This window comes from Kitasatospora sp. NPDC058046, assembly GCF_042885595.1.
Classification (GTDB): Bacteria; Actinomycetota; Actinomycetes; order Streptomycetales; family Streptomycetaceae; genus Kitasatospora.
The window spans coordinates 141,330-193,767 of record NZ_JBHVRS010000022.1 but is presented as its reverse complement, the minus strand read 5'-3'; the positions used below and the strand labels follow the sequence as shown (position 1 = coordinate 193,767).

Genomic DNA, 52,438 nt, shown 5'->3' with positions numbered 1-52,438 from the left:
TCCAACTCGCCGGTGTCTTCCGGGGTTTGACGCCCTGTCCGACGTTTCAAACTCTAGCCGATCCCCGCTCCGAAAAGCGAATCCGACCGCAACCCAATAAACATGCACACCGAATGCGCACCAGGCCGCGACGCGAAAACGACGAAGCGACCCGGCCCGAACCGGGAAGTGGTGTTTCAGAGGATTGGCCACCCCGGGACCGTCCGCGCGGCTGCGTGTCCGGTGCTCCCTGTCAGGCGACTAGGAGACACTACTCCCACTCCGGGCCCAAGCCAAATGCCCCTGGTCCCGCCGTGGGCCCCGGCCCGCCGGCCCGGCCCCCGGACCCCGTTAAACGGCGGCGTTCATCGTTTGTCTACCGCCTTCCACCAAGCTCGTGCCACACCGCGCCCCGAGGACCTGGCGGGCGCGAACGCACGAGAGAACCACGAGGCACGGGTACATGAAGACGACGAAGACCCTCCGGCAGATCGCCCTGGCCACCGCCACCACCGCGCTCGCCCTGGCCGGGACCGTGGCGTCGACCGGTACCGCGGAGGCCGCGATCGAGCGGGCCGTCGACCACGTCTCCATCTGGGACGACGAGCCGCTCTACCAGGGCTGGTACATCGAGTCCGGCTCCACCCGGATGATCATGCAGCCCGACGGCAACTTCGTCGTCTACCAGTACGGGACCCAGGTCAAGATGGCCAGCGGCACCGTCGGCTGCGGCTACAAGGCCGTCATGCAGGTCGACGGCAACTTCGTCGTCTACTCCGCCAACGGCGACGCCTGCTGGTCCTCCGGCACCTACGGCCACCCGCACGCCAAGCTGACCGTCACCGCCGGCGGCACCTCCGGCGTCTACTGGAACGGCGGCGGCATCCCGCGTCTCCCCCACTCCTCCAACCCCGGCCCCATCCCCGGCTCCGGCTCGGTCTTCTTCTCCTCCGACCTCTACTGAACCGGCCCCGGTTACCGAGCAGGCCAGGGTTGCCGGGAGAGTCAGGGTCGCCGGGAGGGTCAGGGTCGCCGGGAGAGCCGGCGTTACTGGGCCCGCCCCGGCCCGTCGGCCCGCAGGGCGAGCCACCGCACCAGGTCGGCCACCGACCACTGCGGCCGGGAGGCGAGCCGCTCCGCCGCCGTGCGCAGCAGGACCGGCAGGTGGCCGCAGAGCGCGGCCACCTCGGCCACCGCCTCCGGCTCCCGCCGGACCCGGTCCGCGCCGGCGATCCGGGCCAGCAGTTCGTAGGCGTCGTGCGGCTCCAGCGGTCCCACCGCGAGCCGTACGGCGCCGTCGGGCAGGGTGCCCGGTTCGGCGCCCGCCACCACCGCCGCGCAGCCGGGCACCGACGGCAGCAGCACGCCCGGCTCGGCCACCCCGTCCAGCAGGACCAGCACCCGGCGCCCGGCGAGCAGCCCGCGGTAGCGCGCGCCGAGCTCCTCGACGTCCGCGCCCGCCGCCGGCCGGTCCCCCAGCGCCCGCAGGAAGCCGGCGAGCACCACACCGGCCCCGCCGCCGCCCGCGTACAGCCGACCGTCCGGGAAGGCGTCCTGGACGGTGTGCGCCACGTGCACCGCCAGCGCCGACGCGCCGCAGCCCGCCGGACCGGACAGCCCCAGGACCGGCGCCCCGGCCGCCCGCAGCACCCGCTCCGCCTCCCGCACCTGTGCCGCCCGCCCGACCAGGTCCGGGATGTCCGGCGGCAGCTGGCTCGGCCTCGGCAGCCGCCGCAGCAGCACCGGGGCCTCGCCGCGCCGGATCTGCCCGGCCAGTTCGACCAGCGCCGGGGCGGGTTCGAGACCGAGCTCCCCGTCCAGCCGCTCACGCAGCGCCTCGTACCCCGCCAGCGCCTCCGCCGTCCGGCCGCAGCGGTGCAGCGCCAGCAGGTGCAGCCGGTGCACCTCCTCGTCCTGCGGGTGCGAGGACGCCAGCCCGGCCAGCGGCTCCAGCGCCTCGGCGTGCCGGCCGAGCGACAGGTCCAGGTCGAGCAGGGTCTTCACCGCCGCGAACCGCCCGGCCGCCAGCCGTTCCCGGACCCGCTCGGCGAACGCCCCGGGCACCCCGTCCAGCGCCCGGTGCCCCTCCCAGGCGCCCAGCGCCCGCGCCAGCGACTCGCGCGCCCGCAGCGGATCCTGGTGACGCAGCGCGACGGCCTCCGCCACCTCGGCCTCGTAACGGAAGAGGTCCACCGCCGTGCGCGGCGCCTCCAGCCGGTAGCCGCCCGCCGCCCCGACCAGCAGCCCGGGCTCGCCCAGGGCCCGCCGCAGACGGTGGACGTGGGTGCCGATCTGCCCGACCGGATCCTTCGGCCAGCGGGTTTCGTCCGCCCCCCACAGGTCCTCGACCAGCCGATCCGTGGACACCAGCTGCCCCGGCGGGACCAGCAGGGCCGCGAGCACGGCCCGCTGCTGCGGTCGGCCGAGGTCGAGCTCACGACCGTCGTGCCGGGCCCGCAGCGGCCCCAGCAGGCTGAAAACGAGCCCCACGGCCCACCCCTCGAAGCCCTCGATCCCGGTGCACAACCTGTGCACGATCCGGTGCACAATCTGTGACAGAGCATAGGCCGCCGGGGTATGGGGGCCCACCGTCCGGACGGAACTGGCGGGATCCCGGCGCAGGACGACTTTCGGGGACGGGTAGATGGGTGACATGGGGGGTTCCGGGCTGCGGTTCGGACTGCTGGGACCGCTGCGGGCCTGGTACGGGGAGCTGGAACTGGAGTTGGGCCGGCCGCAGCAGCGGGCCGTGCTCGCCGTGCTGCTGGCCGCCGCCGGGCGCACGGTGTCGGTCCCGGTGCTGGTCGAGGGGGTGTGGGGCGGGGCCGCGCCGGCCGACCCGCGCAAGGCCGTCCAGCTCGCCGTCTCCCGGCTGCGCACCGCGTTCCGGCCGTACGCCGGGGACGACCCGGACCGGATGCCGCTGGTGCGCGTCGGCGACGGCTACGCGTTCAGGGCGCCCGGCAGCGAGGTGGACGCCGCCGCCTGGGAGGCGCTGGTGGCCGAGGCCGAGCGGCTGCGCGAGGCGGGCGCCCCGCCGCGGGAGGTGCGGGAGGTGCTGCGCCGCGCCCACCGGCTCTGGGTCGGCGAGGCGCTGGCCGGACTGCCCGGGCCGCACGCCGAGGCCGTCCGCACCCGCCTCACCGAACAGCGGGTCTCGGCCAAGGAGACGGAACTGGAGCTGGACGCCGACCTCGGCGACCGCACCGACCTCACCGCGGCGATCGCCGCCCTCGCCCTGGAGCACCCCGGCCGCCCCCGGCTCACCACCGTCCTGATGCGCGCCCTCTACCAGGCCGGGCGCAAGGCCGAGGCGCTCGCCGTGTACGAGGACGCCCGCGCCTCGCTCCCGCCCGGCGAGGACGCCCCCGCCGAGCTCCAGCTGCGGATCCTGCGCGAGGACGCCGCCCTGCTGCCCGCCGGCGCCGCCCAGGCCGGGCCCGCCGCCGACGCCCCCGGCGCCGCCGACACCTGGCGGGCGCCCGACCAGCTGCCGTCCGGCCTGCCCGACTTCACCGGCCGCACCGAGGAGGTCGAGGCCCTCACCGACCGCCTCGCCGGCGCCGGCGGACGGGCCGTCGTGGTCTCCGCCCTGGACGGCATGGGCGGCGTCGGCAAGACCACCCTCGCCGTGCACGTGGCCCGCCGGACCCGCGACCGCTTCCCCGACGGGCAGCTCTTCGCCGACCTGCGCGGCGCCGACCGCACCCCGCCCGACCCCGGCACGGTGCTCGCCGGCTTCCTGCGGGACCTCGGCGTCGCCCCCGGCGAGATCCCCCCGGACACCGGGGAGCGCAGCGCGCTCTACCGCTCGGCCCTGGCCGGGCGGCGCGTCCTGGTCGTCCTCGACAACGCGGCCACCCCCGGCCACGTCGAACCCCTGCTGCCCGGCTCGCCCGGCTGCGCCGTCCTCGTCACCAGCCGCCACCGGCTGGCCGGCCTCGCCGGAGCCCACCAGCTGCGCCTGGACACCCTGCCGCCAGGGCAGGCGCTGGAACTGCTCACCCGGATCGTCGGCGCCGAACGCGTCGCCGCCGAGCCCGGGGCCGCCGAGGAGGTCGTCCGGGCCTGCGGGCTGCTGCCGCTCGCCGTCCGCATCGTCGCCTCCCGGCTCGCCGCCGACCCCGCGCTCACCCTGGCCACCCTCGCCGAGGGCCTGCGCCGGGAGCACCGGCTGGCCGAACTCAGCGACGGCGAACGGACGGTGGAGGCCAGCTTCGCGCTCTCCTACCACCGCCTCGACGTCGAACTGGCCCGTGCCTTCCGGCTGCTCGCCCTGCCCGACGCCCCCGACATCCCGCTGCCCTGCGCCGCCGTCCTGCTCGACCGCACCGAGGCCGAGACCGACGAACTCCTCGAAACCCTCGTCGACCTCAACCTCCTGCAGTCCCCCCGCTTCGGCCGGTACGGCTACCACGACCTGGTCCGCGCCTACGCCCGCGGCCGGCTCGCCGCCGAGGACGGCCCCGCCGAACGCACCGCGGCCACCGGACGGCTGCTCGACTTCTGCCTCGCCACCGCCCGCAACGCCGACGTCGCCGCCCGCAAGCCCGACCCGGTCGAACTCAGCCTGCTCGACGTGCCGGTGCCGCACCCCGGCCGGCCCGTCGCCGACGGCACGGAGGCCGTGCGCTGGATGCGCGAGCAGGCCGAGGTGCACGCCGCCGTCATCGCCCTGAGCTGCGCCGACCCGGCCCTGCCGCTCGACCGCGCCGTCGAACTCGCCGACCGGATGGGCGCGGTGCTCGCCGAACGCACCCAGACCACCGTCATCGCCGACCTCGCCGAACGCCTGGCCGGCGAGGCCGAGGCACGCGGCGACCACGGCCCGCTCGCCCTCGCCCGGTACGTGCGCGGCAGCATGCTCTGGCACGTCAACCGCTACGCCGAGTCCGTGGAGGAGATCCGCCGGGCCGTCGAGGTCTGCACCACCACCGGCACCGACCGGGTGCTCGCCAAGGCCCTGCTCACCCTCGGCGGCAACGCCCGCGTGCACGGCCGCTACGCCGAGGCCGCCGAACACGCCGGCCGGGCCGCCGGGCTGTTCCACCGCCTGGGGGCCGGACGCTCCGAGGGCAGCGCGCTCGGCGAGTTCGCCTTCAGCTGCGCCCAGACCGGCCGGCTCGACGAGGCCCGGGAGGCCGCCGAGCGCAGCGCCCGCCTGATGCGCGACTCGGGGCCGGTCTCCGCCGCGATCGGCCGCTACTACCTCGCCCGGGTGCTGCGGCTGTGCGGCGACCCGGAGGCGGCGCTCGACCACGCCGTCGGCGCCCGCGACGAGTTCACCGCCCTCCAGGTCACCGTCTTCGCCGCCGCGTCCGGCGACCTCGCCGCCCGCATCCACGCCGAGGCCGGCCGCTGGCTGCTCGCCGTCGACGCGGCCGAGGCGGTCCTCCCGCTCGCCCGGCGCACCAGCCCCGCCCTGGAGGGCGCCCTGCTGCGCACCCTCGGCACCGCGCTCACCGGCCTCGGCCGCCCGAGCCAGGCCCGGGCCTGTATGACGGACTCCCTGGAGGTGTACGAGCGACTGGGGCTCACCGAGGAATCGGCGCAGGTCAGGGCCCTTCTGGCGCGGTAGACACGGCATCAACGGCGGCACCGGCCACGCGTGTTGACCGGCCGTCTACCGCCGTGCAGGAACGTCTCTCTCGTCAGGCCCCGGGCCGCAGCGGTTGCGGCCCGGGGCGACACCACAGACGAGAGGCGCCACCATGCCCACGCTCCCGCAGCACGGCCAGACCTGGACGATCAAGTCCGCCAACGGAACCGTCGCCGACGTCCGTTCCAGCCAGACCGCCGCCGGCACCGCCGTCCAGTCCTGGGGCTCCAACGGCACCACCGCCCAGGGCTGGACCTTCTGGGCCAAGGAGAACGGCAGCTTCCTCCTGGAGACCCAGCTCACCACCGGCAAGCACGTCGGCGGCCAGGCCATGGTCATGGACTTCAACTACTCCACCGGCCAGGCCTGGCTGTACAACGAGCACAACCAGCCCAACCAGCACTGGTGCTTCGAGCCCCTCGACAACGACTGGGTCCGCATCCGCACCACCCGCACCAACGAGGGCATGCTCTACCTCACCGCGGCCGCCCCCGGCTCGCCGCTCACCCTCTCCAGGCAGGACGACGGCAACCCGGCGCAGCGCTGGCAGCTCGTCCCGGCCGGGGGCATCAGCAGCGGCGGCGGCCAGCAGCAGCCCCAGCCCCAGCCGCAGCCCCAGCCCGGCGGTGGCGGCGGCGGTGACTTCCGCTCCGAGATGCTGAACGCCGTCAACGCCGAGCGCGGCCGGGTCGGCGCCCCGCCGGTGCGCCTGGACGACCGCCTCAGCGCGGCCGCCCAGCGCCACGCCAACGACATGGCCTCGCACGACCTCACCCAGCACAACGGCACCGACGGCAGCTCCCCCTGGGACCGCATCGCGGCCGCCGGCTTCGTCTCCCGCTCCTCCGCCGAGAACGTCACCCCGAGCAACAGCGTGCCGGAGGCGATGCAGATGTGGATGAACAGCCCGGGCCACCGGGTGAACATCCTCAACCCCGACTACAACTACATCGGCATCGGCTACGCGCCCCGCCAGCGCGGCAACTGGGGCCGCTACGTGCAGACCTTCGGCAAGGCCTGAGACCCCGACCGGCACCCTTCCACGAACAAGGAGTCCACACCCATGTCCTCGAACGCGGCGGACCTGATCCGCATCGCCCGAGACGAGGTCGGCTACCACGAGGGTCGCAGCGGCGGGCACTGGAACAACATCCAGAAGTTCTCCCCCGCCGTCGCCGGCCTGGAGTGGTCCCAGGGCGAGGCCTGGTGCGCCACCTTCGTCTCCTGGTGCGCCGAGCAGTCCGGCAACGCCGGGCGCTTCCCGGTGACCGCCTCCTGCGCGGAGGGCGTCGCCTGGTTCAAGGAGCGCGACCGCTTCACCGAGTACCCGGTGATCGGCGGCCAGGTCTTCTTCGGGCCCGGCGGCGGCAGCCACACCGGCATCTGCATCGCCTACACCAGTTCCACCATCACCACCGTCGAGGGCAACACCAACGACGGCGGCAGCGCCGAGGGCGACGGCGTCTACCTCAAGACCCGTGAGCGCCGCTCGGACTGGGTCTACGGCTACGGCATCCCGGACTTCGCCGAGGGCGCGGTCCTCGCCGACCCGGAGTGGAAGGACCGGCCCGGGGCGCTCTACTTCGGGCAGGAGGCCTCCGCGGAGGACAGCCCCGACGGCGGGGCCCCGTCCGGCGGAGCCGCTCCGGCGGGCGGCGGCGGTGACGGCGGCGACGGCTACGAGCCCTTCCCCGGCGCCGACTTCTTCCACGACGGCCAGAACAGCGACGTCATCACCCGGATGGGCGAGCGCCTCGTCGCCGAGGGCTGCTCCGCCTACGCCGAGGGCCCCGGCCCCGAGTGGTCCGACGCGGACCGCGAGTCCTTCCGCAACTGGCAGCACAAGCTCGGCGACTCGGGCGCGGACGCCGACGGCGTCCCCGGCCCCAAGCAGTGGGCCGCGCTCGCGGTCCCGCGCGGCTGAGCCGGCCCGCCCACCACACCAGAAGGAGAGACCCGATGAGAACCACCACCCGTACCCGCAGGCTCCTCGCCTCGCTCGGGGCCGTCACTGCCGTCGCGGGGGCGGTCGTGGCCGGCGCGCCGGCGGCACAGGCGGCACAGGCCGGCGCCTGCGACCTGTCGCCGTCCGTGGGAGCCTTCGCGGCCGTGAACAACGGCTCCGGCGCCGGAGCGCTCGACCTCTTCCACAACGTCGAGGCCAACGGTCAGCCGATCATCGTCTGGCCGGCCAACCAGTCGCCCGCGCAGACCTGGTCGTTCTGGAAGTACTGCGACGGCACCACGGCGATCGCGCACGGGCAGGGCAAGGTGATCGACCTCGACACCGGTTCGGGCGCCGTCCACCTCTGGGACACCCCCGGCGGACTGGACGGCCTCAACCGGCCGGCCGGCGACTGGATGCCCGCCAACCAGAAGTGGCGGCTGACCGACGAGGACCACGGCTGGTACCTGGTCCGCAACGCGGCCACCGGGCAGTGCCTCACCTCCATCGGCGGCGGCCAGGCCACCGGGGTGGCCTCCTGCGACCCCGCCGCCCCGGCCCAGCGCTGGCTGCTCGGCTGACGAACCACCGGGCCCGGTCCGCTCTCCAGGCCGAGCGGACCGGGCCCGGTCTCCTCCGGGTGCCCCACGGCCCCCCGCGCCGACGCCGGTCGGCCCCTCGCCGGCCCCCGTCCGGGCGGCTGATCACGACTCGGCATCCCTTGTCACGGTGGCGCGAGGGACTCGTCACGACCGTGTCAAGGACGCGTCGAAGCCATGGCCCCGCTCGTTCGCGCTGCGCTATGAACGTCCCTCAGGAGGACCACCGGCACCGGGGGTCCGCTACCACGGGGGACATCACGTGAAGCCCATCCGCAGCAGTCGTCGCGCCCTGGCCCTGGCCTCACTGGCCGCGGTCGGCGCGCTCACCCTGACCGCCTGCAACGACGACGCCTCGTCGTCCGACACCGCCAAGACCCCGCCGGCGACCGGTGCGCCCGCCACCCAGGCCGCCTCGCCGAGCACCGCGGCCACCACCCCGGCCGCCTCCGGTGCGGCCTCCGTCCCGGCGGGCGGCGCCGGGTCCGGTTCGGCCACCGCGCCCGCGCCGGCCGGCAGCGCCCCGGCGGCCGGGACCACGCTGAAGCTCGGCGACGCCGCCACCGTCCCGTTCAGCTCGGGCAGCACCAAGGGCACCATCGCGCTCGCGGTCACCTCGATCGAGAAGGGCGACCCGGCCGACCTCGCCCCGCTCAACCTGGGCGACAAGGCCAAGGGCCTGGTGCCGTACTACATCCACTACAAGGTCACCAACGCCGGCGGCACCGACCTCTCCTACACCAGCGTCAGCCACATGAAGGGCCTGCTGGCGGACGGCACCGAGGCGCAGGAGCTGATGGTCATCGGCTCCTTCGCCAAGTGCAAGAGCGAGTCGCTGCCCAAGGGCTTCACCAACGGCCAGTCCGCCACCTCCTGCGCGGTGGCGATGTCCCCGGAGGCCTCCAAGGTCGCGGGCGCCGAGTACTGGGGCGAGCCGTACACCCTCGGCAAGGGCCTCAACTGGAAGTGATCCACGGGTGGTCCGGGCGGGGGCGGCGGCCGGCCGCTCCCGCCCGGGCGGGCTCAGCCCCGTGCCGCCGAGGACGCCTCCGCCGCCTCCGGCGCGCCGTGGATCCGCAGGAAGGCGTCCACACCGGCCGTCGCGATCCGCTCGACCTCCTCGTCCGCCACCGGGAGCGCGCCCCAGAAGGAGCGCTCGGCGACGCCGTGGAAGGTCAGCAGGGTGAACTGCTCGGCGGCCAGGGCGGCGTCCTCGGCCGCGAGCAGCCCGCGCCCGGCGAGCGCCTCGACGTGCTGCGCGAGCGCGCGCTGGGAGGCGACCGGGCCGGCCTCCAGCCAGGCCTCCAGGACGTCCGCCGGGATGTTGGCCACCTCGGCCCGGATCGCCCGGCCGAGCGCCCCGTGCTCCCCGGCCGACAGCACGGCGCGGGCCCGCTCGACGGCGAAGTCGATCAGGTCCCGGCGCAGGTCCACCACCCGGCCGAGGTACGTCGCCATCAGCCCGTCGATGCGTTCGGTCAGTTCCGCCGAGGTCCGCAGGGCCACCGACAGGAAGAGGGTCTCCTTGTCGCCGAAGTGGTTGTAGACCGTCCGCTTGGACACCCCGGCCTCGGCCGCGATCGCGTCCATGCTGGCCCGGACGTACCCCTCGCGGCCGAACACCACCGTCGCGGCCCGGGTGATCGCCTCGCGCTTCTCCGGCCGTCCCGCTCCGCCCGTCGTCGCCACGGCCCTCTCCTCTTCCGTCGGCGCACCGGCCGACCCTCTCAGAAACTGCCCGGTGTAGTTTATCCAGGCCACGGAAGACCCGGACGTCCCGCCGAACGGACGTGCTCTATGCTGCGTACGACTTCTACACCCGTGTAGAAGACATTGGGAAGCGCCTCCCCCGATCACGGGTGGCCGGACCCCCGCACGGGAACCGGCCGACCGGCAACCGGCGTCCGGAACTGGCAGCGCCACGAACAGAGTTCCGGACCGACGAAACCGACGGACGGCACGCGGCGCAGGCGCCACCATGGCGCGCGGAACACGGGAACACCGGGGTGAGGGCGTGGCGGGGCAGCGAGGACGGTCGGCCGACCAGCGGACGCGCCGACGGGCGGCGGACAAACCGGCCGGGCACATACGCCCGCTGCCCGGCGGCCCCGCGCTGCCGGCGGCCCTCGCCCTCGGACTACCGCTGGCCGGCGCCGCGGTCGACGAGCTCTCCGGCCCCGGCATGGGCCTGGTCTTCGCCGTGGCCGCGGTGCTCGGCACCGGCCTGGCGGCGGCACTGAGCAGCCGCAACGGCTGGTGGTGGGTGCTCGCCACCTCGCCGCTGGTGGTCCTGGGCGTGACGGCCGTCGTCGAGTTCACCGCCCACCGCGACCGGTACCAGGGCAAGGGCCTGGCCACCGGCGCCGCGAAGTGGGTGGTGCACGGCTTTCCCGTGATGGCCGAGGCCGCGGCCGCGGCCGTCATCGTGATCGCGGTCCGGCTGGTCCGGGCGAGGAGGAGGCAGCATGGCTGACAACCCCGGGACCGACGGCGGCGCCGAGGCCCGCCGCCCCCGCCGCCCCTCACCCGCCCTGGTCGCGGGCCGGGTGGTGGCCTGCACCGTCGGCCTGGCGGTGTTCGCCGCCAGCGGGGTGGTCTGGTACGAGTACAAGCAGCTCACCGACGGGATGACCACCTCCGGCGTCATCGCCGAGACCAAGAAGGACGCCCCCAAGCACCTCGACAACTCGGTCAACCTGCTGCTGATCGGCCTGGACAGCCGCAAGAACATGGACGGCACGGACCTCCCGCCCGAGTTCGTCCAGGACGAGCTGCACGCAGGCCACAGCTCCGACATCGGCGGCTACAACACCAACTCGCTGATCCTGCTGCACATCCCGGCGAACGGCGGCAAGGTGCAGGCCGTCTCGATACCCCGCGACGACTACGTGATGACCTACGACGCCAACGGCTCCCAGATGGGCATGGCCAAGATCAAGGAGGCCTACGGCGCGGCCAAGGACAAGGCCGACGCCGGTCTGCGCGCCAAGGGCCTCAAGGGCGCCGACCTGGAGAAGGCCGGCCGGGACATCGGCCGCGCGGCCACCATCCGCACCGTGCAGAAGTTCCTCGACCAGCCCATCGACCACATCGCCGAGGTCAACCTGATGGGCTTCTACGACATCGCCAAGGCCCTCCAGCCGATCGAGGTCTGCCTCACCCACGACACCAAGGACCCGGCCATCGAGGGCCAGGGCTCCGGGGCCGACTTCCACAAGGGCGTCAACAAGCTCAACGCCTCCCAGGCGCTCTCCTTCGTCCGCCAGCGCCACAACCTCGACGGCCCGGACGGCAACACCGGCGACTTCGCCCGCACCCACCGCCAGCAGGCCTTCATCTCCTCCGTGGTGCACAACCTCAAGCAGAAGGGCGTCATCGGCGACCTCGGCAAGATGCAGGAGCTGATGGGGGTGATGCAGAAGGACCTGGTGATCGACAACGAGTGGAACGTGCTCGACTTCGCCCAGCAGGCCCCCAACCTCACCGGCGGCAACGTCGAGTTCAACACCCTGACCTTCGACGGGTTCGGCACCAAGAACGGCCAGGACGTCAACCTGGTGACCCCGGCGAAGGTCCAGAAGGTGGTCAAGCAGCTCTTCGGCTACGCCGACGCCGCCCCCGCGCCGGCCGACCCGGCCGCCGCCTCCGGCGCGCCCGCCACCCAGGCCCCCGCCGCGCCGCCGGCCGCCACCACGCCCCCGGCCGCCGCCGGGCCGGTCACCGTGGACGTCTTCAACGCCTCCTCCGCGGCCGGGGTCACCTCCGCCGACGAGGCCAAGGCCCTGGCCGGCCTGGGCTTCAAGGAGGGCCGCACCGGCTCGGCCGCCACCCGGCCGAAGACCACCACCGTCACCTACGGCAAGGGCGCCAAGGAGGCCGCCGAGCAGGTCGCGGCCCGCTACGGCGTGACCGCCACCGCGTCCGCCGCCACCGCCGCCGACCACGTCGTCGTCACCCTCGGCACCGGCTTCACCGGCGTCGCCGCCGACAAGCCCGCCGCCCCCGCCGGCGGCGCCCCGACCGACCCGGCCGCCAACCTGCCGATGCAGGGCCCGGCCGTCGACGCCCAGTCCGACGGCGGCATCCCCTGCGTCTACTGACGCGCGCCGCACCGGCCTCGCCGACCTCCTGAGGGAGGCTCCCCCACCCGGGGAGCCTCCCTCCGTCGTTTCCGGCCCCGTCCCGGATTCCGCGGAGACCCCTGGCGCAATTCTCCGTACTATGTATAGTGTACTGCGTACGGGATAACCGTGCGATGCCGACGAGAGGGTTCTCCGCCTTGCAGATCACCACGACCGCCGTCTCCCTGACCGTCGAGGACGTCACCACCTCCGCCGCCTTCCTCCGGCGGCACTTCGGCTACACCGAGCAGATGTCGGCCGACGGCTTCGTCTCGCTCGCGCACCCGGGCGGCGGGGTCAATGTCGTCTACCTGCGGCGCGGCCTCGAAGTCCTCCCCGAGGACCAGCGCCACCGGATCGCGGACGGCGTGATCCTGGCGTTCGTCGTCGAGGACATCGCCGCCGAGGAGCGGCGGCTGCGCGAGGAGGGGGTCGTGATCACCCTGCCGCTGCGCGAGGAGCCGTGGGGCGAGAAGCTCTTCCAGGTCGTCGACCCGAACGGGGTGGTCGTCGAACTGGTCGAGTGGGCCGAGCGGCAGGAGCGGTAGGAGCGGGCGACGACGACGCCCCCTGTCCCGACCGGGACAGGGGGCGTCGCTCGCTCCGACGGGACGGTCGGACGGTCAGTCCACCGTCCAGGTGTCGTTGCCGGCGAGCAGCGTGGCCAGGTCGCCCGGGCCGCGCCCGTCGGTGGCGGTGGCCAGCTGGCTCGCCATCAGCTCGTCGTAGACCGGCCGTTCGACGCTGCGCAGCACGCCGATCGGCGTGTGGTGCAGGGTGTCCGCGTCGGCGATCCGGGAGAGCGCGAAGGCGGTGGCGGGGCCGGCCGCGTGCGCGTCGTGGACCAGGACGTCCGCCTCGTTGTCCGCCGTGACCGGGGCGGTGAACAGCTCGCCGTCCGGGCCCCGGAAGACGCCGTTCGCCAGGTCCGCGCCGAAGCGGGCGGCCTTCCCGTGCTCCAGCCGGATCAGCGCCTCGTCCCGGCTGCCCGGGTCCTTCAGCACCTCGAAGGCGCCGTCGTTGAAGATGTTGCAGTTCTGGTAGATCTCCACCAGCGCCGTGCCCTGGTGCTCGGCGGCCGCCCGCAGCACCGACTGGAGGTGCTGGCGGTCCGAGTCGATGGTGCGCGCGACGAAGGTGGCCTCGGCGCCGATCGCCAGCGACAGCGGGTTGAACGGCGCGTCCAGCGAGCCCATCGGGGTGGACTTGGTGATCTTGCCGAGCTCACTGGTGGGCGAGTACTGGCCCTTGGTGAGGCCGTAGATACGGTTGTTGAACAACAGGATCTTCAAATTGACGTTCCGCCGCAGGGCGTGGATCAGGTGGTTGCCGCCGATCGACAGCGCGTCGCCGTCACCCGTCACCACCCAGACGCTCAGGTCCTGGCGCGAGGTGGCCAGCCCGGTCGCGATCGCCGGCGCCCGGCCGTGGATCGAGTGCACCCCGTAGGTGTTCATGTAGTACGGGAAGCGCGAGGAACAGCCGATGCCGGAGACGAACACCGTGTTCTCCCGCCTGATGCCCAGCTCCGGCATGAAGGACTGCACCGCCGCCAGGATCGCGTAGTCCCCGCAGCCCGGGCACCAGCGCACCTCCTGGTCGGTCTTGAAGTCCCGGGCGCTCTGCGGACCTTCGGCCTTGGGCACCAGTCGCAGGGACGGGAAGCCGCTCTCGCTCATCGGTTGTCCTCCTCGTCCAGGGTGCCGATCGCGGCCCACAGCACGTCCGCCAACTGGGCCGCCTTGAAGGGCAGTCCGCGCACCTGGTTGTAGGACTCGGCGTCCACCAGGTACTTCGCCCGCAGCAGCAGGGCCAGCTGCCCCAGGTTCATCTCGGGAACGATGATCTTCTCGTAACTCCGCAGCACCGAGCCCAGGTTGGCCGGGAACGGGTTGAGGTTGCGCAGGTGCGCCTGGGCGACCTCGCCGCCGTCCGCGCGCACCCGGCGCACCGCGGCGGTGATCGGCCCGTACGTCGAGCCCCAGCCGAGCACCAGCACCCGGGCGTCACCGCTCGGGTCGTCCACCTCGACCGGCTTCACCGTGATGCCGTCGACCTTGGCCTGCCGGGTACGGACCATGAAGTCGTGGTTGGCCGGGTCGTAGGAGATGTTGCCGGTGCCGTCCTGCTTCTCGATGCCGCCGATCCGGTGCTCCAGGCCGGGCGTGCCGGGCAGCGCCCAGGGCCTGGCCAGGGTCCGCGGATCGCGCAGGTACGGCCAGAAGGCGCCGTCCTCGCGGTTCGGGCCGGTGGCGAACTCCGGGTCGATCTCCGGCAGTTCGTCGACCTCGGGGATCCGCCAGGGCTCCGAGCCGTTGGCCAGGTAGCCGTCCGAGAGCAGGAACACCGGGGTGCGGTAGGTGACCGCGATCCGGGCCGCCTCCAGCGCCGCGTCGAAGCACTCCGCGGGCGTGGCCGGGGCGACGATCGGCACCGGCGCCTCGCCGTTGCGCCCGAACATCGCCTGCAGCAGGTCCGCCTGCTCGGTCTTGGTCGGCAGGCCGGTGGACGGGCCGCCGCGCTGGATGTCCACGACCAGCAGCGGCAGTTCGAGCGAGACGGCCAGGCCGATCGTCTCGGACTTCAGCGCGACACCAGGCCCGGAGGTGGTGGTCACCCCGAGCGCCCCGCCGAAGGCGGCGCCGAGCGCCGCGCCGACACCGGCGATCTCGTCCTCCGCCTGGAAGGTGCGCACCCCGAAGTCCTTGTGCCGGCTCAGCTCGTGCAGGATGTCCGAGGCCGGGGTGATCGGGTACGAGCCCAGGTACAGCGGGAGGCCGGAGCGCCGCGAGGCGGCGATCAGCCCGTAGGACAGCGCCAGGTTGCCGGAGATGTTGCGGTAGCGCCCGGCCGGGAGCCTGGCCGGCGGCACCTCGTAGGAGACGGCGAAGGACTCGGTGGTCTCGCCGAAGTTCCAGCCCGCCCGGAAGGCGGTGATGTTCGCCTCGGCGATCTGCGGCTTCTTGGCGAACTTGGTGCGCAGGAACGACTCCGTCCCGTGCGTGGGCCGGTGGTACATCCAGGACAGCAGGCCCAGGGCGAACATGTTCTTCGCCCGCTCGGCGTCCTTGCGGGCCAGGCCGCTGTCCTTGAGCGCCTCCAGGGTCAGCGTGGTCAGCGGCACCTTGTGCAGGTGGAAGCCGTCCAGCGAGCCGTCGCCCAGCGGGTCCGCCGGGTAACCGACCTTGGCCAGCGCCCGCTTGGTGAACTCGTCGGTGTTGACGATGATCTCGGCACCGCGCGGCAGGTCCGGCACGTTCGCCTTCAGCGCGGCCGGGTTCATCGCGACCAGCACGTTCGGGGCGTCGCCCGGGGTCAGGATGTCGTGGTCCGCGAAGTGCAGTTGGAAGGACGAGACGCCCGGCAGGGTGCCGGCGGGCGCCCGGATCTCGGCCGGGAAGTTCGGCAGCGTGGACAGGTCGTTGCCGAAGGACGCCGTCTCCGAGGTGAAACGGTCACCGGTCAGCTGCATGCCGTCACCGGAGTCGCCGGCGAAGCGAATGATCACCCGATCGAGTCTGCGGATGGGCTTGCCCGGCTTCACCGGAGGGCCGCCCGGGCCGGGCGGTCCGGCGGACGCGTCCGCACCCGCGTGCGCGTCTCCGCTCCCGGCGCGGGCCTCGTCGCCGTCCGGGCCGTCCACTGCCTCTGACTGATCGACCTGACTGGTCACTGCCGCGGACCTCCTCGTGGGCGCACCACCGCGGGCGCGGCCCCGTGCCCCGTCCGCCTGGTGCACCTCTCGCATCCTATGCGGGCCGACCCGACGGCGACCGGAAGCACGGCAGTTATTTCACCGGCCCGCGGCTGCACCGCACATGAACGTCAACGCCCGCCCGCCGGAGATCATTCCGGCTCGGACGGGCGGGCGCGAGCACCTCACGGGCGCATGGCCGAGATGCGCTCCCGGGGGCGCGCCCCGGGCGCCGGGGCGACGGAACCGGAGGGCGTCAGGAGTTGAGGTAGGTGAGCACGGCCAGCACCCGGCGGTGGTCCTCGGCGCTCTGAGCCAGTCCCAGCTTGAGGAAGATGTTGCTGACGTGCTTCTCCACCGCGCCGTCGGAGACCACCAGCTGCTTGGCCACCGCGGCGTTGGTGCGGCCCTCCGCCATCAGCCCGAGCACCTCGCGCTCGCGCGGCGTGAGATTGGCCAGAACGTCGCCCTTGCGGCTGCGGCTGAGGAGCTGCTGCACCACCTCCGGGTCCAGCGCGGTGCCGCCCTCGGCGACCCGGACCACCGCGTCGGCGAACTCGCGCACCTCGGCGACCCGGTCCTTCAGCAGGTACCCCACGCCCCGGGTCGAGCCGGCCAGCAGCTCCGAGGCGTAGCGCTCCTCCACGAACTGCGACAGCACCAGCACGCCCAGCTGCGGGTACCGGGCGCGCAGTTCCACGCAGGCGCGCAGGCCCTCGTCGGTGTGGTTCGGGGGCATCCGCACGTCGGAGACCACGACGTCCGGCAGGGCGTCGGCGGCCGCCAGGTCGTGGATGGTCTTCACCAGGGCGTCTCCGTCACCGACCCCGGCGACGACCTCCAGGCCGCGATCGGTGAGCAGCCGGGTCAGTCCCTCCCTGAGCAGTACGGAGTCCTCGGCGATGACGACGCGACGCATAACGACCTTCCGGGCAGGCGTGTGCTGACGGAAGTCAGTCTCCCCCATCCCGGGGCGGGCGGAGGGTCCGGGACGGGCCACCTCTCGGCCCGGCCCGGACGGCTCCCGGCGGTCCCGCCCGGAGCGGGGTCCCGCATCGTGCGGGGCCTCACCCGGAGCGGGGTCCTCCCCGGAGCGGGGCCTCACATCGTGCGGATCGCCACCGCGTCGCAGAGGCCCTCCAGGGCGGCCTTCGCGGCGCAGTCCGGCAGCGGCGCGAGCAGCGCCCGGGCCTCCTCGGCCCGGCGCAGGGTCTCGGCGCGGGCGCGCTCCAGCGCGGGGTGGGCCCGCAGCAGGCGCAGCGCCTCGGCGTGCAGGTCGTCGTCGGAGAGGTCCTGGTCGAGCAGTTCGCGCAGCCGGGCGTCGTCCGGGTCGGCCGGGTCGGCGGGCATCTGCTGCAGCAGCAGGGTCGGCAGGGTCGGCACGCCCTCGCGCAGGTCGGTGCCGGGGGTCTTGCCGGACTCGTGGCCGTCGCTGGCGATGTCGAGCACGTCGTCGGCCAGCTGGAAGGCGATGCCGATCCGCTCGCCGAACTCGCCGAGGGTGTCCACCAGCTCGCGCTCGGCACCGGCCATCAGCGCTCCTATCCGGCAGGAGACGGCGATCAGCGAGCCGGTCTTGCCCTCCAGGACGTCCAGGTAGTGCAGCAGCGGGTCCATGTCCTGGCCCGGGCCGCGGGTCTCCAGGATCTGGCCGGTGACCAGCCGCTCGAAGGCCTCGGCCTGCATCCGCACGGCCTCCGGGCCGAGGTCGGAGAGCACCTGGGAGGCGCGGGAGAACAGGAAGTCGCCGGTGAGGATGGCGACCGAGTTGTCCCAGCGGGAGTTGGCGCTCGGGGCGCCCCGGCGCACCGGCGCCTCGTCCATGACGTCGTCGTGGTAGAGCGTGGCCAGGTGGGTCAGTTCGACCACCACGGCGGCGGGCACCACGCCGGGCGCCCCCGGGTCGCCGAACTGGGCGGCCAGCAGCAGGAGCAGCGGGCGGAAGCGCTTGCCGCCGGCCTCGAGGAGGTGACTGGCGGTGACGGTGATGAAGGGGACGTCGCTCTTGACGGCCTCACCGAGCGCCGCCTCCACAGCGTCCAGTCCGGCCTGGACGTCCCGGGTCAGGTCGCGGTCCTGCACGCTGAGCCCGAAGGGTTCCACGACGGTCACGAAGACCACTCCTCTGTCCCTGGTCGATCTAGCGGCCTGGTCCCTGAGTGCCGCCGCTGGCCATACAGGCAGGGTATCCGGTCGCGAGTGGATCACTGCACGGGCGTGCGGATCCTGTCATGATCGGGCTTGATGCCCTGGTCAGGGCGGCTGCGCGGGCCGGACGGCGGTGGGGGGCGAATTCGGCTGGTAATAAAGGTGGGAGAGCCCCCGGAACTCCCCCGGCCCCGGCACCCGACACAGACCCGTCCGGGCCGCGCGGGCTGAGCGCGGCCCGGACGGGGCCCTGGTCGGAGGCGGTGGGCGTAAAGGTCAGCGCACGAACAGCGAGGCCTTGGAGGCGAGGTCGAGGAAGTACTGCGGCAGCAGTCCGAGACCCAGCGTGACCAGCACCCCCACCCCGATCGCGGTCGCCGTGAAGGCGCTCGGCACCGCCACCGTGGGGCCCCCCGGCTGGGGGTCCGAGAAGAACATCAGCACGATGACCCGGATGTAGAAGAACGCGGCCACCGCCGAGCTCAGCACACCGACCACCACCAGCGGGGTCGCCCCGCCGCTGGCCGCGGCCTGGAACACCGCGAACTTCCCGGTGAACCCGGAGGTCAGCGGAATCCCGGCGAAGGCCAGCAGGAACAGCGCGAACACCGCCGCCACCAGCGGCGAGCGCCGCCCGAGCCCGGCCCAGCTGGACAGGTGGGTCGCCTCGCCCTTGGAGTCGCGCACCAGCGTCACCACCGCGAACGCGCCGAGCGTCACGAAGGAGTACGCCAGCAGGTAGAACAGCACCGAGGAGATGCCCTGCTTGTTGACGGCGATCACGCCGGTCAGGATGAACCCCGCGTGCGCGATCGAGGAGTACGCCAGCAGGCGCTTGACGTCCTGCTGGGTCACCGCGAGCACCGCGCCCACCACCATGGTGAGGATCGCGACGCCCCACATCACCGGCCGCCAGTCCAGCCGCAGGCCCGGGAAGGCCACGTAGAACAGCCGCAGGAAGGCCCCGAAGGCCGCGACCTTGGTGGCCGCCGCCATGAAGCCGGTCACCGGGGTCGGCGCGCCCTGGTAGACGTCCGGGGTCCAGGAGTGGAAGGGCACCGCGGCGACCTTGAACAGCAGGCCGACCGCCAGCATCGCCAGGCCGGTCAGCACCAGCGCGTCGCTCTGGGTGGTGCTCAGCTGCGCGGGGGTGGTCATCGCCTTGCCGGAGATGACGTCCCCGATGTCGCCGAGCTTCACGCTGCCCGCGTAGCCGTACAGCAGCGCGGTGCCGAACAGGAAGAACGCCGAGGCGAAGGCGCCGAGCAGGAAGTACTTGACCGCCGCCTCCTGGGAGAGCAGCCGGCGGCGCCGGGCCAGCGCGCACAGCAGGTACAGCGGCAGCGAGAAGACCTCCAGCGCCACGAACATGGTCAGCAGGTCGTTGGCGGCGGGGAACAGCAGCATGCCGCCGACCGCGAACATGGTGAGCGGGAAGACCTCGCTGGTGGCGAAGCCGGCCCGGACCGCGGCCCGCTCCTGCTCGCCGCCGGGGGTCGCGGCGGCCTGGGCGGCGAAGGCGTCGGCAGGCAGACCGCCGGCCTTGGGCTCCAGCCTCCGCTCGGCGTAGGTGAGCACCGCGACCACGGAGGCCAGCAGGATCACGCCCTGGAGGAACAGCGCCGGGCCGTCCATCGCGACGGACTCCATGGCCAGCAGGTCGATCCGGGTGAAGCCGTGGCTCTGCACGGCCAGCACCACCACGGCGACGAAGGCGCCGACCAGCCCGGCCAGGGCGAGCGTCACCTGGGTCCAGTGCCGGTACCGGCGGGGCACGAAGGCCTCCACCAGGACGCCGGCCACGGCGGCCGCGAACACCACGAGCATCGGGGAGAGCTGGCCGTACTCGATGTGCGGCGCCGGGATGCTGGGGGTGTTGCCGCCGGCGGCGGCGAGCACTGCGGTGGCACTCACTTCTGCTCACCTCCTGAGGTGGCGGCGACCGGGTGGGCCGGCGCCGGGTCGGTCTGGTGGACCTGCGAGAGCGTCGCGTTCACCGAGGGGTTGACCAGGTCGGTGAGCGGCTTCGGGTAGACGCCGAGCAGGATGGTCAGCGCCACCAACGGGCCTACCACGGCGAGTTCGCGGGCCTTGAGGTCGGGCATCGTGCGCACCCCGTCCTTCACCGGGCCGGTCATGGTGCGCTGGTACAGCAGCAGGGCGTACAGCGCGGCCAGCACGATGCCGAAGGTGGCCACGATCCCGATCGCCGGGTAGCGGGTGAAGGTGCCCACCAGGACCAGGAACTCGCTGACGAACGGGGCCAGCCCGGGCAGCGACAGGGTGGCCAGGCTGCCGATCAGGAACGTCCCGGCCAGCACCGGGGCGACCTTCTGCACGCCGCCGTAGTCGGCGATCAGCCGCGAGCCGCGACGGGAGATCAGGAAGCCGGCCACCAGCATCCACGCCGCCGTGGACAGGCCGTGGTTCACCATGTAGAGGGTCGCGCCGCTCTGGCCCTGGCTGGTCAGGGCGAAGACGCCCATGATGATGAAGCCGAAGTGCGAGATCGAGGCGTACGCCACCAGCCGCTTGATGTCCTTCTGGCCGATCGCCAGCAGCGCGCCGTAGACGATCCCGATCAGCGCCAGGACCAGGATCGCCGGGGCGAAGGTCTTCGAGGCGTTCGGGAACAGCCCGAGGCAGAAGCGCAGCATCGCGAAGGTGCCGACCTTGTCCACCACCGCGGTGATCAGCACCGCGGTGCCGGCGGTGGACTCGCCCATCGCGTTCGGCAGCCAGGTGTGCAGCGGCCAGAGCGGGGCCTTCACCGCGAAGGCGAAGAAGAAGCCCAGGAACAGCGCCTTCTCGGCGGTGCCGGTCAGCTGGAGCCGGCCGTCGGCGATCGCCGAGGTCAGCGTCGGCAGGTCGAAGGTGCCGAAGCCCTGGTCCTGCGCCGTCACGTACAGGCCGATCACGGCGGCCAGCATCACCAGGCCGCCGAGCAGGTTGTAGAGCAGGAACTTCACGGCCGCGTAGGAGCGCTGACGCGCCGACTCGGGGCCGCCCGCCCGGTCGCCGAAGCCGCCGATCAGGAAGTACATCGGGATCAGCATGGCTTCGAAGAACACGTAGAACACGAAGACGTCGGTGGCGTAGAAGGAGACGACCACCATCGCCTCCACCGCCAGGATCAGGGCGAAGAAGGCCTGGGTGCGGCGCTTGTTCTCGAAGGTGCCGTCCGGCCCGGCCAGCGCCGGGTCGGCGTCGTGCCAGGAGGCGAGGATCACCAGCGGCACGAGCACGGCGGTGAGCAGGGCGAGCACCGCGCCGATGCCGTCCACGCCGAGCGAGAAGGTGATGCCGAAGGAGCGGATCCAGCTGTACGACTCGTTCAGCTGGAAGCGGGCGCCGTGCGGGTCGAACCGGGCCGCCACCACGGCGGCCAGCACCAGGGTGACGGCCGAGGCGCCCAGCGCGACGGCCTTGGTGGTCCTGCGCCGGCTCTCGGAGGACCCGGCGGGCAGCGCGGCCGTCAGCACCGCGCCGACCGCCGGGACGGCGCAGGTGGCGGTCAACAAAACACTCATGGCCTGGCCCCCCAACGGATATCAGGACGAGTCATCACGTGGACCTCATCAGGAGAGTCATGGCGACCAGCACCAGCGTGCCGCCGAACATGGAGAGCGCGTACGAGCGGACGTAGCCGTTCTGGACCCGCCGCAGCCGGCCGGAGAGCCCGCCGATCCCGGCGGCCAGGCCGTTGACCACGCCGTCCAGGCCGCGGCTGTCGAAGAAGACCAGCGCCGCGGCGAGCGCCGAGCCCGGCCGCACCAGCACCGCGTGGTTGAAGTCGTCCTGCAGCAGGTCGCGGCGGGCGGCCCGGGTGAGCGGGGAGCCGACCGGCGGCACCACCGGGACCGGCGAGCGCCCGTACACCAGGTACGCCAGGCCGACGCCGGCCAGCATGCAGGCCGTGGTCAGCAGGGTGACGGTCAGCGGGGCGAGCGGGGAGTTGCCCTCCTCGTGCCCGGTGACCGGCTCCAGCCACTTCAGGAAGGAGTCGTTGAAGGCGAACAGTCCGCCCGCGAAGACCGAGCCGAAGGCCAGCAGGACCATCGGGACGGTCATCGTCCGCGGCGACTCGTGCGGGTGCGGGGCGTTGCCCTCCGCGTCCGGCTGCCAGCGCTTCTCGCCGAAGAAGGTCAGCACCATGACCCTGGTCATGTAGAACGCGGTGACCGCCGCGCCGACCAGCGCGCACCCCCCGAGGATCCAGCCCTCGGTGCCGCCCTTGGCGAAGGCCGCCTCGATGATCTTGTCCTTGGAGAAGAAGCCGGACAGGCCCGGGAAGCCGATGATCGCCAGGTAGCCGAGGCCGAAGGTGACGAAGGTGACCGGCATGTACTTCCGCAGGCCGCCGTAGTGACGCATGTTCACCTCGTCGTTCATGCCGTGCATGACCGACCCGGCGCCGAGGAACAGCCCGGCCTTGAAGAAGCCGTGGGTCACCAGGTGCATGATCGCGAAGGCGTAGCCGATCGGGCCGAGCCCGGCCGCCAGCACCATGTAGCCGATCTGCGACATCGTCGAGCCGGCCAGCGCCTTCTTGATGTCGTCCTTGGCGCAACCGACGATCGCACCGAACAGCAGCGTGACCGCGCCGACCACCACCACGGCGGTCTGCGCGTCCGGCGCCAGGTCGAAGACCGCCGAGGAGCGGGTGATCAGGTAGACGCCCGCGGTCACCATGGTGGCCGCGTGGATCAGCGCCGACACCGGGGTCGGGCCCTCCATCGCGTCCCCGAGCCAGGACTGCAGCGGCACCTGCGCCGACTTGCCGCAGGCCGCCAGCAGCAGCATCAGGCCGATCGCCGTCAGCTTGCCCTCGCTCGCCTGGTGGGCACCGCCGAAGACCGGGTCGAAGGCGAAGGAGCCGAACTCGGCGAACATCAGCATGATCGCGATGGACAGGCCCATGTCGCCGACCCGGTTGACGATGAAGGCCTTCTTCGCCGCCGTCGCCGCACTCGGCTTGTGCTGCCAGAAGCCGATCAGGAGGTACGAGGCCAGGCCCACGCCCTCCCAGCCGAAGTACAGCAGCAGGTAGTTGTCCGCGACCACCAGCAGCAGCATGGCGGCCAGGAACAGGTTCAGGTACGCGAAGAAGCGGCGGCGGCGCTCGTCGTGCGCCATGTAGCCGACCGAGTAGAGGTGGATCAGCGTGCCGACACCGGTGATCAGCAGGACGAAGGTCATCGACAGCTGGTCGAGCCGGAAGGAGATATCGGCCTGGAAGCCGTTCACCGGGATCCAGCTGAACAGGTGCCGGGTGATCGCCCGGTGCTCGGCGTCACGGCCGAGCATGTCCGAGAACAGGGCCAGGCCGAAGCCGAACGAGAGCGCCGCGAGCGCGGTGGCCAGCCAGTGGCCGAAGCGGTCCAGCGCCCGGCCGCCGAGCAGCAGCAGGGCGGCGCCCGCCAGTGGAGCCGCCACCAGCAGCGGAATGAGAGATTTCACCGAGGGCCCTCCGCCTACAGCTTCATCAGGTTGCTGTCGTCGACCGAAGCGGAGTGCCTGGTCCGGAAGATGGAGACGATGATGGCGAGGCCGACCACGACCTCGGCCGCCGCGACCACCATCGTGAAGAACGCGATGATCTGGCCGTCCAAGGTCCCGTGCAGCCGGGAGAAGGTCACCAGGGCGAGGTTCGAGGCGTTCAGCATCAGCTCCACGCACATGAACAGCACGATCGCGTTGCGTCGGACCAGCACCCCGGCCGCTCCGATGGTGAACAACAGGGCCGACAGGTAGAGGTAGTTGACCGGGTTCACTCCGCGCCCTCCTCGTCGGCCGGGTGCTTCACGTTGTTCGCCGGCACCGGCCCGCCGTTCGCCGGCCCGTTCGCCGACCCCTTCGCCGTCACCGCCCCGCCGTTCGCCGGCAGCGGAGCGCCGTTGGCCGGCACCGGCTCCAGCGACTTGCGCGGGGCCTTCACGGCCGGCCGCTCCGAGGACGGACGGCCCAGCCAGTCCGCCGTGCTGTTCTCCAGCTCCGCCATCCGCCGCAGCATCGCCTGGCTGACGTCCCGGACCTGGCCGCGCTCGCGCAGCGTCGCCATCACCGAGTCCTCGGCGATCGTGCCGTCCGGCAGCAGCCCCGGCACGTCCACCGCGTTGTGCCGGGCGTACACGCCCGGCGCCGGCAGCGGCGGCAGCTGGATGTTGTCCACGACCCGCTGCGCCGCCAGCTCGCGCTGCGTCTTCGGCGCCTTCACGTGCTCCCGGTGGGTCAGCACCATCGCGCCGATCGCCGCGGTGATCAGCAGCGCGCCGGTGACCTCGAAGGCCCACACGTAGCGGGTGAAGATCAGCCGGGCCAGGCCCGGCACGTTGCCCTCGGCGTTCGCCTCGGACAGCCCGGTGAAGTGGTCCAGCTTCGCGTTGGCGATCCCGGCGATCAGCAGCACGCCGAAGCCCAGCCCGCACAGCGCCGCGGCGAACCGCTGGCCCTTCAGCTGCTCCTTCAGCGAGTCCTCGCCGGTGACGCCGACCAGCATCACCACGAACAGGAACAGCATCATGATCGCGCCGGTGTAGACCACGATCTGCACCACGCCCAGGAACACCGCACCCTGGGCCATGTAACAGACCGCCAGCGCCATCATGGTGGCCGCCAGGCAGAGCGCGCTGTGCACGGCCTTGCGCATCAGCACCATGCCGAGCGCACCGCCGACCGCGATCACCGCGAGCACCCAGAACTGGACGGCCTCGCCCGTCGAGGTCGTCCCGGTCGCCTCCGCCAGCCGCGCGATCACTGCTGCACCTCCTTGTCCCGCTCGGTGCGCTCCTGCTGGACCGTCCCCGGCGCCGCCGAGGTGACCTCGCCCCGGTAGTACGCGCCCTCGTCGGTGCCCGGGAAGATCGCGTGCGGGGTGTCGACCATGCCCTCGGACAGGCCCACCAGCAGCTGCTCCTTGGTGAAGATGAGGTCCCGTCGGGAGGAGTCGGCCAGCTCGTACTCGTTGGTCATGGTCAGCGCCCTGGTCGGGCAGGCCTCGATGCACAGCCCGCACAGGATGCAGCGGGCGTAGTTGATCTGGTACACCGCGCCGTAGCGCTCACCCGGGGAGTAGCGCTCCTCGTCCTGGTTGTCCGCGCCCTCCACGTAGATCGCGTCGGCCGGGCAGGCCCACGCGCACAGCTCGCAGCCGACGCACTTCTCCAGGCCGTCCGGGTGCCGGTTCAGCTGGTGGCGGCCGTGGAAGCGCGGAGCGGTGGGCTTCTTCTGCTCCGGGTACTGCTCGGTGAGCCGCTTCTTGAACATGGCCTTGAAGGTCACGCCGAAGCCGGCGGCCGGGCCGAGGATCGACGGACGGTCGCCCCGTTCGGCGTGGCCCGTTCGATCGGACTGGTCGGACATCTCGGTTCAGCTCCCTTCGGAATGGTCGGCCCCGTTGAGGGCGTCCTGGAGTTGCTTCGGGGCACGGCTGCGGCGGCGCGGCACCGGCGGGAGCACCTGGCCGGGCAGCGGCGGGACGGGGTAGCCGCCCGCCATCGGGTCGAACTCCCCCCCGTCCTTCGACCGGGCCGGGCCCGCACCGGGCGGGGCCTCCCCCGGCTCCGGCTGCTTCCTCAGGAAGTCCCGCAGCAGCGCCAGCAGCAGCACCGCCCCGACCGGGGCGCCCACGTACAGCACCACCTGGCCGAAGCCGTAGCCCTCGTTGCGCAGCGCCCGCACGCTCGCGATCAGCACCAGCCACACCAGCGAGACCGGGATCAGCACCTTCCAGCCCAGCTTCATGAACTGGTCGTAGCGGAGCCGGGGCAGCGTGCCGCGCAGCCAGATGAAGAAGAACAGCAGCAGCTGGATCTTCAGCGTGATCCACAGCATCGGCCACCAGCCGTGGTTGGCGCCCTCCCAGAAGGTCGTCACCGGCCACGGGGCCCGCCAGCCGCCCAGGAAGAGGGTCGAGGCCACCGCCGAGACCGTCACCATGTTCACGTACTCGGCCAGCATGAACATCGCGAACTTCAGCGAGGAGTACTCGGTGTTGAAGCCGCCGACCAGTTCGCCCTCGGCCTCCGGCAGGTCGAACGGCGCCCGGTTGGTCTCGCCGACCATCGCGATGATGTAGACGATGAACGACACCGGCAGCAGCGCCGCGAACCAGGTCGGCTGCTGGTGCGCCACGATCTCCGAGGTCGACATCGAGCCCGAGTAGATGAACACCGCCGCGAAGGACAGGCCCATCGCGATCTCGTAGCTGATCATCTGCGCGGACGAGCGCAGCCCGCCCAGCAGCGGGTACGTCGAACCCGAGGACCAGCCGGCCAGCACGATGCCGTAGATGCCCACCGAGGCCGTCGCCAGGACGTACAGCAGCGCGACCGGGAAGTCCGTCAGCTGGAGCGGCGTACGGGTGCCGAAGATCGACACCTCGTTGCCGGCCGGACCGAACGGGATCACCGCGAAGGCCATGAACGCGGGGATGGCGCAGACGATCGGGGCCAGGATGTAGACCACCTTGTCCGAGCCCTTGACCACCAGGTCTTCCTTCAGCGCCAGCTTCACGCCGTCCGCCAGCGACTGCAGCAGGCCCCACGGGCCGTGCCGGTTGGGCCCGATGCGCAGCTGCATCCAGGCCACCACCTTGCGCTCCCAGACGATCGCGATCAGCACCGTCAGGACCAGGAAGGCGAAGCAGAACACCGCCTTCAGCAGCACCAGCCACCACGGGTCCTGCCCGAAGAAGTGGAGCGTCTCGTACGGCTGCGACGTCATCGGTCCTCCCCTGTGCCGTCGTCGGCGGTCTCGTCCGCGGCCCCGGGTTCGGAGCCGGCCCCGGGTGCGGGTCCGACTTCGGGTCCGACTTCGGGCTCGGGTTCGGGCTCGGGTTCCGACTCGGCCGCGGCGATCGTGACCAGGTGGCCGACGGTGGTGCCGAGCGCGCGGTGGGCACCGCCCGGCGTGGAGTCCAGCGGGACCCAGACCGTGCGGTCCGGGATCGAGTCGGTGACCTCCAGCGGCAGGGTCAGCGATCCGGCCGGACCGGTCAGCCGCAGCTCCTCGGCCGCCTCGGCGCCGATCTCCTTGGCCGTCTCCGCCGAGATCCGGGCCACCGCCCGGTGCCGGGTGCCCGCCAGGTGCGGGTCCCCCTGCTGCAGCACGCCGTTGTCCAGCAGCAGGCGCCAACCCGCCAGCACCGCCTGGCCGGTGGCCGGTCGGGGCAGCAGGCCCGGGTGCGCCGCCGGGTCGGCCGTGCGGTCGCCCTCCCAGGGGGCGAAGCGGTCCAGCTCCAGCCGGGCCGCCCGGACGTCCGGCAGGCCCAGCCGGTGGCCCAGCGCGTCGGCCAGCATGCCCAGCACCCGCAGGTCCGGCTGGAGGTGGCGGCCCATCTGCTGGTCCGGCTTGAGCGCCGACTCGAACATCCGCACCCGGCCCTCCCAGTCCAGGAAGGTGCCGGCCTTCTCCGCCACCGCCGCCACCGGCAGCACCACGTCGGCCCGCGCCGTCACCGCCGAGGGCCGCAGCTCCAGCGACACCAGGAACGGCACCGCCGCCAGCGCCTCGTCCGCCAGCGCCGGATCCGGCAGGTCGTCCGGGTCCACGCCGCCGACCAGCAGCGCGTCCAACTCGCCCGCCACGGCCGCCGCCAGGATCCCGTCGGTGTCCCGGCCCGGCCGGGACGGCGGCTCGGCGCCGCCCCACACCGCGGCCGCCTCCGCCCGGGCCGCCGGAACGGCCACCGGACGCCCGCCGGGCAGCAGGCCCGGCAGCACGCCCGCCTCGACGGCCCCGCGCTCACCGGCCCGGCGCGGCACCCAGGCGAGCCTCGCACCCGTCGCGTGCGCCAGCCGCAGCACCGCCGTCAGCCCGCCCGGGACGGCGGCCAGCCGCTCGCCCGCCAGGATCACCGCGCCCGGGGTGCGCAGCAGTTCGGCCGCCCGGCCCGCATCGTCGTTCAGCGGCTCGTCCGCCGCCAGCGCCGCGAACCACTCCGGCTCGGTGCCGGGGGCGGCCGGCAGCAGCGCCCCGCGCAGCTTCGCCAGGCCCCGGGAGCCGAACGCGGCCACCGAGAACACCTTCAGGCCCGTCGCCCGGGTCGCCTTGCGCAGCCGCAGGAAGACGATCGGCGACTCCTCCTCCGGCTCGAAGCCCGCCAGCAGCACCGCCGGCGCCCGGTCGAGGTCCTCGTACGACACCCCGGTGCCGTCCACGTCGACGCCCCGCCCGGCCACCGCCGCGGCCAGGAAGTCCGCCTCCTCGCCGCTGTGCGGGCGAGCCCGGAAGTCCACGTCGTTGGTGCCCAGCACCACCCGCGCGAACTTCCCGTACGCGTAGGCGTCCTCGACCGTCACCCGGCCGCCGGCCAGCACCCCCGCCCGGACCCCGCGCAGCCCCTCGGCCGCCCGGGCCAGCGCCTCCGGCCAGGAGGCCGGCACCAGCTCGCCGTCCACCCGCACCAGCGGGGTGGTCAGCCGGTCGCGCTGCTGGGCGTAGCGGAAGGCGAAGCGGCCCTTGTCGCAGTTCCACTCCTCGTTCACCGCCGGGTCCTCGCCCGCCAGCCGGCGCAGCACCTTGCCGCGCCGGTGGTCGGTGCGCTGCGCGCAGCCCGAGGCGCAGTGCTCGCACACGCTCGGCGAGGAGACCAGGTCGAAGGGGCGCGAGCGGAACCGGTACGCCGCCGAGGTGAGCGCGCCCACCGGGCAGATCTGGATGGTGTTCCCGGAGAAGTAGGACTCGAAGTCGTCGCCCTCGCCGGTGCCGACCTGCTGCAGCGCCCCGCGCTCCACCAGGTCGATGAACGGGTCCCCGGCGATCTGCTGCGAGAAGCGGGTGCAGCGCGCGCACAGCACGCAGCGCTCGCGGTCCAGCAGCACCTGGCTGCTGATCGGCACCGGCTTCTCGTAGGTGCGCTTCATCCCCTCGAAGCGGGAGTCGGCGGCGCCGCTGCTCATCGCCTGGTTCTGCAGCGGGCACTCGCCGCCCTTGTCGCAGACCGGGCAGTCCAGCGGGTGGTTGATCAGCAGCAGCTCCATCACGCCGCGCTGGGCCTTCTCGGCCACCGGCGAGCTGAGCTGGGTGCGCACCACCATGCCCTCGGCCACCGGGATGGTGCAGGAGGCGACCGGCTTGCGCTGGCCCTCGACCTCGACGATGCACTGGCGGCAGGCGCCGGCCGGGTCGAGCAGCGGGTGGTCGCAGAAGCGCGGGATCTGGGTGCCGATGGTCTCGGCGGCCCTGATCACCAACGTTCCCTTGGGGACCCGCACTTCGACGCCGTCGATGGTGAGCGTGACCAGTTCGACCGCTGTCTCGGAGGCCGTTGGCTCTGTGATCGTCACGCGTGCACCTCCCTTTCGGTGGCGGACTGGTGGCCGGGGCGGGGGCCGTCGGCCCAGACGGTGGAGGCGGCCGGGTCGAACGGGCAGCGGCGCTCGGCCAGGTGCTGCTCGTACTCGGCCCGGAAGTGCTGGAGCGAGGAGACGATCGGACTGGCCGCGCCGTCGCCCAGGGCGCAGAAGGACTTGCCGTTGATGTTGTCGGCGATGTCGAGGAGCTTCTCCAGGTCCCCGTCGACGCCCTGGCCCGCCTCGATCCGCTTGAGCAGCTGGACCAGCCAGTAGGTGCCCTCGCGGCAGGGGGTGCACTTGCCGCAGGACTCGTGGGCGTAGAACTCCGTCCAGCGGGTGACGGCCCGCACCACGCAGGTCGTCTCGTCGAAGACCTGGAGCGCCTTGGTGCCGAGCATCGAGCCGGCCGCCCCGACGCCCTCGTAGTCCAGCGGGACGTCGAGGTGCTCGTCGGTGAACATCGGGGTGGAGGAGCCGCCCGGGGTCCAGAACTTCAGCCGGTGCCCGGCGCGGACGCCGCCGCTGAGGTCGAGCAGCTGGCGCAGCGTGACGCCGAGCGGGGCCTCGTACTGGCCGGGGTTGGTGACGTGGCCAGAGAGCGAGTAGAGCGTGAAGCCGGGGGACTTCTCGGTGCCCAGGGCCTTGAACCACTCCTTGCCGCGGGACAGGATCGGCGGCACCGAGGCGATCGACTCGACGTTGTTGACCACCGTCGGGCAGGCGTACAGGCCGGCGATGGCCGGGAACGGGGGCCGCAGCCTGGGCTGGCCGCGGCGGCCCTCCAGCGAGTCCAGCAGCGCCGTCTCCTCGCCGCAGATGTAGGCGCCGGCGCCGGCGTGCACGGTGATGTCCAGGTCGACGCCCGAGCCGAGGATGTTCCGGCCCAGCAGCCCCGCCCCGTACGCCTCGGCGACGGCCGCGTGCAGCCGGCGCAGCACCGGGACGACCTCGCCGCGCAGGTAGATGAAGGCGTGGTCGCAGCGGATCGCGTAGGAGGCGATGATCATGCCCTCGATCAGCGCGTGCGGGTTGGCGAACAGCAGCGGGATGTCCTTGCAGGTGCCCGGTTCGGACTCGTCCGCGTTGACCACCAGGTAGTGCGGCTTGCCGTCGTTCTGCGGGATGAACTGCCACTTCATCCCGGTGGGGAAGCCGGCGCCGCCGCGGCCGCGCAGGCCGGAGTCCTTGACCAGGGCGATCACGTCGTCCGGCGGCATGGCGAGGGCCGCCTTGAGGCCCTCGTAGCCGTGGTGGCGGCGGTAGGTGTCGAGCGTCCAGGGACGGCTGTCGTCCCAGGAGTCGGACAGGACCGGGGTGAGCAGCTTCTCGGCCGGCTCGGCGGAGGTCATCACGCTTCGCTCCCTTCCTGGCCGTTGCCCGCCTGGGTGGTGCCCGCTTGGCCGTTGGCCGCCTGGCCGTTGCCTGCCTGGCCGTTGGCCTCGGGGCGGGGTGCGTCGGAGCGGGGTGCGTCGGAGCGCGGGGATTCGGGGCGCGGGGCGACCACCTTGGTGCCGGGGGTGCCGGGCAGCGCCTCGCCGCGGGCCAGCCGCAGGCCGGCCAGGGAGGGCGCGCCGCCGGCGCCGGACTCGTCGTTGGCCCCCGGGCGCTCGTCGGGGAAGCCGGCCAGGATCCGGGCGGTCTCCTTGAAGCCGCACAGCCGGGCACCGCGGGTGGGGCGGACCTCTCGGCCGGCCCGCAGGTCGTCGACCAACTGCCGGGCGCTGTCCGGGGTCTGGTTGTCGAAGAACTCCCAGTTGACCATCACCACGGGCGCGTAGTCGCAGGCCGCGTTGCACTCGATGTGCTCGATCGAGACCTCGCCGTCCTCGGTGGTCTCGTTGTTGCGGACGCCCAGGTGCTCCTGGAGTTCGGCGAAGATCTGGTCGCCGCCGAGCACCGCGCACAGGGTGTTGGTGCAGACCCCGACGTGGTACTTCCCGGCCGGGCGGCGCCGGTACATGGTGTAGAAGGTCGCGACCGCGGTGACCTCGGCGGTGGTGAGGTCCAGCTGTTCGGCGCAGAAGCGGATCCCGGTCGGGCTGACGAAGCCCTCCTCCGCCTGCACCAGGTGCAGCAGCGGCAGCAGCGCCGAGCGGGCCTGCGGGTAGCGGGCGATCAGCTCGGCGGCGTCGGCGGCCAGCCGGGCACGCACCTCCTCGGGGTACGGTGCGGCCGGCAGTGCCGGCAGTCCGAGTTCGACGTTGGTCACCGGTCCACGCCTCCCATCACCGGGTCGATCCCGGCCACCGCGACGATCACGTCGGCCACCTGGCCGCCCTCGCACATCGCCGCCATCGTCTGCAGATTGGTGAACGACGGGTCCCGGAAGTGGACCCGGTACGGACGCGTCCCGCCGTCGCTGACCACGTGCACGCCCAGCTCGCCCTTGGGCGACTCGACCGCCGCGTACGCCTGGCCGACCGGGACCCGGAAGCCCTCGGTGACCAGCTTGAAGTGGTGGATCAGGGCCTCCATCGAGGTGCCCATGATCTTGCGGATGTGGTCGAGGGAGTTGCCCATCCCGTCCGGGCCGACGGCCAGTTGGGCCGGCCAGGCGATCTTCTTGTCGGCCACCATGACCGGGCCGGGCCGCAGCCGGTCCAGGCACTGCTCGACGATCCGCAGCGACTGCTTCATCTCCTCCAGGCGGATCAGGAAGCGGCCGTAGGAGTCGGCGCTCTCCGCGATCGCGACCTCGAAGTCGTAGTCCTGGTAACCGCAGTACGGGTCGGTCTTGCGCAGGTCGTGCGGCAGGCCGGTGGCGCGCAGGATCGGGCCGGTGGCACCCAGGGCCAGGCAGCCGGGCAGGTCCAGGAAGCCGACGTCGACCAGGCGGGCCTTGAACACCGGGTTGCCGGTGGCGAGTTTGTCGTACTCGTGCATCCGGGAGCGGAAGACCTTGACCGCCTCGCGGATCTGGTCGACCGCGCCGGGCGGCAGGTCCTGGGCGAGGCCGCCGGGGCGCACGTACGCGTGGTTCATGCGCAGGCCGGTGACCAGCTCGAAGACGTCCAGGATCAGTTCGCGGTCCCGGAAGCCGTAGATCATCAGGGTGGTGGAGCCGATCTCCATGCCGCCGGTGGCCAGGCAGACCAGGTGCGAGGCGATCCGGTTGAGCTCCATCATCATCACCCGGATGACGTTGGCGCGGTCCGGGACGTCGCCGGTGATGCCGAGCAGCTTCTCGACCGCCAGGCAGTAGGCCGTCTCGTTGAACAGCGGGGTCAGGTAGTCCATGCGGGTCACGAAGGTGGTGCCCTGGACCCAGCTGCGGAACTCCATGTTCTTCTCGATGCCGGTGTGGAGGTAGCCGATGCCGCAGCGGGCCTCCTTCACCGTCTCGCCGTCGATCTCCAGGATCAGCCGCAGCACGCCGTGGGTGGACGGGTGCTGGGGGCCCATGTTGACGATGATGCGCTCGTCGTCGGCCCGGCCGACCGCCTCGACCACCTCGCCCCAGTCGCCGCCGGTGACGGTGAAGACCCGGCCCTCGGTGGTCTCGCGGGCGTCGGCTTCCTCGGTCTCTCCATAGTGCTGGGTGTTCATCAGCTGTACGACCTCCGCTGGTCGGGAGCCGGGATCTGGGCGCCCTTGTACTCGACGGGGATGCCGCCGAGCGGGTAGTCCTTGCGCTGCGGGTGGCCCAGCCAGTCGTCCGGCATCATGATCCGGGTGAGCGCCGGGTGGCCCTCGAAGACCAGGCCGAAGAAGTCGTAGGCCTCGCGCTCGTGCCAGTCGTTGGTCGGGTAGACGCTCACCACGGAGGGGACGCGCGGATCGGCGTCGGGCGCGGTGACCTCCAGCCGGATCAGCCGGCCGTGGGTGATCGAGCGCAGGTGGTAGACCGCGTGCAGCTCGCGGCCCTTGTCTCCGGGGTAGTGCACGCCGCTCACCCCCAGGCAGAGCTCGAAGCGCAGCGCCGGGTCGTCGCGCAGGATCCGGGCGGTCCTCAGCAGGTGGTCGCGCTCGATGTGGAAGGTGATCTCGCCGCGGTCGACCACCGTCCTCTCGATCACCTCGACCGGGTCCAGACCCTGCTCCTCCAGGGCGCCCTCCAGCTCGTCGGCGACCTCGTCGAACCAGCCGCCGTACGGGCGTTCACTCGGACCGGGCAGCACGATCGGGGCGGCCAGACCGCCGAAGCCGGAGGTGTCGCCACTGCCCTCGGCACCGAACATGCCCTGGCGGCGGCCGACCACCTCGACCGGGATCTCGCGAACCGGCTGCTCGCGGCGGGTCTCGGGTACCTGCTCGTTCATCGCAGCTGCCCCCGCATCTCGCTGATCGGGGTGGCCTTGAGGGCGAGCGCCTCGCCGAGCTCCTCGGCCCGGCGCCTGTTCACGCCCAGCGGCTCGTGCTGGATCTTGTCGTGCAGCTTCAGGATGGCGTCCATCAGCATCTCCGGACGGGGCGGACAGCCGGGCAGGTAGATGTCCACCGGGACGATGTGGTCGACGCCCTGGACGATCGCGTAGTTGTTGAACATCCCGCCGGACGAGGCGCAGACACCCATCGAGATGACCCACTTGGGGTTGGGCATCTGGTCGTACACCTGGCGCAGCACCGGGGCCATCTTCTGACTCACCCGGCCCGCCACGATCATCAGATCGGCCTGCCGGGGGGAGCCCCGGAAGACCTCCATGCCGAACCGGGCCAGGTCGTAGCGGCCCGCCCCGGTGGTCATCATCTCGATCGCGCAGCAGGCCAGACCGAAGGTGGCCGGGAAGAGTGACGCCTTGCGCACCCAGCCGGCGGCCGTCTCCACGGTCGTGAGCAGAAAGCCGCTCGGCAGCTTCTCCTCGATTCCCATCAGATCCCTCTCAATGCCCTCAAGTCCTCTGATACGTGGGCCGGTTCTGGCTTGTCCGCTCGTTCACAAGCGGGTGCTCAGCCGGCGGACGGGTGGGCCACCACCCCGCACTCTGACCACCCCGCGCTCAGTCCCACTCCAGACCGCCGCGCCGCCACACGTAGGCGTACGCGACGAAGACGGTGGCGATGAACAGGAGCATCTCGACCAGCCCGAAGATCCCCAGGGCGTCGAAGGTCACCGCCCAGGGGTAGAGGAAGACGATCTCGATGTCGAAGACGATGAAGAGCATCGCCGTCAGGTAGTACTTGATCGGGAACCGACCGCCGCCCACGGGCTGCGGGGTCGGCTCGATGCCGCACTCGTACGCCTCCAACTTGGCCCGGTTGTAGCGCTTGGGGCCGGTGAGTGAGGCCATCACGACGGAGCCGACCGCGAACGCCGCCGCGATGGCACCGAGTACGAGGATCGGCGCGTAGGCATTCATAGCCCCCGCTCCCTCCGTCCAGTCGTCCTTGACTGCAGATCGGAACCGGCAGGTCACACTGAGGTGAACCCGCGTTCCGGTTCCCGAGATCCACCTCATGTGAGGCAGTTCACAAAGCCTGGAACGAGCGCATCTTATGCCCGTCGGCTTGTGATCTGCGACACGCAGTTCAACGCCATCTTTGTGATCTACGACACCCTGTAAATGGGGTCGAATGTGAGCATGCCCAGATTTGTCGACGCAAAGCAGTCAAACGATCACAAGCGGTCGCATTTACTTGTGAAGTGGCAGGTCAGGGGCGTGTTTCTATATCAACTATGCGTCGTAGGGAGCAAATTTTCAGACGTCATGTTGACGTGTTATAGCGGCTCACTCGCAGGGGTGGCGGGGCCCGAACGCTCGCTTGACCCTTCGTTCACAAGCGCGCGAGCCTGCCGTCGGGCGGGGTTCCCTTCCCCCTCTCCCGCGCGCCCGCCACCCCGCTCCGGCGGTGCCCGCCGGGGCCGCGGGCCCTCGTGCTCCGGGACGGGGCCCGCTACTGGCGGCCGGCCGTCTGCTCCCAGACCCAGGCCGCGATGCCCACCCGGTTGCGGGCGCCGATCTTGCGCTGGACGTTGGCGAGGTGGTTCTTCACCGTCCCCGGTGAGATGAACAGCCCTGCGCCGATCTCGGCGTTGGTCGCACCGTCTGCCACCAGCTCGGCGATCTCCCTTTCTCTCGTGGTCAGTTCCTCCGTCGGCCCGGCTGTCGGCTGCGGAACCGCCGCGGCCGCCTTCACGCCCGGCCCCGACTTCAGCGCCGGCTTCGACTCCGCGCCCGGGAGTGCCATGTGCCGCAGCAGCCGGACGGTGACCTGCGGGCTGATCAACGCGTCCCCGGCCATCGCCGCCCGGACCGCCTCGATCAGCAGCACCGGCCCCGAGCGCTTCAGCAGGAACCCGGCCGCTCCGTGCCGCAGCGCCGTGTGCACGTACTCGTCCAGGTCGAAGGTGGTCACCACGATCACCTTGCACTGGTCGGCCAACTGGCGTGTCACCTCCAGGCCGTCGAGCTTCGGCATCCGGATGTCCGCGAGCACCACGTCCGGCCGCAGCCTCCGTGCCTCCGCCACCGCCGCGGCGCCGTCCGCCGCCTCCGCGACCACCACCATGTCCGGCTGGACGTCCAGGATCATCCGGAACGCGCTGCGGACGTCCGCCTGGTCGTCCGCGATCAGGATCCGAACCGGCCCTGTGCCACTGCCCATGTCCCGCACCTCTCCCCGTTGCCGACCTTCGTCGGCTCCTACGATCACGCCGGCCCCGTGCCGGCCTCCTCCAGCGGCAGCACCGCCGTCACTCGCCAGGCCTCCCGCTCGTACGGGCCGGCTTCCAACGAACCGCCGAGGGCCTCCACCCGGGCCGCCAACCCCGGCAGTCCGCTGCCGCCGCCCCGGCGCGGCCGCCCCGCCGGGCCCGGTGTCCGACCGTCGTTGGTCACGGTCAGCTCCAGCCGTCCACCGCTGCGGCGGGCCCGGATCTCGACCGCCCGCGCGGCCGGAGCGTGCCGCCGGACATTGGTCAGGGACTCGACCACGATCCGGTGGACGGTGCCCTCCACCTCGCGCGGCACCGGCTCCTCCGGCAGCTCCAGGCGGACGTTCACGCCGCCCGTCGCGGTGAACCGCTCGGCCACCTCGGCGAGTTCGGCGAGTCCGGGCTGCGGACCGCGGCCGCCCTGCTCCTCGCTGCGCAGCAGCTGTACCGTCCGGTCCAGCGAGGCCAGCGCCCGCTGCCCGGCCTGCTCTATTCGCTGGAACATCTCGGCCGCGCCGGCCGGATCGATCCCCGCCAAATAGGCCCCCGCCTGGGCCTGGGCGACCATGCCGCTGACATCATGCGCCACGAAGTCGTGCAGGTCGTGGGCCAGTTCGAGCCGCTGCGCCCGTCTGGCCTCGGCCACCGCCTCGCGGCGCCCCTCGTCCAGGCCCCGCAGGTAGAGCCCGACCAGGACGGCCGGCAGGGAGAGCATCGATCCGAACCCGAAGAGCGTGAGCGTGTCCGCGGGCCCCTCGACGAACGCGAACCGGGACGGCCAGAGGGCGACCGCTCCGCAGGCCGTCCAGGCCGCCGCCGCGCACCGCGGGCCGTCCTCGGCGCGCAGGCTGACGACCACCGACAGCAGCAGGACGGCCAGCTCGACCAGGCCCGCCAGCCCGGCCCACCGCTGCCCCTCCGCCCAGCGGCCGAGGAGCCAGACGGCGACCGTGACCACGACCGACGCCGCCCCGAGCGCCATGGTCACGGCCGCCGCCCCGTACCGCCCCCGCGCCACCCAGGCCGGCGGCACCAGGACCAGGACGATCCCGGACAGGATCTGAGTCATCGTCATCACCCCTTCTCGACCCTTCGACTGCCGTCACACTACGACGCCGCCCGGGCGGCGCGCCTGTGCCGATCGGCATATTTCAAAGGCCGGTTGAGCAGGAGGAACAGCCCGATCGGCATCTGCCGTGAACCCCTGGCGGGCCTCCAGTCTTGAGTCATCGCACCGGCCACGGAGGCTGGAGCCGAAGGGAGTCCACCACCATGTCGAAGCTCGTGATCACCGCCCACCGGGCCGCGGCGGCGGCCCCGAACGTCCCGCCCGCCCCGCGCTGGGCCCGGCTCGCCGCCGGGGCCGCCGTCCTCAGCACCATCCCCTCGGGGCTGTGGCGGATCGCCTTCGGCTTCGGCGTCCCGGTCGGCTTCTCCGGCGCGACGGCCGCGGCGTACGGCGCGCACCAGCCGGGCTGGGGCACGGTCTACTGCGTGGCGCTGAGCGCCTTGGCGGAGGCGCTGGCCTTCCTGACCCTGGGCCTGGTCCGGCCCTGGGGGCTGGTGGCGCCCCGGTGGATCCCCCTGATAGGCGGCCGTCGGGTCCGGCCGCTCGCCGCGATCGTCCCGGCGCTGCTGGGCTCGGCGGTCCTCACCTACGTCGGCACGGCCGCACTGCTCGGCGGCTGGGCGCACAACCTGGCCGAGCCGGATTCCCCGCACGGCTTCGCCGCCGTGGTGATGACGCTCGCCTACCTGCCCCTGGTCGCCTGGGGCCCGCTGCTCGGCGCGGTCGCCCTCGACTACGCCCGCCGGACGCTGCGGCGGCGCCGGTGACGAGGACGGCGGGTCACACCGGAGCCGGCTCCGCGCCCGGCCCCACCACGTCGGTCCCGCTCTCGCACTCGCCCCCGGCCGGGCGCGGTGCCGGGGCGGGGGCGACAGCCGGGGCGGGGGCGGGTACGGGGGCGGTGCGCCGGCCCCACTCGGTCGCGACCAACACCAGGGCTCCGCCGAGCAGGGCGAGCGGGCCCATGCGATTCCCGGCCACGGTGATGCCGAAGACGGCGGCCCAGAGCGGCTCGGTCCCGAGCAGCAGGCTCACCCGCGAGGGCGAAGTGGCCCGCACGGCCCACATCTGGACGAAGAAGGCGAACAGGGTGCAGAACAAGGACAGGTGCAGCAGCCAGCCCCACTGGCCGGCCCCGTACGAACGCGCGACCGTCCACGGCGCGGGTCCGACCAGGAACGCGACGGCGGCGAACACGCCGGTGGCCACCGCGAGTTGGACCCAGGTGACGGCGAGCACGTCGGTGTCGCGGACGGCCCGGGTGCGGGCCATCGCGAGGACGTACGCCGAGCGGACGAGGGCGGCGCCCAGCACCAGCAGGTCACCGAGTGCCGGAGGGCGCAGCCCGCCGTCCCCGGTGAGCAGGGCGACGCCGAGGACGGCCAGCCCGGCGGCGGCGAGGAAGGCCTTCGGCGGCGCGGTCCGGGCGAGGGCGCTCTCGCCGAGCGGCGTGAGCACCATCGCGAGGCTGATGATCAGCCCGGCATTGGTCGCGGAGGTGTGCACGGCTCCGTAGGTCTCCAGCAGGAAGATCCCGCTGAGCACCAGCCCCAGCGCGGCGCCGCCGAGCCACTCGGCGCGGCTCAGCCTCCGCAGGGCACGCCAGGCGACCAGCCCGAGCAGCGGCAGCACCAGGCCGAACCGCAGCACCAGCATCGCCACGACCGTCCCGGGCTCGGCCACCCGCTGGACGGCGAGGAAGCTCGATCCCCACACCACGGCCACGAGCAGGACCGGAAGATCGCGAAGGACCGACGAGGACGAACCCTCGGACGGGTCGGACAAGGAGGCTGGCATGCGAAAGATCCCTCCGAACGAACGGAACCGGCGGGCGCGAGTACCGTACGGCGTCGGACGGACCCAGGAGCCGGGCGGAAGGCCCGGCAGTGGACGGGGCGGTGCGCGGAGCAAGGGGGCGCCATCTTCGCGCACCGGGCCCCCGATGATCAATGCCCTCCACGGGCACGGTTGGGTCAGGCGGAGAGCAGACCGTTCGCCGCGGCGATCGCCTCGATGTCGGCCGGGGTGCCGGACATGATGGCGCGGACGTGCTCGGTGGCCAGCTCCACCGGCCAGTCCCACCAGGCCGCACGGAGCAGACGCTCGATGTCGGCGTCGTCGAAGCGGCGGCGGATCGGGCGGGCCGGGTTGCCGCCGACGACGGTGTAGGGCTCGACGTCGGCGGTGACCATCGCCCCGGCCGCGATGATCGCACCGTCGCCGATCCGGACGCCGGGCAGGACGGTGGCCCCGTGGCCGAACCAGACGTCGTTGCCGACCACGGTGTCACCCCGGCTGGGCAGGCCCGTGACGATGTCGAGGGTCCGCTCGGTCCAACTGCCGCCGAACATCGTGAAGGGGAAGGTGGAGACGCCGACGGTCGGATGGGCGGCGCCGGCCATCAGGAAGCGGGTGCCAGTGGCGATCGCGCAGTACCTGCCGATCACCAGCCGCTCGGGGCCGTACGCGTAGAGGACGTTGCGCTCCTCGAAGCGGGTGGCACCGTCGGGGTCGTCGAAGTAGGTGTACTCGCCGACCTCGATCCGCGGGTCGGTGACGAGCGGACGCAGCAGGACGACCCGGTCGTGGCCGGCGAGCGGGTGGAGGTCAGTGGGGTCGGGAACGGCAGTGGCGGACACGCGGGCTCCTCTCGTAATGCGACATGAGTCGCATTACGATGAGCATGGCACGGCCGCCACCCCACAGCAAGCCTTAATGCGACTGGAGTCGACTTTGACTGGAGCAACCCACCCCGCACCGGAGCCCCGCACCCCCACCCCGCGCCCGGGCGGCCGCAGCACCCGGGTCCGGGCCGAGGTGGTCGCCGCCACGCTCGCCGAGGTCGCCGAAAAGGGGTACGACGGGCTCACCGTCGAGGCGGTCGCCGCCCGCTCCGGCGTCCACAAGGCGACCCTCTACCGGCGCTGGGGCGGAGTGGACGGCCTCGTCGCCGACGCCCTGACCGCCTCCGCCGACCAGCCCTGGCCCCTGCCCGACACCGGCGACCTCCGGCAGGACCTCCGCCGGATCACCCAGGAGGTGTTCAGTGTCTTCACCGATCCGGAGCTCGGCCCCACGCCCACCGCGCTGATCTCCGCGGCCCAGCGCTCGGACACCGGCGCGGCCGCCCTGCGCGCCTTCTTCGCGGCCCGCCACCGCCAGGCCGCCAAGGTGGCCGAACGGGCCGTCGCCCGGGGCGAGCTGCCCGCCGGGACGGACGGCGCCGAGGTGGTCCGGGCCGCCACCGCGCCGCTCTACTACCGCCTGTTCGTCTCCGGCGAGCCACTGGACGCCCGCACCGCCGAGCGGGCCGCCGACGCCGCGGCCCTGGCCGCCCACGCCGGACTCTTCACACCCACCACGACCACCCCGGAGCAGAACTGACAAACCATCACACTGTCGCCACCCGGGGAGCCACGGCCGCCCCAACCCCTACCGCATCCCCATCCGGCCGTGGATGATGCACCCATGACAACACCGCCGTCCACCACCCCCCGGAAGGCCCGTCACGTGAAGCGCAAGCACTGGGCGCTGGTCGCCGCCGCCACCGTCCTCCCGCTCGTGGCGAGCACCGGCACCGCCATCGCGGACACCCCCGCGGCCGCGACCCCCGCTACCGGCTGCGCCTACACACCGGCCGTCCCGGCCGACAACTTCAAGGGCATCCCGGTGTTCGACGCCAAGAAGGCGGCGAAGCCCTACCGCGCGACACTGCGGACCAGTCAGGGCCAGATCAGCTTCGAGGCCCTGACCGACAAGGCGCCCTGCACCACCTTCTCGTTCCGGTTCCTCGCCGAGCACGACTACTTCGACCGCAGTCACTGCCACCGCCTCACCACCCAGCGGATCTACGTCCTCCAGTGCGGCGACCCGACCGGCACGGGCAGCGGCGGTCCCGGCTACTCGTTCCCGGACGAGAACCTGACCGGCGCCACCTACCCGGCCGGCACCGTGGCCATGGCCAACGCCGGCCCGAACACCAACGGCAGCCAGTTCTTCTTCGTCTGGAAGGACACCAAGCTCTCCCCCGCCTACACCCCCTTCGGCCGGATCACCGGCGGTCTGGACGTGCTCCAGAAGATCGCCGCCGGCGGCGAGGACGACCAGAACAACCCGGGCGACGGCTTCCCCAACCTCCCGGTGAACATCCGCAACGTGAAGATCAGCGCCCGCTGAGGCTGCTCGTCCCCGGCGGGCCGGACAGCCCCGGCCCGCTCCCGCCCGCCCCCGCTCCCGTACGGTGGCAACACCAACGACACCGCGTGGGAGCAGGAGCAACGCCGCATGGACAGCCGGATCTGGGAGAGCGTCGACGACCTGGTCGCACGGCTGGACGAGCAGAGCACGCAGTCGCCCCAGGAGGAGCGACTGCTGCGGATCCTCAAGCTCTCCGAGGAGGTCGGCGAGGTCGGTGCCGCGGTGATCGGCGCCACCGGCCAGAACCCGCGCAAGGGGGTCACCCACACCTGGGAGGACGTCCAGCACGAGCTCTGCGACGTCGTCTTCACCGCCCTCGTCGCCCTGAGGACCCTCACCCCCGACGCGGCCCGGATCTTCGACGAGCGTCTCGCCTACGTCGAGCAGCGCTCCGCCGCCTCCCGCCGGGCGCCGGAGGCACCCCGGACGGCCGAACAGCCGTAGGGCCGGCGGGGACGGACATCCCCACCGGCCCCAACCCCCGGTCCGCGCCAGGCGTTCGGCGTCCGACCCTTCGGCGTCAGCCGCCAGGCATCAGGCGCCAAGCATCAGGCGCCAGAGACCAGCCGTCAGGCACCAGCTGTCAGGCACCAGGCGCCAGACACCAGCCGTCAGGCGTTCGGCGCGACCCTGGCGAGACCGTTGATCACACGGTCCATCGCGTCGCCGCCCTGCGGGTCGGTGAGGTTGGCGAGCAGCTTGAGGGTGAAGCGCATCAGCATCGGGTGGGTGAGGCCGCGCTGGGTGGCGATCTGCATCACCTTGGGGTTGCCGATGAGCTTCACGAAGGCGCGGCCCAGCGTGTAGTAGCCGCCGTACACGTCCTTGAGGATGCGCGGGTAGGCCTGGAGGGCGCGCTCGCGGCCGCCGTCGGTGACCCGGGCGAGGGCCTGCACGATGACCCCGGCGGCGATCTGCCCGGATTCCATCGCGTAGGCGATGCCCTCGCCGTTGAACGGGTTGACCATGCCGCCGGCGTCGCCGACGAGCAGCAGGCCGCGGGTGTAGTGCGGCTGCCGGTTGAAGGCCATCGGCAGCGCGGCGCCGCGGATCGGCTCGGTCATGTTCTCAGGGGTGTAGCCCCACTCCTCCGGCATGTTGGCGCACCAGGCCTTGAGCACCTCGCGCCAGTCCAGCTCGCCGAACGCCGGCGAGGAGTTGAGGATGCCGAGGCCCACGTTGGAGGTGCCGTCGCCCATGCCGAAGACCCATCCGTACCCGGGCAGCAGCTTGCGGTCGCCGTCGCGGGTGTCCCACAGCTCCAGCCAGGACTCCAGGTAGTCGTCGTCGTGGCGCGGCGAGGTGAAGTAGGTGCGGTAGGCGACGCCCATCGGGCGGTCCTCGCGCCGGTGCAGGCCCATGGCGAGCGAGAGCCGGGTGGAGTTGCCGTCGGCGGCGACCACCAGCGGGGCCCGGAAGGTGACCGGCCGCTTCTCGTCGCCGAGCTTGGCGGTGACGCCGACGATCCGGCCGGTGCGCTCGTCCAGGACCGGCCCGCTGACGTTGCAGCGCTCGTAGAGCCGCGCGCCCGCCTTCTCGGCCTGACGGGCGAGCAGCTCGTCGAAGTCGGCGCGCTTGCGCACCAGGCCGTAGTCGGGGAAGGAGGACAGCTCGGGCCAGTCCAGCTCCAGCCGGACGCCGCCGCCGATGATGCGCAGGCCCCTGTTGTGCAGCCAGCCGTTCTCGGTGGAGACGTCGATGCCCATGTCCACCAGCTGCTTGGTGGCGCGCGGGGTCAGGCCGTCGCCGCACACCTTCTCGCGCGGGAAGGCGGTCTTCTCCAGCAGCAGCACGTCCAGCCCGGCCTGGGCCAGGTAGTACGCGGTGGTGGCGCCGGCCGGGCCCGCGCCGACCACGATGACGTCGGCCGTGCTCTCGACGGGGCTGTCCGGCTTCGTCAGATCGGCTGCGGTCTCGGACACGTGGACACACTCCTGGAACTGCGGCGGGGGACGGCGGCTTTGTCTCCGGCAGTCTAGTTCCGCTCACGCCACCGGATGCGCCCCCGCCCCCGACCTCCGGCTCCGCCCGTCAGCCCCGACCGCCAGCCCCGACCGCCCCAACCACCAACCCGAGCCGAGCAGCCGGGCAGCCGAGCGACCGGGCCGCGGGCCCGCCGAGCCCCGAGCCCGCCTACGCGATCTTGTACGCCCGGTGCAGCGCGACGATCCCGCCGGTCAGGTTCCGCCAGGCGACCTTCGACCAGCCGTTGTCCTGGAGCTTGGCGGCCAGCCCCGGCTGGTCCGGCCAGGCCCGGATGGACTCGGCGAGGTAGACGTACGCCTCCGGGTTGCTGCTGACGGCGGTCGCCACCGGCGGCAGCGCGCGCATCAGGTACTCGGTGTAGACCGTCCGGAACGGCGTCCAGGTCGGGGTGGAGAACTCGCAGATCACCAGCTTGCCGCCGGGCTTGGTGACCCGCTGCATCTCGCGCAGCGCCTCGTCGGTGTCCTGGACGTTGCGCAGCGCGAAAGAGATCGTCACCGAGTCGAAGGTGTCGTCCGCGAACGGCAGCCGGGTGGCGTCGCCGGCGGTGAGCGCCAGCTCGGGGTGGCGGCCCTTGCCCTCGGTGAGCATGCCGACCGAGAAGTCGCACGGGACGACCTTCGCCCCGGCCTCGGCGAAGGGCAGCGAGGAGGTGCCGGTGCCGGCCCCGAGGTCGAGCACGAGGTCTCCCGGCCCGGCGGCCACCGCCTCGGCCACCGCCCGGCGCCAGGCGCGGGCCTGGCCGAGGGAGAGCACGTCGTTGGTGCGGTCGTACTTGGCCGCGACGTCGTCGAACATGGCGGCGACTTCGTGCGGCTGCTTGTCCAGAGAGGCTCGGGTCACGCCCCCCATTGTTCACCCTCGCACGGACACCCCGACCAACGGGGCCGCGCCCACGGACCTCACCCGCCTCACCCACGGACCTCACCGGCCGCGCCCACGGACCTCACCGGCCGGGCTGTACCCGCACGCCCCCCTCAGTGCTGGGCGCGCCGCCCGCCCGCGCGGCGCCGCCGCCGGGACCGCTTGCCGTGGGTTATCGCGGGCATCCCGTCCGCGAGCGCCCCCGCCGCCAGCGCGAGGTTGGCGGCCAGCGCCCCCTGCCCACTGCGGACCGCGAGGGCCTTGTGGTGCCGACGGATGCGCAGCACGCAGATCACGAAGAACACGAGGGCCACCGGCACGCTGAACCGGGCCAGGCCCACGCCGACCGGCTGCGGGTAGGTGTCGCCGCAGATCCGTACCGCGCCCGGGTCGTCGGCGGCGTGCTCCAGGCAGACCGCGTCGCCGACCTTGGCGCTGTCCGAGAGCGGCAGCGCGGCCGCGGTGTGCGGCTCCCCGTCGGCCCGGTAGCTGACGGCGCTGTAGGTGCCGCCACCGGTCGGGAGCTGGGTGACGACCCCTTCGACTCTCACCGGGTGCGCCTCGATCCGGTCGGCCTGGTCGGCCTGGCGCCAACCCAGCAGGCACATGCCGACGGCCAGCACTGCGCTGAGCACGGCGGCGAGGTACCAACCACGGCCCATCCGCGGGGTGCGCGGCGGGGGAACGGTCGCGGTTCGCATGGTTCCTGTCCTGGCTTGCCGTCGGGGCCGGGGACACGGCCCCGCCACCCGCGGGCGCGGGCGGTGGTGTGGTGAGGGTACGGAGTGGGTGAGCTGTCCGGGATCGTATCCGCTGGCGGGCCCTCAGGTCACGATGAAGGGACAATCACTCTCCGGTACCGGCCCCGGAGTTCGGGTGCACACGAAGGAAGTCCCGTGCGCCACAAGGAAATCCGGCTACTGACGAGTACGTCACACCCGCCGTGACGCCCGTCTCAGCATCGGCGGTACACCAACCGCCCGCCCAGCACCGTGGCCAGGCACCCGCCGGCCACCGGTTGCGCGCTCCCGTCCCCCGCGACCCCGGCCGTCGCGAACACCGCGAAGTCCGCCCGGCCCCCGACCGCCACCCGCCCGTACACGGCCTCGGCGAACGGCAGGACGGCCAGCGGGTCCAACGGCCGCGCGCCACCGTCCTGCGGCCCGCTGCCCTCCGGCCCGCCGTCCACCCCGCCGGACGACACAGCGGACGACACGGCGGAACCGGGCAGCCCCACGACCCCCGACCGCGCCACCGCCGTCCGCACCGAGGCCCGCTCGAAGGGCCCGGCCACCGCCGTCACCCCGTACCCGAGCATCCGCTGCAGCCCCCGCCGGGCGCTGGCCCCGCACCGCGCCTCGTCGGTGGACCCGGCCAGCCCGTCCGCCACCGGTTCGACGCCGACCTCCTCCCGCGGATCCGGGTGGTACGCGCGTTCCAACAGCCAGTGCCCGTACGGATTGCGCAGCCCGGGGGCGAGCACGGCCGCCCCCCAGTCCCGCACCCGCGCGCCCGGGTACCCGGCCGCCAGCTCCCCGTACGGCCCGACCGCCTCGACCAGCTCGCCACGCACCACCACCGCCCCGTCGGCGATGGACGGGGCGGTGGGATCGGCCGGGTCGGGCAGCACGAACGCCGCCCGGTGCAGAGTCAGCACAACAGCGCCTTCGACTTCGACAACAACGGCAAGTGCAACGGCAACGGCAACAGCGCCGACGCCGGCACCGCCATCAGCGGCACCGGCACCGGCACCGGCACGACAAGAAGGGAGGAGGAACGAGGACTCAGTTGTCCAGGATCTTCAGCTCGGGGTGCGCGGTGCCGCCCTCGATCGCCGTGGAGGCGATGTGCGAGGCGACCCGCGGGTCGACCGGGTCGTTGGCCGGGTCGTCCAGCACCCGCAGGTGCTCGTACGTGGTCGAGCGCTGCGCCGGGACGCGGTCGGCGGCCCGGATGAGGTGGATCAGCTCGGTGAGGTTGGAGCGGTGCTTGGCGCCCGCCGCCGAGACGACGTTCTCCTCCAGCATCACGGACCCGAGGTCGTCCGCACCGTAGTGCAGCGACAGCTGGCCGGCCTCCTTGCCGGTGGTGAGCCAGGAGCCCTGGATGTGGGCGACGTTGTCGAGGAACAGGCGGGCGATCGCGATCATCCGCAGGTACTCGAAGACGGTGGCCTGGGTCGAGCCCTTCAGGTGGTTGTTCTGCGGCTGGTAGGTGTACGGGATGAAGGCCCGGAAGCCGCCGGTGCGGTCCTGCACGTCGCGGATCATCCGCAGGTGCTCGATCCGCTCGGCGTTGGTCTCGCCGGTACCCATCAGCATGGTGGAGGTGGACTCCACGCCGAGGCCGTGGGCGATCTCCATGATCTCCAGCCAGCGCTCGCCGGACTCCTTCAGCGGGGCGATCGCCTTGCGCGGCCGCTCCGGCAGCAGCTCGGCGCCGGCGCCGGCGAAGGAGTCCAGGCCCGCCTTGTGGATCCGGGTGATGGCCTCCTCGACGGAGACGCCCGAGATCCGCGCCATGTGCTCGACCTCGGAGGCGCCCAGCGAGTGGATCACCAGCTGCGGGAAGTCGGCCTTGATCGCCGAGAACGCGCGCTCGTAGTACTCCACGCCGTAGTCCGGGTGGTGGCCGCCCTGGAACATGATCTGGGTGCCGCCCAGCTCGACCGTCTCGGCGCAGCGGCGCAGGATCTCGTCGAGCTCGCGGGACCAGCCCTTGTCGCTCTTCGGCGGCACGTAGAAGGCGCAGAACTTGCACGCCGTCACGCAGACGTTGGTGTAGTTGATGTTGCGCTCGATGATGTACGTCGCGATGTGCTCGGTACCCGCGTAGCGGCGGCGGCGCACCGCGTCGGCGGCGGAGCCGAGCGCGTGCAGCGGCGCGGAGCGGTAGAGCTCCAGCGCCTCCTCCGGGGTGATCCGGCCGCCGGCGGCGGCCCGGTCGAGCACGGCCTTCAGGTCGGTGCTGGACGCATCGAGGGTGGTCGCTGCGAGCTCGGTCACCTGGCGGCCTTCTCTCTCTCAAGTGCTACTCGGGTACGGCCGAACCAGCCTACGCCAGCACATTCCGCCGCCCGCGTCAGCCCGCTGAACAGCGCGCGGAGCACCCCGGACCACCCCCGAGCAGCTCGGACCACGTCTCAACCGTTCGCCCTGCGCATCGTGCCCGCCGGGTTCCCGGCCGGCGGGTCGGCGGAGGTGAACCGGACCGTCCCGTCGGACTGGAGGGTGAGCGTCTCCGCGTTGGAGCCGCCGGTGCAGGCGCCGGGGATCGAGGAGCGGACCAGCCGGGACTGGAACACCAGCGCGGTGGCGGAGGCCGACCTGAGCGTCCAGGCGCCCTCGCAGCTGATCGAGATCAGCCCGGAGGCCGCGTTGCGGCTGGTGGTGCTCTCCTGACCGATCGCCGCCGGACGGACGGTGAGCGTGGTGGTCCCGGCGGGCAGCCCCTTGTCGGTGACCATGTCCCCGCTCCAGGTGCCCAGGAAGGCGGCGGGCACCACGCTCGGCCCGCCCGTCCCCGGCGGCACCGCGCCCGGGGCGGACGGCGTCGCGCTCCCCGGAGCACCGGGGGCCGACGCCACCCCGGAGCCGAAGGCCCCGCTCGGCAGGACGGCCTGGCTCGGATCGACCGACACCTCCGGCAGCGGCCCCACCGTCGGCGACGGCCCCGAGGCCGCCGGTTCGGCCCGGTGCAGCCACTCGTACAGCCCGTACCCGCCGCCCCCGAGCACCGCGAGCGCCGCCACGGCCGCCGCGACCGCCACCCCGGTCCGGACGCGCCGCGGCCGCGCCCCCGCCGGCTCGTCCCAGACACCCGAGCACAGCGGCTGCCGATCCCCCTCGCCCTCCGGCCCACCCCCGGATGCGACGGTCGGAGTCCGCACCACCCCGGAAGCACCCGCCTCCGGAGCCGCCCCACCCGAAACCGGCTCCCCCGAAGCCCCCGGAATCCCCTCCGGGTCCGAGTCCGAGTCCGGGTCCAAGTCGAGGTCCAGGTCCAGGTCCAGCAGCCCCACCGCACTGCGCCCCACCCCCGCCGCCAGCTCCGCCGGCAGCCAGCCGCCGTACGACAGCCGGGTGGCGGCCGTGCCGTCCGGGTCCAGCCGGTCGTGGAGCTGCCGCGGGGTGGGGCGGGCGGCCGGGTCCTTGGCCAGGCAGGCGAGGACGGTCCCCCGCAGCGGCTCGGGCAGTCCGGCCACGTCGGGTTCCTCGTGCAGCACCCGGTAGAGCAGCACGGCCGCGCTGACCCCCTCTCCGAAGGGGTGCACGCCGGTCCCGGCGAAGGCGAGGACGGCGCCGAGCGAGAAGACGTCCCCGGCCGGCCCGACCGCCTGCCCGTTCGCCTGCTCGGGTGACATGAAGCCGGGCGAACCGACCACGTAACCGGAACGGGTGAGGCCGCCGGCGGCGTCCAGTGCCCGGGCGATCCCGAAGTCGATCAGCCGGGGCCCGTCCAGGGTGAGCAGCACGTTGGAGGGTTTGACGTCCCGGTGCACCAGGCCGAGCCCGTGGACGTGGGCCAGCGCCCCGGTGAGTCCGACGCCGAGCGAGCGCACGGCCGGCTCGGGCAGTGGCCCGTACGTCCGGACGGCCTCGCCGAGCGCGGGGCCCGCCACGTAGCCGGTGGCGACCCAGGGCTGCCCGCCCTCGGTGTCGGCGTCCAGGACCGGCGCGGTCCACGCGCCGCCGACCCGCCGGGCGGCGGCCACCTCCTGCCGGAACCGGGCGCGGAACTCGGCGTCGTCCGCGAGTTCCGACCGCACCACCTTGACGGCGACGGTGCGCCCGCCGGCCGTCCGGCCGAGGTAGACCCGGCCCATCCCGCCCGCGCCGAGCCGCCGCAGCAGCCGGTAGCCGCCCACCTGGCGCGGATCGTCCGACCCCAGTGCCCGCATCCCCGTACGCTCCCTCGCCCGCTCGGCCACGCGCGCCGCCGACCGCCGACCGCCGGGGGCCGAGCGGCCACCCGGCCGGCCGACCACCCGGGTCGGCCGTCCGGTCGGCCAGCCGACCGACCGTCAGCCGGACGCGCCTCGGGTGCAGACCGTACCGGGCCCGGCCGGGCCCCGCCCGGCCCGCGGACCGGAACGGGGCCAGGAGCCGGACCGCGCGCCCCCCCCCGGGGGGCCGTCGTCACACTCCCGTCGCCCCGCGGGCGGGGGCGAGTACGGGCCCTACGACCCCAGCGGCAGCGCCGCCGGCTCCAGCAGCCGCACCGCGACGTCCGGGGCGAACCCGCTGTCGTGCGCGACCCGCCGGGCGAACTCCGTGACCCCGGCCAGCTGCCGTTCGCCGAGCGAGAAGTCGAGCGCCTCGCTGAAGTACCGCTCCAGCACGTCCGCCCCGATGGTCTCCCAGCGGGCGGCCTGCTCGGCGACCTTGGTGGCCTCCACCAGCGACAGGTCGCGGGACTCCAGGAAGGCCCGGTGCACCGCGGCGGTCATCTCCGGGGCGCGCTCGGCGAACTCGCGCCGCACCGCCCAGACCGCGAAGACGAAGGGCAGTCCGGTCCACTCCTTCCACATCTCGCCGAGGTCGTGGACGGTCAGCCCGAGGTCGGCGGCCTGCCCGAGGTAGGCGCGCAGGGCCGGGTCACCGATCAGGACGGCGGCGTCGGCCTCGGCGAGCATGGAGCCGAGGTCCGGCGGGCAGCTGAAGTAGTCCGGGCGCACGCCCTCGCGCTCCTCCAGGAGCAGCCGGGCGAGCCGTACGGAGGTGCGGCTGGTGGAGCCGAGGGCGACCCGGCGGCCGTCGAGGTCGGCGAGCGGCACCTTGCTCACGATCAGGCAGGACATCACCGGGCCGTCGCTGCCGACCGCGATGTCCGGCAGGACGAGCAGGTCCTCCGCGTTGCGCAGGTACTCCACGCAGGTGATGGGGCCGATGTCCAGGGCGCCGTCGACGAGCTGGTCGCTCAGCTTCTCCGGGGTGTCCTTGGTGAGATCCAGATCGAGCAGGTTGCCGGTCCTGGCGAGCCCCCAGTAGAGGGGGACGCAGTTCAGGAACTGGATGTGGCCGACCCGCGGCCTGACCGGGGTGTCCTGCCGGGGCTCCCGCGTCCGCGCGTCCGGTGTTCGTGCTTCCGGTGCTGCCACTGCGCCGCTCCCTTGCTGTTCGTGCCTCCCCGCAGCGTATGCCTGCTGTCGGCGGTGGCTCGCACCGGCCACCCGACACGCCCTCACGCGCCGCCGGCGGGCCTTTCCGCGCCCGCCCCCACCCTGACGAACGGCCTGACGCACACCCTCCCGACCGGCCGACGGCCGCCCGGCAACCGACCCGGCGAACACCCGCAACAGCCTTGCGCCCGGCCCCTGTGAGCGCCTCAGGACCGCCCTACGACACGCGCCTTCCACGCCGTAAGTGACCTCTGGTCGTCACAGCGGCCGCATGCTAGCGTTGCCCTCAGTTGCAGTTTGATTCCCCTTGCAGTACTTGAAGCCTGCGGAGCATGTAACCGCAGGCTTTTTGTAGTTTTTCAGCAATATCGAAAAATTTCGGACACGTCCGGAGGCAGGGCGATCAGCGCAGCGGACCGGGTGCCACACGGTGTGGCCCCCGACACGCCTCGCAAGGAGAACGGCATGGCCACGGGAACCGTCAAGTGGTTCAACGCTGAGAAGGGCTTCGGCTTCATCGCCCAGGAGGGCGGCGGCCCGGACGTCTTCGTCCACTACTCCGCCATCAACGCGAACGGCTTCCGTTCGCTGGAGGAGAACCAGGCGGTCACCTTCGACGTCACCCAGGGCCCGAAGGGCCCGCAGGCGGAGAACGTCACCGCTGTCTGACCATCCTCTGATGATCTGATCGCTCGTGGACCCCGACGGGTCCGCCGGCGGCTCCCGACAGCCGCCACCATGAGCACAAGAGCAGTACCCAAGGGGGCCCGCCCGTCCGGCGGGCCCCCTGCCTTTTTTCGAACGCCTTCCGGCCGAACTCCACTCGAACGTCACTCGAACATCGAACGGGTGGTTCGGGCCGGGAAGTTCGGGTGCGGAGAAAAGGAATGCGGAATGGGCCCTCCCCCGTCACCGGGAGAGGGCCCTTTCCGTCCGGTCGATCGGACGTCCCCTCTGGCGTCCGATCGGGCATTCGGCCTCCGGCTGAGCGGCCGGACCGGAGGCCGAACGAGCGCCTCAGGCCGCGGCCGTGGCCGCTCCGCCCTGGGCGGCGACGACGGCCGGCTTGGCGTCCTCCTCGTACAGGTCCCCGGACGGGTTGTTGTACGCGGCGACGTCCAGGATCTTCTCCCGGGCGGCGACCACGATCGGCACGACGACCTGGCCGGCGACGTTGGTCGCGGTGCGCATCATGTCCAGGATCGGGTCGATGGCGAGCAGCAGGCCGACGCCCTCCAGCGGCAGGCCCAGGGTGGACAGGGTCAGCGTCAGCATGATGATCGCGCCGGTGAGGCCCGCGGTGGCGGCCGAGCCGACCACCGAGACGAAGGCGATCAGGATGTAGTCCTTGATGCCCAGCTCGATGTTGAAGACCTGGGCGACGAAGATCGCGGCGACGGCCGGGTAGATCGAGGCGCAGCCGTCCATCTTGGTGGTGGCGCCGAACGGCACGGAGAAGGACGCGTACTCGCTCGGGACGCCGAGGCGCTCGGTGACGCGGCGGGTGACCGGCAGGGTGCCGACCGAGGAGCGGGAGACGAAGGCCAGCTGGATGGCGGGCCAGGCGCCCTTGAAGAAGTGCAGCGGGTTGAGCCCGGCGGCGAAGCGCAGCACCAGCGAGTAGACGACGAACAGCACCAGCGCGCAGCCGAGGTAGATGTCCAGGGTCAGCGTGGCGAAGGGCTTGAGCAGGTCCCAGCCGTACTTGGCGACGGACTTGCCGATCAGGCCGAGGGTGCCGAGCGGGGAGAGCCGGATGACCCACCACAGGGCGGTCTGGGTCAGCTCCAGCACGGACTCGCTGAGCTTGAGGACCGGCTCGGCCTTGGCGCCGAGCTTGATGATCGCCGCGCCGACCACGACCGCCAGGAAGACGATCTGGAGCACGTTCACCTTGGCGAACGAGTCGACGATGTTGGTCGGGAAGATCCCGGTCAGGAAGTCGATCCAGGTGCCCTTGGAGTCGAGCGCCTTGAGGCCCTCGGTCTTCAGGTTGGTGCCCTCGCCCGGGTTGGTCAGCAGGCCCAGGCCGATGCCGATGCCGACCGAGATCAGCGAGGTGATCATGAACCAGAGCAGCGTGCGGGTGGCCAGGCGGGCCGCGTTGGTGACGTTGCGCAGGTTGGCGACGCTCACCACGATCGCGGTGAACACCAGCGGCGGGACGGCGACCTTGAGCAGCTGGACGAAGATCTTGCCGATCGTCTCCAGGGTGGTGGCCAGCCAG

At 72.6% G+C, this 52,438-nt stretch carries 46 protein-coding genes (1 of these 46 running past the window's edge); 14 read left to right on the top strand and 32 right to left on the bottom strand.

Going from position 1 to position 52,438, the window contains the following annotated elements:
* Positions 1 to 442: 442 nt before the first annotated feature.
* Positions 443 to 943, top strand: a complete 501-nt coding sequence (locus tag ACFVU7_RS35090; RefSeq protein WP_388049283.1) for a hypothetical protein — start codon at positions 443 to 445, stop codon at positions 941 to 943.
* Between the two features lie 83 nt (positions 944 to 1,026).
* Here ACFVU7_RS35090 and ACFVU7_RS35085 read toward each other — a convergent pair whose 3' ends face one another.
* Entirely contained in the window at positions 1,027 to 2,469 is a 1,443-nt protein-coding gene (locus ACFVU7_RS35085; RefSeq protein WP_181970653.1) for a BTAD domain-containing putative transcriptional regulator, read from the bottom strand.
* Between the two features lie 154 nt (positions 2,470 to 2,623).
* Here ACFVU7_RS35085 and ACFVU7_RS35080 point away from each other — a divergent pair, with 154 nt between their 5' ends.
* From ACFVU7_RS35080 to ACFVU7_RS35060, 5 genes are all read left to right on the top strand, one after another.
* Entirely contained in the window at positions 2,624 to 5,557 is a 2,934-nt protein-coding gene (locus ACFVU7_RS35080) for a BTAD domain-containing putative transcriptional regulator (protein WP_388049279.1), read from the top strand.
* Positions 5,558 to 5,690: 133 nt separating this feature from the next.
* Positions 5,691 to 6,599 (top strand): CAP domain-containing protein, encoded by a 909-nt coding sequence (locus tag ACFVU7_RS35075; protein ID WP_181970652.1) that lies wholly within the window; start codon positions 5,691 to 5,693, stop codon positions 6,597 to 6,599.
* Positions 6,600 to 6,641: 42 nt separating this feature from the next.
* Complete coding sequence (locus ACFVU7_RS35070) at positions 6,642 to 7,502, top strand: peptidoglycan-binding protein (RefSeq protein WP_375876361.1); 861 nt, start codon at positions 6,642 to 6,644, stop codon at positions 7,500 to 7,502.
* 35 nt (positions 7,503 to 7,537) lie between these two features.
* A complete protein-coding gene (locus tag ACFVU7_RS35065) occupies positions 7,538 to 8,104 on the top strand; it encodes an RICIN domain-containing protein (RefSeq protein WP_388049275.1) in 567 nt (188 codons plus the stop codon).
* Positions 8,105 to 8,384: 280 nt separating this feature from the next.
* Positions 8,385 to 9,092 carry a hypothetical protein gene (locus tag ACFVU7_RS35060; protein ID WP_388049272.1) on the top strand — a complete coding sequence of 236 codons (708 nt, stop codon included), beginning with the start codon at positions 8,385 to 8,387 and terminating at the stop codon, positions 9,090 to 9,092.
* 53 nt (positions 9,093 to 9,145) lie between these two features.
* Here ACFVU7_RS35060 and ACFVU7_RS35055 read toward each other — a convergent pair whose 3' ends face one another.
* The gene (locus tag ACFVU7_RS35055) at positions 9,146 to 9,811 is read right to left on the bottom strand and encodes a TetR/AcrR family transcriptional regulator (protein ID WP_388049270.1); all 666 of its coding nucleotides are present in this window, start codon (positions 9,809 to 9,811) and stop codon (positions 9,146 to 9,148) included.
* A gap of 325 nt (positions 9,812 to 10,136) precedes the next feature.
* Between ACFVU7_RS35055 and ACFVU7_RS35050 the strand changes: the two genes are divergently transcribed.
* The 3 genes from ACFVU7_RS35050 (at position 10,137) to ACFVU7_RS35040 (ending at position 12,791) form a co-directional block, all read left to right on the top strand.
* Positions 10,137 to 10,595 (top strand): DUF6542 domain-containing protein, encoded by a 459-nt coding sequence (locus ACFVU7_RS35050; protein WP_049656675.1) that lies wholly within the window; start codon positions 10,137 to 10,139, stop codon positions 10,593 to 10,595.
* Positions 10,588 to 12,222, top strand: coding sequence for an LCP family protein (locus ACFVU7_RS35045; RefSeq protein WP_117489185.1), 1,635 nt, complete (start codon positions 10,588 to 10,590; stop codon positions 12,220 to 12,222). The genes ACFVU7_RS35050 and ACFVU7_RS35045 overlap by 8 nt, the downstream gene beginning before the upstream one ends.
* A gap of 179 nt (positions 12,223 to 12,401) precedes the next feature.
* The gene (locus ACFVU7_RS35040) at positions 12,402 to 12,791 is read left to right on the top strand and encodes a VOC family protein (RefSeq protein ID WP_388049289.1); all 390 of its coding nucleotides are present in this window, start codon (positions 12,402 to 12,404) and stop codon (positions 12,789 to 12,791) included.
* A gap of 75 nt (positions 12,792 to 12,866) precedes the next feature.
* Here ACFVU7_RS35040 and ACFVU7_RS35035 read toward each other — a convergent pair whose 3' ends face one another.
* The 20 genes from ACFVU7_RS35035 to ACFVU7_RS34940 all read right to left on the bottom strand — a co-directional run bounded on the left by ACFVU7_RS35035 (position 12,867) and on the right by ACFVU7_RS34940 (position 37,049).
* A complete protein-coding gene (locus ACFVU7_RS35035; RefSeq protein ID WP_388049266.1) occupies positions 12,867 to 13,922 on the bottom strand; it encodes a 2-oxoacid:ferredoxin oxidoreductase subunit beta in 1,056 nt (351 codons plus the stop codon).
* Complete coding sequence (locus ACFVU7_RS35030) at positions 13,919 to 15,916, bottom strand: 2-oxoacid:acceptor oxidoreductase subunit alpha (protein WP_049652544.1); 1,998 nt, start codon at positions 15,914 to 15,916, stop codon at positions 13,919 to 13,921. The genes ACFVU7_RS35035 and ACFVU7_RS35030 overlap by 4 nt, the downstream gene beginning before the upstream one ends.
* Positions 15,917 to 16,193: 277 nt before the next feature.
* Positions 16,194 to 16,856 (bottom strand): response regulator transcription factor, encoded by a 663-nt coding sequence (locus ACFVU7_RS35025; protein ID WP_049652547.1) that lies wholly within the window; start codon positions 16,854 to 16,856, stop codon positions 16,194 to 16,196.
* 182 nt (positions 16,857 to 17,038) lie between these two features.
* Positions 17,039 to 18,049 carry a polyprenyl synthetase family protein gene (locus ACFVU7_RS35020; protein ID WP_049652569.1) on the bottom strand — a complete coding sequence of 337 codons (1,011 nt, stop codon included), beginning with the start codon at positions 18,047 to 18,049 and terminating at the stop codon, positions 17,039 to 17,041.
* Positions 18,050 to 18,361: 312 nt separating this feature from the next.
* Complete coding sequence (gene nuoN / locus ACFVU7_RS35015) at positions 18,362 to 19,999, bottom strand: NADH-quinone oxidoreductase subunit NuoN (protein ID WP_049652549.1); 1,638 nt, start codon at positions 19,997 to 19,999, stop codon at positions 18,362 to 18,364.
* A complete protein-coding gene (locus ACFVU7_RS35010) occupies positions 19,996 to 21,615 on the bottom strand; it encodes an NADH-quinone oxidoreductase subunit M (RefSeq protein WP_388049264.1) in 1,620 nt (539 codons plus the stop codon). The genes nuoN and ACFVU7_RS35010 overlap by 4 nt, the downstream gene beginning before the upstream one ends.
* A 34-nt stretch (positions 21,616 to 21,649) precedes the next feature.
* The gene (nuoL, locus tag ACFVU7_RS35005) at positions 21,650 to 23,545 is read right to left on the bottom strand and encodes an NADH-quinone oxidoreductase subunit L (RefSeq protein WP_380741309.1); all 1,896 of its coding nucleotides are present in this window, start codon (positions 23,543 to 23,545) and stop codon (positions 21,650 to 21,652) included.
* Positions 23,546 to 23,559: 14 nt separating this feature from the next.
* Positions 23,560 to 23,859, bottom strand: coding sequence for an NADH-quinone oxidoreductase subunit NuoK (nuoK, locus tag ACFVU7_RS35000; RefSeq protein ID WP_049652557.1), 300 nt, complete (start codon positions 23,857 to 23,859; stop codon positions 23,560 to 23,562).
* Positions 23,856 to 24,839, bottom strand: a complete 984-nt coding sequence (locus ACFVU7_RS34995) for an NADH-quinone oxidoreductase subunit J (RefSeq protein WP_079272762.1) — start codon at positions 24,837 to 24,839, stop codon at positions 23,856 to 23,858. The genes nuoK and ACFVU7_RS34995 overlap by 4 nt, the downstream gene beginning before the upstream one ends.
* The gene (gene nuoI / locus ACFVU7_RS34990) at positions 24,839 to 25,447 is read right to left on the bottom strand and encodes an NADH-quinone oxidoreductase subunit NuoI (protein ID WP_117489179.1); all 609 of its coding nucleotides are present in this window, start codon (positions 25,445 to 25,447) and stop codon (positions 24,839 to 24,841) included. Before nuoI ends, ACFVU7_RS34995 begins: the two co-directional genes overlap by 1 nt.
* A 6-nt stretch (positions 25,448 to 25,453) precedes the next feature.
* Positions 25,454 to 26,809, bottom strand: coding sequence for an NADH-quinone oxidoreductase subunit NuoH (gene nuoH, locus ACFVU7_RS34985; protein ID WP_388049257.1), 1,356 nt, complete (start codon positions 26,807 to 26,809; stop codon positions 25,454 to 25,456).
* Positions 26,806 to 29,373, bottom strand: coding sequence for an NADH-quinone oxidoreductase subunit G (locus ACFVU7_RS34980; protein WP_388049254.1), 2,568 nt, complete (start codon positions 29,371 to 29,373; stop codon positions 26,806 to 26,808). Before ACFVU7_RS34980 ends, nuoH begins: the two co-directional genes overlap by 4 nt.
* Entirely contained in the window at positions 29,370 to 30,731 is a 1,362-nt protein-coding gene (nuoF, locus tag ACFVU7_RS34975; RefSeq protein WP_049651165.1) for an NADH-quinone oxidoreductase subunit NuoF, read from the bottom strand. Before nuoF ends, ACFVU7_RS34980 begins: the two co-directional genes overlap by 4 nt.
* On the bottom strand, positions 30,731 to 31,591 hold the full coding sequence (gene nuoE / locus ACFVU7_RS34970; RefSeq protein WP_049651166.1) for an NADH-quinone oxidoreductase subunit NuoE: 861 nt from the start codon (positions 31,589 to 31,591) through the stop codon (positions 30,731 to 30,733). Before nuoE ends, nuoF begins: the two co-directional genes overlap by 1 nt.
* Entirely contained in the window at positions 31,588 to 32,928 is a 1,341-nt protein-coding gene (locus tag ACFVU7_RS34965) for an NADH-quinone oxidoreductase subunit D (RefSeq protein ID WP_049651167.1), read from the bottom strand. Before ACFVU7_RS34965 ends, nuoE begins: the two co-directional genes overlap by 4 nt.
* Entirely contained in the window at positions 32,928 to 33,641 is a 714-nt protein-coding gene (locus ACFVU7_RS34960; protein WP_074005521.1) for an NADH-quinone oxidoreductase subunit C, read from the bottom strand. The genes ACFVU7_RS34965 and ACFVU7_RS34960 overlap by 1 nt, the downstream gene beginning before the upstream one ends.
* Positions 33,638 to 34,192, bottom strand: coding sequence for an NADH-quinone oxidoreductase subunit B family protein (locus ACFVU7_RS34955; protein ID WP_074005520.1), 555 nt, complete (start codon positions 34,190 to 34,192; stop codon positions 33,638 to 33,640). The genes ACFVU7_RS34960 and ACFVU7_RS34955 overlap by 4 nt, the downstream gene beginning before the upstream one ends.
* 127 nt (positions 34,193 to 34,319) lie before the next feature.
* Positions 34,320 to 34,679 (bottom strand): NADH-quinone oxidoreductase subunit A, encoded by a 360-nt coding sequence (locus ACFVU7_RS34950; protein WP_030060100.1) that lies wholly within the window; start codon positions 34,677 to 34,679, stop codon positions 34,320 to 34,322.
* A 535-nt stretch (positions 34,680 to 35,214) separates the two neighbouring features.
* Positions 35,215 to 35,925, bottom strand: coding sequence for a response regulator transcription factor (locus tag ACFVU7_RS34945; RefSeq protein WP_074005519.1), 711 nt, complete (start codon positions 35,923 to 35,925; stop codon positions 35,215 to 35,217).
* Between the two features lie 44 nt (positions 35,926 to 35,969).
* Entirely contained in the window at positions 35,970 to 37,049 is a 1,080-nt protein-coding gene (locus ACFVU7_RS34940; protein ID WP_388049250.1) for a sensor histidine kinase, read from the bottom strand.
* Between the two features lie 197 nt (positions 37,050 to 37,246).
* On the opposite strand from ACFVU7_RS34940, the gene ACFVU7_RS34935 reads away from it, so the two are divergent.
* Complete coding sequence (locus ACFVU7_RS34935) at positions 37,247 to 37,810, top strand: hypothetical protein (protein ID WP_388049247.1); 564 nt, start codon at positions 37,247 to 37,249, stop codon at positions 37,808 to 37,810.
* A 13-nt stretch (positions 37,811 to 37,823) separates the two neighbouring features.
* Here ACFVU7_RS34935 and ACFVU7_RS34930 read toward each other — a convergent pair whose 3' ends face one another.
* A complete protein-coding gene (locus ACFVU7_RS34930) occupies positions 37,824 to 38,840 on the bottom strand; it encodes a DMT family transporter (protein WP_380776159.1) in 1,017 nt (338 codons plus the stop codon).
* A gap of 176 nt (positions 38,841 to 39,016) precedes the next feature.
* Positions 39,017 to 39,682, bottom strand: a complete 666-nt coding sequence (locus ACFVU7_RS34925; RefSeq protein WP_388049244.1) for a CatB-related O-acetyltransferase — start codon at positions 39,680 to 39,682, stop codon at positions 39,017 to 39,019.
* 94 nt (positions 39,683 to 39,776) lie between these two features.
* Between ACFVU7_RS34925 and ACFVU7_RS34920 the strand changes: the two genes are divergently transcribed.
* From ACFVU7_RS34920 to ACFVU7_RS34910, 3 genes are all read left to right on the top strand, one after another.
* Positions 39,777 to 40,427 carry a TetR/AcrR family transcriptional regulator gene (locus ACFVU7_RS34920; protein WP_388049241.1) on the top strand — a complete coding sequence of 217 codons (651 nt, stop codon included), beginning with the start codon at positions 39,777 to 39,779 and terminating at the stop codon, positions 40,425 to 40,427.
* An 84-nt stretch (positions 40,428 to 40,511) separates the two neighbouring features.
* The gene (locus ACFVU7_RS34915; RefSeq protein ID WP_063780137.1) at positions 40,512 to 41,219 is read left to right on the top strand and encodes a peptidylprolyl isomerase; all 708 of its coding nucleotides are present in this window, start codon (positions 40,512 to 40,514) and stop codon (positions 41,217 to 41,219) included.
* Positions 41,220 to 41,327: 108 nt separating this feature from the next.
* Complete coding sequence (locus tag ACFVU7_RS34910; protein ID WP_049651176.1) at positions 41,328 to 41,684, top strand: MazG-like family protein; 357 nt, start codon at positions 41,328 to 41,330, stop codon at positions 41,682 to 41,684.
* 167 nt (positions 41,685 to 41,851) lie between these two features.
* Here ACFVU7_RS34910 and ACFVU7_RS34905 read toward each other — a convergent pair whose 3' ends face one another.
* The 7 genes from ACFVU7_RS34905 to ACFVU7_RS34875 form a co-directional block, all read right to left on the bottom strand.
* On the bottom strand, positions 41,852 to 43,141 hold the full coding sequence (locus ACFVU7_RS34905) for a geranylgeranyl reductase family protein (protein ID WP_049651180.1): 1,290 nt from the start codon (positions 43,139 to 43,141) through the stop codon (positions 41,852 to 41,854).
* A 232-nt stretch (positions 43,142 to 43,373) separates the two neighbouring features.
* Entirely contained in the window at positions 43,374 to 44,069 is a 696-nt protein-coding gene (locus ACFVU7_RS34900) for a demethylmenaquinone methyltransferase (RefSeq protein WP_049651181.1), read from the bottom strand.
* A gap of 134 nt (positions 44,070 to 44,203) precedes the next feature.
* Positions 44,204 to 44,791, bottom strand: a complete 588-nt coding sequence (locus ACFVU7_RS34895; RefSeq protein WP_074005515.1) for a hypothetical protein — start codon at positions 44,789 to 44,791, stop codon at positions 44,204 to 44,206.
* A 254-nt stretch (positions 44,792 to 45,045) separates the two neighbouring features.
* A complete protein-coding gene (locus tag ACFVU7_RS34890; protein ID WP_388049239.1) occupies positions 45,046 to 45,747 on the bottom strand; it encodes a hypothetical protein in 702 nt (233 codons plus the stop codon).
* A gap of 127 nt (positions 45,748 to 45,874) precedes the next feature.
* A complete protein-coding gene (gene mqnC / locus ACFVU7_RS34885) occupies positions 45,875 to 47,095 on the bottom strand; it encodes a cyclic dehypoxanthinyl futalosine synthase (protein ID WP_049651178.1) in 1,221 nt (406 codons plus the stop codon).
* 137 nt (positions 47,096 to 47,232) lie between these two features.
* Positions 47,233 to 48,990 carry a protein kinase gene (locus tag ACFVU7_RS34880; RefSeq protein WP_388049236.1) on the bottom strand — a complete coding sequence of 586 codons (1,758 nt, stop codon included), beginning with the start codon at positions 48,988 to 48,990 and terminating at the stop codon, positions 47,233 to 47,235.
* Positions 48,991 to 49,269: 279 nt separating this feature from the next.
* Positions 49,270 to 50,190: a menaquinone biosynthetic enzyme MqnA/MqnD family protein gene (locus ACFVU7_RS34875; RefSeq protein WP_049655679.1), complete on the bottom strand. Its 921-nt coding sequence runs from the start codon at positions 50,188 to 50,190 to the stop codon at positions 49,270 to 49,272.
* A gap of 486 nt (positions 50,191 to 50,676) precedes the next feature.
* On the opposite strand from ACFVU7_RS34875, the gene ACFVU7_RS34870 reads away from it, so the two are divergent.
* Entirely contained in the window at positions 50,677 to 50,880 is a 204-nt protein-coding gene (locus ACFVU7_RS34870; protein ID WP_045692393.1) for a cold-shock protein, read from the top strand.
* Positions 50,881 to 51,228: 348 nt separating this feature from the next.
* Here the strand turns inward: ACFVU7_RS34870 and ACFVU7_RS34865 are convergent, their stop codons facing one another.
* A protein-coding gene (locus tag ACFVU7_RS34865; RefSeq protein WP_049655677.1) for a dicarboxylate/amino acid:cation symporter crosses the window boundary here: on the bottom strand, positions 51,229 to 52,438 show its 3' portion. Its footprint extends 137 nt past the window's final position; the window shows 1,210 of its 1,347 coding nt (coding positions 138-1,347); the start codon falls outside the window, past its right edge; the stop codon is at positions 51,229 to 51,231.

Bases quoted from the DNA above. Each gene is read 5' to 3' on its own strand.
- ACFVU7_RS35090 (WP_388049283.1), top strand. From the start codon at position 443: ATGAAGACGACGAAGACCCTCCGGCAGATCGCCCTGGCCACCGCCACC.
- ACFVU7_RS35080 (WP_388049279.1), top strand. From the start codon at position 2,624: ATGGGTGACATGGGGGGTTCCGGGCTGCGGTTCGGACTGCTGGGACCG.
- ACFVU7_RS35075 (WP_181970652.1), top strand. From the start codon at position 5,691: ATGCCCACGCTCCCGCAGCACGGCCAGACCTGGACGATCAAGTCCGCC.
- ACFVU7_RS35070 (WP_375876361.1), top strand. From the start codon at position 6,642: ATGTCCTCGAACGCGGCGGACCTGATCCGCATCGCCCGAGACGAGGTC.
- ACFVU7_RS35065 (WP_388049275.1), top strand. From the start codon at position 7,538: ATGAGAACCACCACCCGTACCCGCAGGCTCCTCGCCTCGCTCGGGGCC.
- ACFVU7_RS35045 (WP_117489185.1), top strand. From the start codon at position 10,588: ATGGCTGACAACCCCGGGACCGACGGCGGCGCCGAGGCCCGCCGCCCC.
- ACFVU7_RS35035 (WP_388049266.1), bottom strand. From the start codon at position 13,922: ATGAGCGAGAGCGGCTTCCCGTCCCTGCGACTGGTGCCCAAGGCCGAA.
- ACFVU7_RS35025 (WP_049652547.1), bottom strand. From the start codon at position 16,856: ATGCGTCGCGTCGTCATCGCCGAGGACTCCGTACTGCTCAGGGAGGGA.
- ACFVU7_RS35010 (WP_388049264.1), bottom strand. From the start codon at position 21,615: ATGAGTGTTTTGTTGACCGCCACCTGCGCCGTCCCGGCGGTCGGCGCG.
- nuoI (WP_117489179.1), bottom strand. From the start codon at position 25,447: ATGTCCGACCAGTCCGATCGAACGGGCCACGCCGAACGGGGCGACCGT.
- nuoH (WP_388049257.1), bottom strand. From the start codon at position 26,809: ATGACGTCGCAGCCGTACGAGACGCTCCACTTCTTCGGGCAGGACCCG.
- nuoF (WP_049651165.1), bottom strand. From the start codon at position 30,731: ATGACCTCCGCCGAGCCGGCCGAGAAGCTGCTCACCCCGGTCCTGTCC.
- ACFVU7_RS34965 (WP_049651167.1), bottom strand. From the start codon at position 32,928: ATGAACACCCAGCACTATGGAGAGACCGAGGAAGCCGACGCCCGCGAG.
- ACFVU7_RS34960 (WP_074005521.1), bottom strand. From the start codon at position 33,641: ATGAACGAGCAGGTACCCGAGACCCGCCGCGAGCAGCCGGTTCGCGAG.
- ACFVU7_RS34955 (WP_074005520.1), bottom strand. From the start codon at position 34,192: ATGGGAATCGAGGAGAAGCTGCCGAGCGGCTTTCTGCTCACGACCGTG.
- ACFVU7_RS34950 (WP_030060100.1), bottom strand. From the start codon at position 34,679: ATGAATGCCTACGCGCCGATCCTCGTACTCGGTGCCATCGCGGCGGCG.
- ACFVU7_RS34945 (WP_074005519.1), bottom strand. From the start codon at position 35,925: ATGGGCAGTGGCACAGGGCCGGTTCGGATCCTGATCGCGGACGACCAG.
- ACFVU7_RS34940 (WP_388049250.1), bottom strand. From the start codon at position 37,049: ATGACGATGACTCAGATCCTGTCCGGGATCGTCCTGGTCCTGGTGCCG.
- ACFVU7_RS34935 (WP_388049247.1), top strand. From the start codon at position 37,247: ATGTCGAAGCTCGTGATCACCGCCCACCGGGCCGCGGCGGCGGCCCCG.
- ACFVU7_RS34930 (WP_380776159.1), bottom strand. From the start codon at position 38,840: ATGCCAGCCTCCTTGTCCGACCCGTCCGAGGGTTCGTCCTCGTCGGTC.
- ACFVU7_RS34915 (WP_063780137.1), top strand. From the start codon at position 40,512: ATGACAACACCGCCGTCCACCACCCCCCGGAAGGCCCGTCACGTGAAG.
- ACFVU7_RS34910 (WP_049651176.1), top strand. From the start codon at position 41,328: ATGGACAGCCGGATCTGGGAGAGCGTCGACGACCTGGTCGCACGGCTG.
- ACFVU7_RS34895 (WP_074005515.1), bottom strand. From the start codon at position 44,791: ATGCGAACCGCGACCGTTCCCCCGCCGCGCACCCCGCGGATGGGCCGT.
- ACFVU7_RS34880 (WP_388049236.1), bottom strand. From the start codon at position 48,990: ATGCGGGCACTGGGGTCGGACGATCCGCGCCAGGTGGGCGGCTACCGG.
- ACFVU7_RS34870 (WP_045692393.1), top strand. From the start codon at position 50,677: ATGGCCACGGGAACCGTCAAGTGGTTCAACGCTGAGAAGGGCTTCGGC.